The following is a 55,155-nucleotide window of genomic DNA, read 5'->3' on the forward strand; positions in this document are numbered from 1 at the left end:
GGGCGGTCATGCGCCGTATGGGGGAATGGGGCGGTACCGACATGCGCGTGGTGCGGACACGAGGGCGCCCGGGACGTGACGGGCCCCCGGCGGGCTGCCGCGTCCGCTAGGCGGGGGTGCGGCCCACGAGGCCGGCGCGCGTCCGTCCGCGGGACACCGGCTCACCGGCCGGCGGCGAGATCCGGGGCGGCCCCGGTCAGGGCCGTGTCACGGAGGCCGGGACCGAGGTCCAGCCTCTCCAGACGGATGCCCTGCCGGCGCAGTGCGGCCAGCTCGGCATGGCCCCGGACGTGCTCGTTCAGCAGGGTGTCGCCGTACAGCCCGGCGGCCGTGAGCCGGCGTTCGGCCAGCTCGGCGGGCATCGCGTGCGCGGTGTTCCAGCCGACGAGGGCGGTCAGATGCCGGGGTGCGGACGTCGTCCACAGCAGCCTCGGCGGCTGCGCGGCACTCGCTCTGAGCACCCGCCACCAGTCGTCGTCCAGGCGTTCCTCGCGCATCCGGAACAGCACCCGGGCCAGCGCCAGGGACGTCTGTACCCGGCTGCCGCCGGCGTGGCGCCCGTCCAGACGGGCGTTGACGGCCGCGTCGATCGCCCCCACGGGCACCGAGGTCACCACGGTGGACGCCGGCAGCGGCAGTCCACGGGTCAGCGCCTGCTCCAGACCGGCGAAGTAGGCGTCGAGGACCCGCCCGTAGCAGTCGGGCGTGGTCACCGGAGAGGCGTCCACGCGCAGTCCGCGGCCGAGCGTCTCACCGATGGCGACGAGGCCGTCGGCATCCGGCACGATCCGCACCAGCAGGTTCGGCCGGCCGACCGCGAGAGCGGCGTCCGGGTCCAGCGGCGCGGAGACCAGACCGGCGCGTCCGCCGCGGGACAGATGGGCCGGCAGCAGCGCGTCGCACACGGAGCGGGCGTCCGCGACCGAGGCGGCCGTGCTGACCAGACCTTGGAACGCGTACGGGGCACCGGTGACCAGCCGTCGCAGCGTCGCGGCGGCGACCTCGTCGCCGGGGCTCTCCGACAGCCACACGCCCACGCCTTCCGCTTCGAGCCGGCCCAGCGCGGCGGCCGTGGAGGGGCAGAGCATGCGACCGGAGCGTAGAGGAGGCCGCACCGCCGCCCAAGAGGTGAAGGCTGTGAAAACACCGTGACTTTCTGCTGGAGAGAGTGGAGTCGAGGTCATGAAACCGTTGGGAGCCACCACCGCGGCGACGCGCCGGGCACCCCGGCCCGGGCCGGGGACCACGCGGGGCACCCGGGTGAGGCGATGAGCCTGTCCGGGTACGACGCCTACCGAATCGAACTGACCGCGCTCGCCGGGCTCGACGGCCGCGTGGTGTGCCTGGACGCCTCGCCGGGACGCGCTGATCACCCCTTCGAGGCGACCCATCCCGACCGTTTCTTCGGCCTGGCCGGCGTCGCCTCGGCGATGGTGGACGTGGTCTCGGGCATGGTCGCCGCCGGGTTCCGGCCCTTCGTCTGCACCGGGCCAGGGCCGCGCGGGCTGGGCGCCGCGGGCAATCTGGGCCTGCGGGCACGGCTGCTGGAGGCGGGGGCGAGCGTGGCGACGCCCTACTCCGGATTTCTGGAGGACTATCAGGTGTTGCGGCGCCTGGAGGGGGTGACGCTGGCCGCGCCCTGCGGGGACGCGGAGACCCGGGCGGTCGTGCGGGCCGCGGCCACCACCGACCGGCCCTTCCACATCCGGGTCGGCTCCGAACCCCGGCCGTACTGGCCGAGGGCCGACCTCGTGCCGGGCGGCCTGCCCCGGCCGCTGGCGTGGGAGTCCCCGGGCCACTCCCACGAGGAGGCGGTCTGCCTGGTGTCGGTGGGGGAGCAGGGCACCGGAACCGCCCGTGCCACCCGCGCCCTCGCGCCCTGGCTCGCCCACGCCCACGTGGTGTACCTGGACGACCACCACATGGCGGCGGCCGCGGCCGAACTGGCCGGTGCACACAGCCGGTTCGTCGTGGTCGGCACCCGTTCCTGCACCCGGGGCGTGGTCGACACCCTGGCCCGTCTGCTGCCCGGCCGGTACGTCGGCGCCGCCCCGGCGACCGCCGACGGGGACGGCGACAGCGTCGCCGCGACCCTGCGCGCGGCGGACCGCGCGGCGGGATTCGGGGCCTGCCGGATGGCCTGACACGGGAGGTGCGTACGGCCGACGGCCGTACGCACCTCGCGGTCTGCGCTGCCCTCGCGGTCTGCGCTGCCCTCGCGGTCTGCGCTGCCCTCGCGGTCTGTGGCGCCCTCGCGGTCTGTGGCGCCCTCGCGGTCTGTGCCGCCCTCGCGGTCTGCGCCGCCCTGCGGCTCGCGCGCAGAGCCCTTCGCGCAGAAGGCCGGCCCCGGCGCCGCTCATGGGTCCGCCGTCACCTCGCGGCCGGGTCCTCTGCCGGTACGGGCGCGCGGGAGCCGGGCACGAGCACCCCTCCCACCACCAGGCCGACCGCGATGGCCGTGACGACGGTGACCAGTTCGAGCAGGTCCCGGAAGCCCTCGACGACGTAGCCGCCGGCCAGGCCGGTCAGCCCGCGCATGCCGAGCGAGCCGACGGTGAGCGTGAAGAAGCCGGGCAGGATCAGGACCAGCCGGGGCGGCCCGTGCGGACGCCGGGCGGCGAGACGGGCGCCCTCGCCCGAGGAACGCAGGAGAAGACCGGTCAGCCGGGCCAGGAACGCCGTGAGGTCGTCGGCATCCGGGTCCGCGCCTCGCTCCACGCCCGTCTCCTCGCTCGGGGCCGTGGACCCCCGGCCGGATCGTGCCGGCGGCGCGGGCCCTGGCACTCCCAGGGTGCACGCGGTGTCCGCGGCCGGCATCCCGGGCGGGGCGGCGGCCGCCACCGTCACCCGAACGGCCCGCTCGTCCTGCGCCCGGACGGGACGGAGCCGACGCTTGCAGCGACCCCGTCCACATCACCCCGGGAGGGCTGGATGGCCTCGATGGACGTTCCGGCGGACCGGCCGCGGCAGGCGGTCCGTGCCGTGGCGGGCACCGCGTCGACCCCCAGACTGAGCTGGCTGACGCTGGCCTTCATGACCACCGCCTCCGTGGCGAGTCTGCGGGCCGCTCCCACGATGGCCGTCTACGGCCTGGCCTGTGTCTTCCTCTACCTCGTCCCGGCGATCGTGTTCCTGCTGCCGACCGCGCTGGTCTCGGCGGAGCTCGCCTCCGGATGGCCGGGCGGCGTCTACCGGTGGGTGAGCGAGGGACTGTCCAAGCCGCTCGGATTCCTCGCGGTCTGGTGCCAGTTCGCGATGACGATCTTCTACTACCCGAGCCTGCTGGCGTTCGTCGCCAGCACCATCGCGTACGTCATCGACCCGGCGCTGGCCTCCAACGGCGTGTACACGGCGATCGTCATCATGGTCCTGTACTGGACCGGCGTCTGGGTGTCCTCGCGCGGCACCAAGGCCCTCGCCGGACTCTCCAGTTGGGGCCTGATCATCGGAACTCTCGTCCCCGGCACGCTCCTGGTCGTCCTCGGCATCATCTTCCTCGGCCAGGGCAACCCCTCCGCCGCGCCGATGACGGCCAGTCATCTGCTGCCGGCCTGGACGGGCCTGGCCAGCCTGGTGCTGATCGTCAACAACTTCCTCTCCTACTCCGGCATGGAGATGAACGCCGTCCACGTCTCCTCGCTGAAGGACCCGGCCAAGGAGTACCCGAGGTCGATGTTCCTCGCGATGGGACTGGTGCTGCTGATCTTCATCCTGCCCGCGCTCGCCATCAGCTGGGTCGTGCCCAGCAGCCAGCTCAGCCTGACCGCGGGTGTCATGCAGGCGTTCGAGGCGTTCTTCTCCTACTTCCACATCGGCTGGATGACCCCGATCGCCGCGGTCATGCTGGTGTCGGCGGCGCTGGGCGGCATGCTCACCTGGCTCGCCGGGCCGTCCAAGGGCCTGCTGGAGATCTCCCGCAGCGAGGGCTATCTGCCGCCCTTCCTGCAACAGCTCAACAAGTACGGGATCCAGCAGAACATCCTGGTCACGCAGGGCATCGTCACGACGGTCATCGCGCTGATGTACGCGCTGATCCCGAACGTCTCCAGCGTCTACTGGATCTTCTCCACGATCACCACGCAGGTGTATCTGATCGTCTACCTGCTGATGTTCCTCGCGGCGATGCGCCTGAGGAAGAACCAGCCCGACCACCCGCGCGGCTACCGCGTTCCCGCTCTCGGCCTCATCTGCGTCACCGGCCTGCTGTCCTCGGCCGCCGCCATGGCCATCGGCTTCGTCCCGCCGTCGCAGTTCGGCGGCAGCAGCGTCCTGGCGTACGTCGCCTTCATCGGCGCCGGCCTGGTCGTCCTCGGTCTGCTGATCCCGTACGCGTTCCTGAAGCTGCGCAAGCCCGGCTGGCGTCTGCCGGAGGCGGAGAGGAGCGAGTCATGAGTCCCACCCGGTTCGCCTCCGAGCACAAGTGGATCTACATCGGCGCGATCGTCGTCCTGGTCGCCCTCGTGATCATCGGCCTCGTGAACTACAGCAGCGTCAGGAGCACCAACGAGGCCGCGAAGAAGGCCAATCAGCTCGCCGACGCGGCCGAGCAGGCCGGATACCCCCGCCCGGACACGGCGACGATCGAGCGTGTCCTGGGCACCGACGGCGGCGTCGTCTGCGAGAACCCCGCCACCGCGCTGAGGTCGGCCCTGTGGAAGATCAACGTCTCCAACGGGGCGGCGTTCGTCGGCCAGCGGCCGGTCGTCGGCGACGGACGGGCGCTGCGGGCCGAGGCCGAGATCCTCCGGATCTACTGCCCGGACAAGCTCGACGACTTCCAGGACAAGTTCGACGACCTCAAGACCGACGACACGGTGAGGCAGTGACGATGAGCGAACTGACCGCGCGGATCTCCGCGTCGATGTACCGGGCCCGGCGCGACCTCGCCGAACTCGTCGCCGTCCCGTCCGTCGCCGACCCCCGCCAGTACCCGCCCGCGGAGTGCCGCAGGGCCGCCCAGTGGGTCGCCGACGCCGTCGCCGAGGCGGGCCTGCACGATGTCCACCTGGTGGAGACCCCCGACGGCAGTCACGCCGTCCTCGGTCACCGTCCGGCCCCGCCCGGCGCGCCGACGGTCCTGCTCTACTGCCACTACGACGTGCAGCCCCCGCTCGACGAGGCCGCCTGGAGAACGCCGCCCTTCACGCTCACCGAGGGCGACGACGGCCGCTGGTACGGGCGCGGCACCGCCGACTGCAAGGGCAACATCGTCATGCACCTCACCGCGCTCAGGGCGCTCGGCGACGACGTCCCGGTGGGGCTCAAGTTCGTCGCTGAGGGCTCGGAGGAGCAGGGCACGGGCGGTCTGGAGGCGTATGTGTCCCAGCACCCGGAACTGTTCCAGGCGGACGCCCTGCTGGTGTGTGACACCGGCAACGCCGAGGTCGGGACGGGCACCGCGACGATCACCCTGCGCGGCCTGGCCGACCTCGTCGTCACCGTGGAGACCCTGAAGGGCGAGGTCCACTCCGGGATGTTCGGCGGACCGGCTCCCGACGCCCTCGCCGCGCTGATCCAGATGCTGTCGACCCTGCGGGACCCCGCGACGGGTGCCACCCGTGTCGACGGCCTGGACTGCGAAGGCACCTGGCAGGGCGTGGACTACGACGAGGCGGCCTTCCGCGCCGACGCCGGTGTCCTGGACGGCGTCCGTCTCACCGGCACCGGCACGGTCGCCGACCGGCTGTGGGCCCGCCCCGCCGTCACCGTGCTCGGCATCGACTGCCCGCCCGTCGTCGGCTCGGCGGCCGCGGTGCCGGCCACCGCGCGCGCCCGGGTCAGCCTGCGCATCCCGCCGGGCACCGACGCGAACGCCGCCCGCGAGGCCCTGACCAGGCATCTGACACAGGCCGCACCCTGGGGCGCCCGGGTGTCGGTCGAGACGCAGGGCACCGGCTCACCGTTCCGCGCGGCCACCGACGGGCCGGCGTACACGGCCCTCGACCGTGCGATGCGGCAGGTCTACGGCAAGCCGCTGGCCTTCCTCGGCCAGGGCGGCTCCATCCCGCTGTGCAACGTGTTCGCGGCGGCCTGCCCCCGCGCCGAGATCATCCTCATGGGCGTCGAGGAGCCCCGCTGTCTCATCCACGCCCCGAACGAGAGCGTCGACCCGACGGAGATCGAGCACATGGCCCAGGTCGAGGCACTGTTCCTGACGGAGTTCGCGAAGACCCGGTGACGGAGTCCGCGAAGGCTCAGGGCCACACCAGACAGTCAGGACCCGGGTGAGCTCAGTGGTGCCCGTGGTGCTGTGTTCGGCTGGGAGATCTACCACCGTGAGGACGTGAGCCGCACCACGCGCAAGCGATTGAAAACCGCTGTTGATCAATTCACGTACTTGGCATTGCCGATGAGCTGCCTGATCGCATTCTGGAGTTCTCGCGCCGTCGATCCTTTGCTTCTGGTCATCTCCATCGTGCAGACGCTTGCTTCAGCCATGCCGGGCTGGCGGTTCCTGCATTGCGCCGAGCGCTGGACCAGCGTCCCAGACCGGTTGACTTCTCCTGCTGCAAGCCATTTGGCTGCCGACCCGGGATCGAGAAGGCCCTACAGCCCCTCGGCGAGGATGTGCCCGAGCGTCGCCGCCTGTTCCGCCATCCTCCGCTTCCACGGTGTCCTGTCCTCCGCGGCGATCTCCCGCCACAGTGCCGCTGTGGCCGTGCCGAACGCTGCGAGTGCTTCCGGCTCGGCGTCCCGCCACGACGGGAAGCGGCCTGCGAAGGCGACCGCTGATTTCCCTGGGTGGCCGACGTCCATGAGCCGCAGCGCCAAGGCGCCCGGGTCGATCCAGGCTGCACCCCGTGTCGGCCACGCCCAGTCGACGAGCCGGGCCCGCTTGCCGACGATCAGGACGTTGTCCGGGGCGAAGTCTGTGTGCAGCAGTGTGTTGCCGCTGAAGTGCTGCAATGCGCCCGGCGGGGCGTAGCTCTCCCACCGGTCCGCAGCGTCCTTGATCTCGATGTCGGCCGGGACCGTGATCCCTTGCAGCTCGGTGAGCGCAGCTTCCACGAGCGGCAGGTCCGGCGAGCCAGGTGTGTAGTCGGCATGGCGGCCGTCAACCACCTCGTAGCCGAGAAGACTCCAGCCGTCGAGCTCGAGATGCCAGTACAGGCGAGGGCAGGATGCCGGCAGGTGCGAGGCGACCGCTGCCTCACGGCGCTGAGCACCGACCTGGGGATGGTCGGCCGGGATGCCCTTCACGAAGACCCTGCCGCTGTTCGTCTCCAGGACGGAGGCGATGCCGGAGTTCATGCCGCCTTGCACGGTCACTGCCCGGTGAACGGCGCCGCTCTTGTCGGTGACGGCTCGGCGGACGTCGACGGGAAGCTGCTCGAAGGGGATACGGGACATGGACACGTGCGGTTCCTCAGGGGTGTTCGGGCACAGGGAACGCCGCCCCGGCCAGGGTACGGCCGGGGCGGCACTGAGGGGGTGGCACGAGCGGGCGGCACGGGTGCCGCCCGTGGTGGATCTAGTACGGCTGGTCGTCACCGGCCGAGCAGCTGCACTCGGCGCCCTCGGCAGCCTCGTCCAGGTCGGCGATGATCTGGAACTCGTCGTCCTTGATCGACGCGGCGGTCAGCGGCACCGGCAGGGCGCCGACCGGGTTGTCCGCCGGATGCCGGCCGATGGTGAGCATGACCGGTTCGCGGGGCGGGGTCAGGAGTGCGGTGGGCGGAGTCATGATCCGTAACCTCCATGCTGGCAGTAGAGCTCTCGTCGGTCCCCCGCCTCCTGGTAGAGCCTGGCCAGCGGTCGGCATGTGCGGCACGTGCCGACTTTCGTGCAGCCGGAGCATCCACCGGTGCGGAGCTGTAGGGACTCGGCAACCGCGCCGAGTCGGGGGAGGGCTTCGACGCCCTCGGTGATGAGGTTCACGCTCGGGTCGCGGCCGACCTTGCAGATCGACGCGATGCCGTGCGGGTTGACGTGGAAGAACGTGTGGCCGGCGTTGCAGCCGGTGAAGACGCTGCGGGCTTCGAGATGACCCGGTGCCTGCGTCGCCAAGTGGGAGAGCCTCGGTGCCGCCACCCAGCCCCGCCCGGATACCCAGGCCATCCTCGACACGGCACTGGCCCGCGCGGACTCCGCTGCTCAGGCCAGATTCGAGGCGCTGATCTTCCCCGACAGGAAAAGCGCGCGGCCGGCGGACTACGAGACCTGGACCGAGGACATCGAGCGGGCTGTGGTCTGTGTCAGCCGCCAGAACTTTCCCTTTGCCACTTCACTGTTGAACCGCTGGCTGACTCGCCACGACCCAGATGACTTGGATGACAAGGGCCTTTACCTCTACGGCCGTTCCCTCGTGCTTCTCGGCGACCTCCAACGTGACCAGGGCGCGATCCTCGGTCCGCTCTCCGCCCGGCACTCCTACCTGACCGCCCGCGGCATGTTCACCGAGCTCGACATCCCTCGCCGGGTGGCCCAGATCGAGCTCTCCCTCGCCGTCGTCCAGGAGATGTCCGGCCAGCTGGAAGCCTCCGCCTGCCAATACGAACTCCTCGCCGAGGATGAGCGCTTGAGTTCCCGCGATCGTGCCAGGGCCCGGCTCTGGGTCGGTACGGCGCTGAGCAAGGAGGGCAACAACGAGTACGCCACTGATGTCATGGCCGACGCCACCCATGCTTTCGAGGACCTGGGCGAGCCGGAGGACTGGTCGGTTGCCCACCAGAAGCTGGCCCTGGCCCACCGAGGCGCTGGCGACCTGAAGCAGGCTCTGCACTGCATCGATATCGCGCGTACCACCGGCACGGTCGACTCCCCGATGCAGCGGGTGCGGTTGGACACCGCGTACGGGCACATTCTTCTGTCGGACGCGGCGACCCGGAATGATGGGTTATCCGTCCTCGACCAGGCGGCACAAGTGGCTCAGCAGTTCGGGCTGAGCCACCAGCTGCGCAGCATCGAGGGCATCCGAAAGGGCCAGCAAGGATGAGCCAGGGAGTGCCAGTGCCGGAGCACGAGCAGCGCCAGATCACCGACGAGCAATTCCACGACGCGACGCTGATCTGGAACTACCACCAGATGGGCCATGAACAGCGGCCCTGCTCGGCGGCGATCGGCCTGGGCAGCCACGACCTCGGAGTGGCCACCACGGCCGCCGACCTCTACCGCGCCGACCTCTTCCCGGTCGTCGTGTTCAGCGGGGGCAACAGCCCCACCACCCGGGCCCGCTTCCCGCGCGGTGAGGCCGTCCACTACCGCGAGCACGCCCTGAGCCTGGGCGTGCCGGACGAGGCGATCCTGGTCGAGCCCAAGGCGGCCAACACCGGCCAGAACATCACCTTCTCCCGCGAGCTGCTGGCCGAGGCGGGCATCGCGGTCGAGTCGCTGCTGCTGATCTCGAAGCCGTACATGGAGCGCCGCTCGTACGCGACCTGCCGCAAGCTGTGGCCCGAGGCTGAGGCCGTGTGCGCTTCGGAGCCGCTGGAGCTGGACGACTACATCAAGTCCATCGGCGACGAGAAGCTCGTCGTCGACATGCTCGTCGGCGACCTGCAACGGGTGATCGAGTACCCGAAGCTCGGATTCGCCGTCGAGCAGGACGTACCGGGGGATGTGTATGACGCTTACGAGCGCCTCCTGGGCGCTGGCTTCGACAGCCGCCTCATCAGTACCTGAGCCGCCCGGCGCCGACACCTCGGACGGACTGTGCGCGATCCACCAGCCGAACCTGTTTCCCCGACTGTCCACGCTGGCCAAGCTGTTCGCGGCCGACCGATGGATCGTCCTGGCCGATGTGCAGTTCGCCCGGCGCGACTACCAGCACCGCGCCCGTCTCGCCGCCTTGGACGACCCATCCCGACAGCAGTGGCTCACGCTTCCGACGCACCTTCCCCACGGGCGCTCGACGCTGATCAGCCAGGCACGGCTCGTTGACCCCCAGCGCTCGCGCAGGGCGGTCCATCTGCTTGTGCGGCAGTACTACGGCCGAAGCCCCCATTGGAAAGCCGTATCCGATGTCCTCGACGCGGTGCTGGACACGCTCGACTCCTCGGACCGCGTGGCCGACCTCGCGAGAACATCGACAATTGCCCTGCTCACGGCCCTTGGCTGGTCAGGGGATGCGTTGGACAGCAGCGAGATCCCGACCCGCCCAGGTCGCTCCGAGCGCCTGGCGGATCTCGCGGCAGCCACCGGCAGCACTCACTATCTGTGCGGCACCGGCGGTCTGCAGTATCTCGACGCCGATCCCTTCGGCGCCCACGATGTTTCCGTGCTGTCTTTCCACACCCCTGTGGATTGCCTGCTCTGGCAGTGGGCCCGTCGAGTCAGCAGCCTCTGGGCCCTGAGCACGATCGGTCCCGGTGAACTGGCGAACCGACTGGCTGCCCAGCGGGAAACTCATCTCCTTCGGGTGCACGCGTGACTGCCGACGTGTCCCATCTCACCGAAGGCTGAGCGTTCTCACCGAACTTTGACCGCCTCGCTTGCGAGACGGCTCCACCTCCTGCGCCTGGAGCGTATGTGCCGCCTCGGTCGGTCTGCCCGCTCTCGGCACGTGACCGGGCCAGTCGCGTGACCCGCCCCGGCCGCCTGACAGCCCCCGTCGGTACATGGAAAGGGCGGGGTCCGAAAACCCTGCCCGCACACCATGAAAGTCCAGCTCAGGGCCACACCAGACAGTAGGGCTGGTGCCCCGCCTCGTGGAGGCGCTTGGAGAAGTCCTGCCACTCGTGGAGCAGCTGGTACACGTTGAACGCGTCCCTCGGTCCGCCGCGGTCCGGCACCGTCGACCAGATGAACGCCGCCGCGCCCACGGCCTCCTCGCCGATGTCGCGGAGGGGGTCGACCACGGTCATGGGCAGCTTCACCACGGCGTAGTCGGGGTGGAGGACGACCAGCTCCAGAGGGGGGACCTTGTGGAGGGGGACGCCCTCGATGCCGGTGAGGACCATCGCGGCCATCGTCTCCGGCTTGATCTTGGTGAACATGCCGTTCATCCCGAGCTCGTCGCCGCCCAGCTCCTCGGGACGCATCGAGATCGGGACCCGGGCCGCGGTCGCGCCGTCCGGCGCGCCGAAGTACTTGTACGTCACCCCCACCCGACCACCATTCCTGCTCCCGGCCCCCAGCGCGTCGTCCGCCCGGAGCTCCGGACGTCTGTCGCCGCTGTCGGGCCCACTCGGTCCACCGTGTGCCTGACGTGCTTCGCTCGTCTCTTCCGCGTCGCGCCGGTGCCTTCCCCGCCGGGCACGTCGAGGACCCAGATCGTCAGTCCCCTCGCCCAGTCCGCCACCGCGATGCATATCTCCACCCGACTGCTTTTCTAGGACGCGCGGCCCCCGCCGCGCAACCCGATCATCGTGTCAGTGACCTCCCCCACGGTCGCCCGCCGAAACGTGCGTGGGAACTCCTGTCCGCAGGATCTTCGCAGCCCCTGGCCCCTCTCGCCCGCAAGGGCTGTGTGTATCAGCTCTCAGTTTCGCAGATGCATTCCCCGGCGGCAGGTGGTCGATCAAGGTCGCCCGCGGCCTACCCTGAACAGGTCAGTGCCCACCGGAGTCCGAGAAGCCGGAGAAGTCGCAGGTCATGAGCGAACAGCCATATCCATACGAAGCACCCGTCTCGCAGGCGCTGTTCGACCGTGCGGCGGCCGTCACGCCGGGCGGTGTGAACTCCCCGGTGCGCGCCTTCCGCGCGGTGGGCGGCACGCCCCGGTTCATGGTGTCCGGCACCGGCCCGTACCTGACCGACGCGGACGGGCGCGAGTACGTCGACCTGGTCTGTTCCTGGGGTCCGATGATCCTCGGCCACGGCCGTCCCGAGGTCGTCGCCGCCGTGCAGGAGGCCGTCTCCCGCGGCACCTCCTTCGGCACGCCCGGTGAGGGTGAGGTCGCGCTCGCCGAGGAGATGGTCGCGCGGATCGCCCCGCTGGAGCAGGTGCGGCTGGTCTCCAGCGGCACCGAGGCGACCATGTCGGCGATCCGGCTCGCCCGCGGGTTCACCCAGCGGTCCAAGGTGATCAAGTTCGCCGGCTGCTACCACGGCCACGTCGACTCGCTGCTCGCCGCGGCCGGGTCCGGCGTCGCCACCTTCGCCCTGCCCGACACCCCCGGGGTCACCGGCGCCCAGGCCGGCGACACGATCGTGCTGCCGTACAACGACCTGGAGGCCGTGCAGGAGGCGTTCCACCGGCACCCCGGCGAGATCGCCTGTGTGATCACGGAGGCGTCGCCCGGCAACATGGGCGTCGTCCCGCCGCTGCCCGGCTTCAACCAGGGGCTGAAGGACGCCTGCGCGAAGAACGGCGCGCTGTTCGTCTCCGACGAGGTCATGACCGGCTTCCGCACGAGCCGCGCCGGATGGTTCGGCGTCGAGGGCGTCGTCCCGGACCTGATGACCTTCGGCAAGGTCATGGGCGGCGGCTTCCCGGCCGCGGCCTTCGGCGGGCGGGCCGACGTCATGGCCCACCTCGCCCCCGCCGGCCCCGTCTACCAGGCCGGCACCCTCTCCGGGAACCCCGTCGCCACCGCGGCCGGTCTCGCCCAGCTGCGGCTGCTCGACGACGCCGCGTACGAGAAGCTGGACGCCGTCTCCACCCGGATCCAGGCGCTGGTGACCGAGGCGCTGACCAAGGAGGGCGTGGCGCACCGGCTGCAGACCGCGTCCACCATGTTCTCGGTGTTCTTCACCGACCGCGAGGTGCGGGACTACGAGGACGCGCGGCGCCAGGAGTCCTTCCGCTTCAACGCGTTCTTCCACTCCATGCTGGCGCAGGGCGTCTATCTGCCGCCCTCCTCCTTCGAGTCGTGGTTCGTGTCGACCGCGCACGACGAGCGGGCCCTCCAGCGGATCGCCGACGCCCTTCCGGCGGCGGCCCGTGCCGCGGCGGAGGCGAGCGCATGAGCGGGCGTGACATCACCGTCGTCCATGTGATGCGGCACGGCGAGGTCGCCAACCCCGACGGCGTCCTCTACGGCCGGCTTCCCGGCTACCACCTCTCCGAGCTGGGCCGCCGTATGGCCGACGTGGTCGCCGAGCACCTGTCCGGGCGGGACGTGACGTACGTCTGCTCCTCCCCGCTGGAGCGGGCCCAGGAGACGGCGACGCCGATCGCCAAGGCGCACGGCCTGGACCTCGCCACGGACGCCCGGCTGATCGAGGCGGACAACGTCTTCCAGGGCAAGACCTTCGGCGTCGGCGACGGCGCCCTGAAGAAGCCGGCCAACTGGAAGCACCTGACCAACCCGTTCAAGCCGTCGTGGGGCGAGCCGTACGTCGACCAGGTCGTGCGGATGACGGGCGCGCTGGACGCGGCCAAGGACGCCGCACGCGGCCATGAGGCGGTGCTGGTCAGCCACCAGCTGCCGATCTGGATCGTGCGCTCCTACGTCGAGAGGCGGCGGCTGTGGCACGACCCGCGCAAGCGGCAGTGCACGCTCGCCTCGCTGACGTCCTTCACCTACGAGGGCGACCGGATCGTCTCCGTCGGCTACAGCGAGCCGGCCATCGACCTCGTCCCCGTCCATCTGCGCGCGGGCGCCAAGCCGGTGAAGGGCAAGGACAAGGCGTTCGGCGCGTAGGTCCCGGACGCCCGCTCTGTTACACAATCGGTAGATAGTGCGGGAACCTCCCCGTTCGCCGCGGCCTCTCACTGGGTGACCACGAGAGAACGCGACGAACGGGGGGCGCCATGCGCACTGTGACCCGCAGGGGAGCACTCGGACTCGGTGCGGGAGCCGCCGCCGCCGTCCCACTGGCCGGGTGCGGCACCCTCACCTCCTCCGACGGCCCGGACGCCCGTTCCGGTTCCGGTTCCGGGGCGGGTTCCGGCTCCGGGAAGAACCGTTCCGGCAGGCCGACCGCCAGTGCCACGCCCACCGCCCGTCCTCTCGGCGACGGCTCCACCTCCTTCACCGGCAGGCAGCCGCGCCAGCCCGCGCGCCCCGTCCCGCTGGAGCCCGGCGAGACGCCGCCGCAGTTCGTCGTCTTCTCCTGGGACGGCGCCGGCGAGGTCGGCAACGGGCTCTTCCCGCGCTTCCTGGACCTCGCCGAGGAGCACGGCGCGTCCATGACCTTCTTCCTGTCGGGGCTGTATCTGCTGCCCGAGTCGAAGAAGCGGCTCTACGACCCCCCGAACAACGGGCGCGGCGCCTCCGACATCGGCTACCTCACCGACGACCACATCAAGGCGACGCTGCTCAACCTGCGCCGGGCCTGGCTGGAGGGCCACGAGATCGGCACCCACTTCAACGGGCACTTCTGCGGGGACGGGCACGGCTCGGTCGCGCACTGGACGTCCCGGCAGTGGCGCAGCGAGATCGACCAGGCGAAGGCGTTCGTCAAGGAGTGGCGCACCAACAGCGGCTGGACCGAGCTGCCGTCGCTGCCCTTCGACTACGACAAGGAACTCGTCGGCGGCCGCACGCCCTGTCTGCTCGGCCAGGACAACCTGCTGCCCGTCGCCCGCGAGCTGGGCTGGCGCTACGACGCCTCCTCGCCGGGCGGCCTCCAGGTCTGGCCGGCGAAGAAGCAGGGCATCTGGGACCTGCCGCTCCAGCAGATACCTTTCCCCGGACACACCTTCGAGGTCCTCTCGATGGACTACAACATCCTCGCCAACCAGTCGCTGAACTCCACCAACGCGCCCGCACACAACTACCCGGGCTGGCGCGAGCAGGCGACCGAGGCATACATATCCGGCTTCAAGCGGGCGTACGAGACAAACCGGGCACCGCTGTTCATCGGCAACCACTTCGAGCAGTGGAACGGCGGCATCTACATGGACGCCGTCGAGAAGGCGCTCCGGCACATGGCGCGCGAGAAGGACAAGGGCGGCGACGTGCGGCTGGTGTCCTTCCGGCAGTTCGCCGACTGGCTGGACGTGCAGCGTCCGGAGGTGCTCGACAAGCTGCGCACGCTCGGCGTGGGACAGGCTCCGGCCGGCGGCTGGAAGGCCCTGTGACGGCACCCCGGAAGGGGTCGTGAAATGCGGCTCTGCGCCCGCGAGGGGGGTGGGCAAGATCCCCGGAACGGACATGCGAAACTTTTCACATGAGTGCCGCCAGCCGTACCACCCTGCTCGCCGCCGGTGCCGTCGTCACCGCGCTGGCACTGTCCGCGTGCACCTCCGGGGGGACGTCCGGCGGCGGCGGTGACACCAACTTCGTCACCGGCGACGACGGCATCGCCACCGCGAAGCAGGGCGAGCGCGCCGCCGCTCCCGAGCTCGACGGCGAGACCCTGGAGGGCAAGCCGCTGAGCACCGCCGACTACAAGGGCAAGGTCCTCGTGGTCAACGTCTGGGGATCGTGGTGCGGCCCCTGCCGCGTCGAGGCGAAGAACTTCCAGAAGGTCTACTCCGGCCTCAAGGACCAGGGCGTCCAGTTCGTGGGCATCAACACCCGCGACACCAGCACGGTCCCCGCCCTCGCCTTCGAGAAGGAGTGGGGCATCACCTACCCGAGCCTGTACGACCCGACCGGCAAGCTGATGCTCCGCTTCAAGAAGGGCACCCTCAACCCGCAGCTGGTGCCCTCCACGCTCGTCATCGACCGGGACGGGAAGATCGCGGCCCGCGCGCTCCAGCCGCTCGGCGCGGACAAGCTGCGCGGCATGATCGAGCCGGTCCTCGCGGAGAAGTGACGTGACCGCGCTGTCCACCCTGGCCGCGGCCACCGACACCAACGGCACCGTGCTGCACGGCGCCCTGCTGCTCGCGCTGCCCCTCGCCGTCCTCGGCGGCCTCGTCTCCTTCTTCTCGCCCTGCGTCCTGCCGCTCGTCCCCGGCTACCTCTCCTACGTCACCGGGGTCAGCGGCACCGACCTCGCCGAGGCCCGGCGGGGCCGGATGGTCGCGGGCGCCTCGCTGTTCGTGCTCGGCTTCACCGTCGTCTTCGTCTCCGGCGGCGCGCTGTTCGGCTACTTCGGCTACACCCTGCGCGAACACCAGGCCCTGCTGTCCAAGGTCCTCGGCGTGCTCATGATCCTCATGGGCGTCTTCTTCATGGGCCTGATGCCCTGGCTCACCCAGCGCGAGTTCCGCTTCCACCGGCGCCCCGCGACCGGCCTGGTCGGCGCGCCGCTGCTGGGCGCCCTGTTCGGCATCGGCTGGACGCCCTGCATCGGCCCGACGCTCGCCTCCGTGCAGACCCTCGCGATGGAACAGGCCAGCGCCGGACGCGGCGCGATACTGACCGTCGCCTACTGTCTCGGCCTCGGCATTCCGTTCGTGCTCGCCGCGGTCGCCTTCCGCAAGGCCCTCGGCGCCTTCGGCTGGGTCAAGCGCCACTACGTGTGGGTGATGCGCATCGGCGGCACGATGATGATCCTGACCGGTGTGCTGCTGCTGACCGGAGCGTGGGACAGTCTCGTACGCGAGATGCAGAACTGGTCCAACGGATTCGTTGTGGGGATCTGATCCATGAGCAAGACGACACCCGGCGCCCGTGAGGACCAGGACCTCGGCGCCGCCGGCTCCCAGCTGTCCACCGCGCCCGAGGAGGAGACGGCACCCGGCCTGCCCTCCCTCGGCGTGATCGGCTGGGCCCGCTGGTTCTGGCGGCAGCTGACCTCCATGCGGGTCGCGCTGCTGCTGCTCCTGCTGCTCTCGCTCGCCGCGATCCCCGGCTCGGTGATCCCGCAGACCGGCGTCGACGTCACCCAGGTCGACGCCTTCCGCGCGAAGCACACCACCCTCGCGCCGGTCTACGACAAGCTCGGCCTCTTCAACGTCTACAGCTCGGTGTGGTTCTCCGCGATCTACATCCTGCTGTTCGTCTCCCTCATCGGCTGCATCGTCCCGCGCACCTGGCAGTTCGTCGGCCAGCTGCGGGGCCGCCCGCCGGCCGCGCCGAAACGGCTGACCCGGCTGCCCGCCCACACCACCTGGCGCACCGGGGCCACGCCCGAGGAGGTCCGCGGGGCCGCGCTGTCGCTGCTGAGGCGCCGCCGCTTCCGCGCCCACACCGCCGGGGACGCCGTCTGCGCCGAGAAGGGCTATCTGCGGGAGGCCGGCAACCTCGCCTTCCACATCGCCCTGATCGTGATGCTGGTCGCCTTCGCCTGGGGCCAGCTGTTCAAGTCCGAGGGCAACAAGCTGATCGTCGAGGGCGACGGCTTCGCCAACACGCTCTCGCAGTACGACGACTTCAAGTCCGGCAACCTCTTCCAGAACGACGACCTGGAACCCTTCAGCTTCAGGCTGGACCGCTTCACCGGCACCTACGAACTCGGCGGCCCCAACCGCGGCACCCCCCGCACCTACGAGGCCGGCCTCACCTACAGCGAGGGCGCCTACGGCAAGGAGAAGAAGACCACCGTCGAGGTCAACGAGCCGCTGAAGATCGGCGAGGCCAAGGCGTACCTGGTCAGCCACGGCTACGCCCCCGTGATCACCGTCCGCGACGGCAGGGGGAAGATCGTCCACCAGGACGCGGTGCCGCTGCTCCCGCAGGACGGCAACGTCACCTCCTCCGGAGTCGTCCGCGTCATGGACGGCTACCGGAACGCCAAGGGCGCCAGCGAACAGCTCGGCTTCCAGCTCTGGTTCCTGCCGACCTACAGCGAGGGGACGATGGTCTCCCAGTTCCCCGCGCTGATCAGCCCGATGATGGCCGTGAACGCCTACCACGGCGACCTCGGCGTGGACTCCGGCATCCCGAAGAACGTGTACCAGCTGGACAAGACGCACATGAAGGAGTTCAAGGACGCCAAGGGACAGCTGCTGAAGAAGCAGCTGCGCCCCGGCGACACCCTGACCCTCCCGGACGGCGCCGGCTCGATCACGTACGAGAAGGAGACCCGGGAGTGGGCCGGGTTCCAGATCGTGCAGGAGCCGGGCGGCGCCTGGGCGCTGACCGGCGCCGTCGCCGCGATCCTCGGCCTCGCCGGATCCCTGTTCATCCAGCGGCGCCGCGTCTGGGTGCGGGCCACCGCCGGAGCCGACGGTGTGACGGTCGTCGAGATGGCCGGACTCGGCCGCAGCGAGTCCGCCAGGCTTCCCCAGGAGCTCGGCGACCTCGCCGCCGCCCTCTACGAGACGGCGCCCGGCGTGCCGGACCCCGACGAGAACCCCTCATCCACCCCCGACCCCCAAGCCGCACCTGCCGAAGGGGCTGACAAGCCGTGACTTTCGCCGACGCGAGCGATCTGGCCGCCGCGACCAACGAGAACCTCGCGAACCTCAGCAACACGCTGATCTACTCCGCGATGGCCGTCTACACCCTGGCCTTCCTCGCGTACATCGCCGAATGGACCTTCGGCAGCCGCAGCAAGGTCGGCCGTACGGCCGCCGCGCTCACCGACCGGTCCGGGGCAGGGGCCGCCCCGGCGGTCACCGTGAACAAGGCGGGCGGCGGCACCACGGTGCTGGAGCGGCCCAAGGTGACCGTGCGGGCCGCGGCGGGCAGCCGTGACGTGCCCGACGGCCCCGGCGCGCACGGCGGTGACGAGCAGGGCGACCTCTACGGGCGCATCGCCGTCTCGCTCACGGTGCTCGCCTTCCTGCTGGAGTTCGGCGGTGTGCTCGCCCGGGCCCTGTCGGTGCAGCGGGCGCCGTGGGGCAACATGTACGAGTTCAACATCACCTTCTCCACGGTGGCCGTCGGGGTGTACCTCGGACTGCTCGCGCTGCGGAAGAACGTCCGCTGGATCGGTCTGTTCCTGATCACCTCGGTCCTCCTCGACCTCGGTATCGCCGTCAAGATCCTGTACACCGCCAGCGACCAGCTGGTTCCCGCCCTGGACTCGTACTGGCTCTACATCCACGTCTCGACGGCGATCTTCTGCGGCGCGGTGTTCTACCTCGGCGCGGTCGGCGCGATCCTGTACCTGTTCAAGGACTCGTACGAGAACAAGCTGGCCGGCGGCGGCAAGCCCGGCTCCTTCGCCAACTCCGTCCTGGACCGGCTGCCCTCCGCGGCCTCCCTGGACAAGTTCTCGTACCGGATCAACGCCGCGGTCTTCCCGCTGTGGACGTTCACGATCATCGCGGGCTCCATCTGGGCCGGTGACGCCTGGGGCCGCTACTGGGGCTGGGACCCCAAGGAGACCTGGTCCTTCATCACCTGGGTCGCCTACGCCGGCTACCTCCACGCCCGTGCCACGGCCGGCTGGAAGGGCCGCAAGGCCGCCTGGCTCGCCCTGTTCGCCTTTGCCACGTGGCTGTTCAACTACTACGGCGTGAACATCCTGTTCTCCGGCAAGCACTCCTACGCCGACGTCGGTCTCGGCGTCCTGCGGTCGGCCGGGTTCTGATGCCCTGAGGTGGGCGTGCGGGCGCTCGCCGGGTCACGCTGGTGTCATGACCGGATCCATTGAGCAGGGCATCAGCCAGACCCATGGGAACACGCACATCCTGCACTTCCTCGTGCGTCTTCCCTGGTCCATGGAGGCGGTCTGGCCCGCGCTGTCCACCCCGGACGGCCTCGCGGGCTGGCTGGCCCCGGTGGAGGTGCTGGAGCCCCGGCTGGGCGGCGCTGTCGGCCTGCGGGGCCTGGGCTCGGGGCGGATCACCGCCTGGGACGTGGACCGGGTCGCCGAGTACACGATGGACGACGGCGCCCGGGTCCGCTTCCACCTCGAACGCGACGGCGAGTCCGCCAGCGTGCTGCGCTTCACCCACGAGTTCCAGGGCGAGGGGGCGTCGGAGCGCGGCTGGCGGACCCGTCTCGAACAGCTGGTCGAGAGGATCGGGCCGGACCGGTGATCTCCCCGGCCGCCGGTGCCCTCCTCAGTCGCCGATGTCCTCGTTCCACAGCGCGGGGTGCGCGGCGACGAACCCCCGCATCAGGGCGGCGCACTCGGCGTCGTCCAGCAGCACGATCTCCACGCCGTGCCCGGCCAGCCAGTCGTGCCCGCCGTGGAACGTCCGCGCCTCGCCGATCACCACGCGCGAGATGCCGAACTGCCGCACCAGACCGGAGCAGTACCAGCAGGGCGACAGCGTGGTCACCATCGTCGTGCCCCGGTACGACCGCTGCCGTCCCGCCGCCCGGAAGGCCGCGGTCTCCGCATGCACGGACGGGTCGTCGTCCTGCACGCGCCGGTTGCGGCCGCGGCCGAGGAGGACGCCGTCGGGGCCGTACAGCGCGGCCCCGACCGGGACGCCGCCCTCGGCGAGCCCGGTCCGGGCCTCGTCCAGGGCGGTGCCGAGCCAGAGCCGCGCGGTGTGCCGATCCATGTCATGACCTCCGTCGCCGTACCAGCGCCAGCACGCTCAGGGTGAACATCAGTATCCCCAGCGGGACGTGGACCCCGGGGACGCGCGCGACGCCCACAACCACCTGCACCGAGGCGAGCACGAGGAAGCCGGACGCGTACAGGACCGGCCGGGCCGGGCCGCCGCCGGGGCGCCACGCCAGGACGGCGGCGATCACGTACAGCATCGACGCGCCGTACATCACCTTCGATCCGGCGTCGTGCAGGACGTAGGCGGTGTGCGAGGGCGACAGCAGGATCCCGGCGGTGACCGCCTGGAAGGCCAGGGCCAGGGTCTGAAGGGCGATCGCGACCTGCGGGAACGTGAACCTGCGCGGTGCTGCCGGCGTCGGGGCGGTGGCCATGGCGAAATCCTCTTCTCCGTGCGGGGGCGGTGATCGGTACTGTCTCGGTGGTCCGACGACACAGGCCCGGCAGATGTCAGGCCGGGTGGCGGACGTCACAGCCCGGGGGCCGGGGCGGGGGACAGGGGGCGAGGGGACGATGGTGAGCGCGGTCGTCGCGGAGCGGCGTCAGCTGGTGAATGTCGCGTACCGGCTGCTCGGTTCGCTGACCGAGGCCGAGGACGCCGTGCAGGAGGCGTACGCCCGCTGGTACGCGATGTCGCCGCCGGAGCAGGAGGCCATCGCCTCGCCGGGCGCCTGGCTGACCCGGGTCGCCGGGCGCATCTGCCTGGACCTGCTGGGCTCGGCGCGGGTACGGCGCGAGGCGTACGTCGGCGAGTGGCTGCCCGAGCCGCTGCCCGACCGGGCGCAGGGCGACGGCGACCCCGCCGACCGGATCACCCTGGACGAGTCGGTGAACCTGGCCTTCCTCGTCGTCCTGGAGTCGATGACGCCCGCCGAGCGGGTGGCGTTCGTCCTCCACGACGTCTTCGGCTATCCCTTCGCCGAGGTCGCCGGGATCCTCGGCCGTACCCCCGCCGCCTGCCGCCAGCTGGCTTCCTCGGGCCGCCTGCGGGTGCGCGACGCCCGCGCCGCGGCGGTCCCGGCGACCCGTCGGACCGCCGGGATCGTGCGGGACTTCAGACAGGCGTGGGAGGCGAAGGACATCGGGGCCCTCGTCGGCCTCCTCGATCCCGGTGCCGTGATGACCGCCGACGGCGGCGGCCGGGTCCGCGCCGCCCTGCGCCCGGTCGAGGGCGCAGAACGCATCGTCCGGTTCCTCGCCGGCATGGCCCCCGCGACCGCGGGCCTGACGCTGGAGGAACGGACGGTCAACGGCGTGCCCGGCCTCGTCGCCCGGCACGAGGGCGTCACCGTGAGCGTGACGGCGTTCGGCTTCACGGACGACGGCCGCATCGACCGCATCTGGGCGATCCGCAACCCCGACAAGCTCCGGGCGTGGAATCCCTGACCGGCGGCCGCCACCCGTCCGTACCACCCGTCCGTACCACCCGTCCGTACCGTCCGTCCGTGCCGTCCGTCCGTGCCGTCCGTCCGTGCCGTCCGTCCGTGCCGTCCGTCCGTGCCGTCCGTCCGTGCCGTCCGTCCGTGCCGTCCGTCCGTGCCGGCCGTCCGTGCCGGCCGTCCGTGCCGGCCGTCCGTCCGTGCCGGCCGTCCGTCTGTCCCGGGCCGTCCGTCCGTGCCGGGTCGGCCGTCCGTGCCGGGCCGTCCGTCCGCGCCGGACCGGATCGGATCGGCCGTCCGTGCCGGACCGGGTCCGACGCGTGCCTCCGCGGACTGCCGGAGCCGGCGCCGCGCGAGCCGTGACGGCCGCGCGCACAACGTTTCGTGCCCCTCCCGCGTCACAGTCCCGGGAGCAACGGACGGAGGGGCTCATGAAGTACGGCACTCTGGCGGCGGGGGCCGCCTCGGCCGCGGCCGTGGTCGCGCTCGCGGTCTGGGTCGACGCGACCCGGGAGGGACAGAGCGGCGGGGGAGTGCGGGTGGCACCCCGGGACCCGGCCCCGTCGGCGGACGGCCTGCGGGAATGCGTCGGCGTCGGGCCCGGCGGCGCGGCACCGGACGGCGGCGGGGGCGGCAGCGAGGACACCCCGCTGTACCGGACGCTCGCGCGGATCGGCGAACTGGCCGCCGGCCGGCACGCGGACGTCTACACCGGACTCGCCGTCGACGAGGACCGCAACGCCGCCGACGTGTGGCGGATCCCGTCAGCCGCCTTCGACACCGCCGTGTGCGGCGCCGCCGAGAAGGGCGTCAGGGTCCGCCTGCACACCACCGACACCAACCGCACCGAACTCGACGCCCTGGCCGGCCGGATCGGCGCGGACATGAGCCGCTGGGACGGCGCCTTCCAGCTGCGCGAGGTCGGCGTCGACGAGCGCGGATACGTCAGGGTCGGCGTCGACGACCCGGACACCGCACGGCCGCTGATCGAGGACGAGTTCGGCGCCGGGCACATCAGGGTCGAGCACGTGGAGCAGGCCCGCCTCGACTGACCGGGCCCCGTCGGCGGGCCCGCGTACGGCGGCCGCGGCTCCCTCACTCGCCCTTCGGCTCCTCGCCGCGCTCCTTGCGGCGCAGCTCCTCCTCGCGGCGGCGCAGGTCCGCCTCCCAGTCCTTGAGCAGGGACTCGTCCTTCTTGTTCTCCTCGGCGAGGGACTTGAGGAACTCGGGGTTGTCGTCGGGGGCGACGAACTGCGCGCGGTGGTTGCGGTGCCACTCCGAGGGGGTGCGGCCGTTCGCGGGGGGCGTGCGGACCTTGCCCGCGGCGAGCCAGGCGATCGGGCCGACGATCCAGAAGAGCAGGATGATGAACACCCAGGCGATCTTCGGCAGGTGGCGGGCCTCGTCCTCGGGCGTGTTCAGGCAGTCGATGAACGCGAAGATCGTCAGCGCCAGCGGCACGAGGTACATCAGCAGCCTGAGCATGTGCGGCAGCCCCCTGGAAACGGTGCGGGCCCGTGCCGGGCCCCGTGACGCCGGTCAGGTTAGCGGGCGGGCGGTGACGAGGAAACTCGCGGGACGAAACACCCGGAACTATCCACTCCGGTGAAGGAGGGCGACCCGGCCACGGGCACCCGGTGACGGGTGGACCGACCCCCTTGTCGGATACTTGACCCCATGGCTTACGACGATCTTCGCTCCCTGCTCAGGGCACTGGAGCGTGAGGGAGACCTGAAGCGCATCAAGGTGGAGGTCGACCCGTACCTGGAGGTCGGGGAGATCGTCGACCGGGTCAACAAGGCGGGTGGTCCGGCGCTGCTCTTCGAGAACGTGAAGGGCTCCTCGATGCCCCTCGCGATGAACGTCTTCGGCACCGACCGCCGTCTGCTGAAGGCCCTGGGCCTGAAGTCGTACGACGAGATCAGCGGGAAGATCGGCGGCCTGCTCAAGCCGGAGCTGCCCCACGGGTTCGTCGGGGTGCGCGAGGCGTTCGGCAAGCTCGGCTCGATGACGCACGTGCCGCCCCGCAAGGTCAAGGAGGCCCCGGTCCAGGAGGTCGTCCTGCGCGGCGACGAGGTCGACCTGGACCTGCTGCCCGCCCTCTTCACCTGGCCGCAGGACGGCGGCTCCTTCTTCAACCTGGGCCTGACCCACACCAAGGACCCGGAGACGGGCGTCCGCAACCTCGGGCTGTACCGCCTCCAGCGCCACGACCGGCGCACCATCGGCATGCACTGGCAGATCCACAAGGACAGCCGCAACCACTACCAGGCCGCGGCGCGGCGCGGGGAGCGGCTCCCGGTCGCCATCGCCTTCGGCTGCCCGCCCGCCGTGACCTACGCCTCCACGGCCCCGCTGCCCGGCGACATCGACGAGTACCTCTTCGCCGGCTTCGTCTCGGGCAAGCGGATCGAGATGGTCGACTGCAAGACGGTCCCGCTCCAGGTGCCCGCGCAGGCGGAGGTCGTGCTGGAGGGGTGGCTGGAGCCCGGCGAGATGCTGCCGGAAGGGCCCTTCGGCGACCACACCGGCTTCTACACCCCGCAGGAGCCGTTCCCCGCACTGAAGATCGACTGTGTGACGATGCGGCGGCGCCCGCTGCTCCAGTCGATCGTGGTCGGCCGGCCCCCGACGGAGGACGGCCCGCTCGGCAGGGCGACGGAGCGCTTCTTCCTCCCGCTGCTGAAGATCATCGTCCCGGACATCGTGGACTACCACCTGCCCGAGGCCGGCGGCTTCCACAACTGCGCGATCGTCTCGATCGACAAGAAGTACCCCAAGCACGCGCAGAAGGTCATGCACGCCGTGTGGGGCGCGCACATGATGTCCCTGACCAAGCTGATCGTGGTCGTGGACGCCGACTGCGACGTCCACGATCTGCACGAGGTCGCCTGGCGGGCGCTGGGGAACACGGACTACGCCCGTGACCTCACCGTCGTCGAGGGCCCGGTCGACCACCTCGACCACGCCTCCTACCAGCAGTTCTGGGGAGGCAAGGCGGGCATCGACGCGACGCGCAAGTGGCCCGAGGAGGGCTACACCCGCGACGGCGGCTGGCCGGAGATGGTCGAGTCGGACCCGGACACGGCCGAACGGGTGACACGGCGTTGGAAGGAGTACGGACTGTGAGCGCCTCCGCCGCCGCGGTGCCCCAGCCCGGCAGGACACGCGCCTTCCTGCGCCTGGTGATGATCGAGCACTCGGTCTTCGCGCTTCCCTTCGCCTACATCGCCGCGCTGACGGCGATGTACGAGTGGGACAGGAACATCCACTGGGGCAAGCTGCTGCTGGTCACGATCTGCATGGTCGGGCTGCGGACGTTCGCCATGGCGGTGAACCGGATCATCGACCGCGAGATCGACGCGCGGAACCCGCGCACGGCCCACCGTGAACTGGTGACCGGCGCGATGAGCGTGCGGCACGCCTGGACGGGCGCGCTGATCGCGGTGGCGGTCTTCCTGGGGTCGGCGGCGCTGCTCAACCCGCTGTGCCTGGCGCTCGCGCCGGTCGCGGTGATCCCGATGGTGGTCTACCCGTACGGCAAGAGGTTCACGAACTTCCCGCAGGCCATCCTGGGTCTGGCCCAGGCGATGGGCCCGGTGGGCGGCTGGCTGGCGATCTCGGGTGAGTGGTCCTGGGACGCGGTCCTGCTGGGCCTCGCGGTCGGCATCTGGATCGGCGGCTTCGACCTCATCTACGCCTGCCAGGATGTCGAGACCGACCGCGAGACCGGCGTCATGTCGGTCCCGGCGCGCTTCGGCATCCCGGCGGCGATCCGGGGCGCGCGGGTCTGTCACGCCGTCACCACGGTCCTGCTCGCCTGGTACGCCCTGGCCACCGGCGCCGGTGCCTTCTTCTGGCTGGGCCTGCTGATCGTCGCGGCCGCGTTCGTCTACGAGCACACCATCGTCCGCCCGCACGACCTCTCCCGCCTGAACCGTGCCTTCTTCTCGGTCAACGGCTTCATCGGAATCGCCCTGTTCGTCTGCGCCCTCCTGGACCTCCTGAACCGGGGCCTGACGGTCTGAGTCCGGCCCGCACGAGGGCCGCCTGTGCGCCCGGTCCTGACGCGGAGGCCGCCCCGGCCTGAGCGACGGTCGTCCCACCGGTACGCTCAAGATGTGAACGCAGGGGAATCGCAGCGCAGACCTTGGATCGTGGGGGTGTCCGGGGCGTCGGGGACGCCCTACGCGGCGTCCGTGCTGCGGGCGCTGCTGGGCGCCGGGGAGAGCGTCGATCTCGTGGTCAGCAGGGCCTCGCGGCTCACGCTGCTGGACGAGACCGGGATCTCCTTCCGGGACGGCCACTGGCGCGACGACCTGCGGGAATGGCTGGCCCGGGGGGCCGACGGAAAGCCGGACAGCTTCGACGTCGACCTGGCCGGGGTGAGGTACTGGAACGCCGGTGACCTCGCCGCCGGGCCGTCCTCGGGCTCGTACCCGGCCAAGGGCATGCTGATCGTGCCGGCCTCCACGGCCGCTGTCGCCGGTGTCGCGCTCGGTCTGTCGAAGGACCTGCTCCAGCGCGCGGCGAGCGTCACGCTCAAGGAGCGCCGCACCCTGGTCGTGGCCGTACGGGAGACCCCGCTGAACGGCCAGACCCTGCGCCAGCTCGTCGCTCTCGACGACGCGGGCGCCACCGTCGTACCCGCCTCGCCCGCCTTCTACGCGGGCGCCACGCACATCCAGGACCTGGTGGACTTCGTGGCAGGACGCGTCCTGGACGCGGCGGGCGTCGGGCACGACCTCTACCGCCGGTGGAAGGGCGACCTCGGCGGGGCCCGCCCCTCCTGACCGGCACCCGGACTCTCAGACCATCACTCTTTATCTCGGAAGGCTTCGATCGCATGGACGCGGTGGACAGGCAGCTCATCCAGGCCCTGAGAGAGAACGGCCGGGCCTCCTACGCGGAGCTGGGACGCCTCGTCGGCCTGTCGGGCCCCAGTGTCACGGACCGCATCAACCGCCTGGAGGCGGCCGGGGTGATCACCGGTTACCGGGCGACGGTGGACTCCGCCTCGCTCGGACTCGGCGTCACCGCCCTGATCGGCATCTCGCTCTCCGACGCCGCCGACCACGAGGACGTGGCCCGCCGGATGAAGGACTTCGGCGAGATCGAGGACTGCTGGTTCATCGCCGGCGACGACTCGTTCATGCTCAAGGTGCGCGCGAGCGACGTGGACGGGCTGGAGAAGACCATCCGGCGGCTGTCCGGCACGAAGGGCGTGTCCCGGACCCGTACCACCATCGTGCTCTCCACGAAGTGGGAGAACCGGGTGGGTGAGCTTCCGGAAGAGGTGTAGGCGTAGGTTTTCCTCGGTCTGTCTGTTTCTAGAGAGGTGTCGGTATGGACGTCGGGCTCAAGCGTGAGCTGGAGGACAAGGTCCGCTCCGGTGAGCGGCTGACGCGTGAGGACGGCATCGCGCTGTACGCGTCGGACGACCTGGCCTGGCTCGGCGGGCTCGCCCACGAGGTGCGGACCCGCAAGAACGGTGACGTGGTCCACTTCAACGTCAACCGGCACCTCAACATGACCAACGTGTGCACGGCCTCCTGCGCGTACTGCTCCTTCCAGCGCAAGCCGGGGGAGAAGGACGCGTACACGATGCGCATCGAGGAGGCCGTGAAGCTGGCCCGGTCGATGGAGTCGGAGAACCTCACCGAGCTGCACATCGTCAACGGCCTGCACCCGAACCTGCCGTGGCGGTACTACCCGCGCTCCCTGCGCGAGCTGAAGGCCGCTCTGCCGGACGTCTCGCTGAAGGCTTTCACGGCGACGGAGATCCACCACTTCGAGACGATCAGCGGGCTGTCCGCCTCCGAGATCCTCGACGAGCTGATCGACGCGGGCCTGGAGTCGCTGACCGGCGGTGGCGCGGAGATCTTCGACTGGGAGGTCCGGCAGCACATCGTGGACCACCGCACCCACTGGGAGGACTGGTCCCGTATCCACCGGCTGGCGCACGAGAAGGGCCTGAAGACGCCCTCCACCATGCTCTACGGCCACATCGAGGAGCCCCGGCACCGGGTCGACCACGTGCTGCGGCTGCGGGAGCTCCAGGACGAGACCGGCGGTTTCCAGGTCTTCATCCCGCTGCGCTACCAGCACGACTTCGTCGACATGCAGGACGGCAAGATCCGCAACCGTCTCCAGGCGCGGACCACGATGGCGACGCCCGCGGAGGCGCTGAAGACCTTCGCCGTCTCGCGTCTGCTGTTCGACAACGTCCCGCACGTCAAGGTCTTCTGGGTGATGCACGGCGTCCAGACCGCGCAGCTCGCGCTCCAGCACGGTGCGGACGACATGGACGGCTCGGTCGTCGAGTACAAGATCACCCATGACGCGGACAACTACGGCACGCCGAACAAGCTGACGCGTGACGACCTGCTGGACCTGATCCGTGACGCCGGCTTCCGGCCGGTGGAGCGGAACACGCGCTACGAGATCATCCGCGAGTTCGAGGGGCCGGACCGGGAGCGCCGCGAGTCGCCCCAGCCGATGCGCCTCTGAGCCCGTTCCGCGGGCCGCTCGGGTCCGTCCACGATCCGAGAGCGGCGGCGCACCGCGCGGGGTAATGGCTACGATGCCGGGGTGTCCCTTACTTTCACCTTCGATCCGGCCGTCACCCCGGAGCTGCGCGACGGCATCCTCGACCTGTGGACGGACGTCTCCAACGCCGGCGGCGCGGTCGGCTTCGTGCCGCCGGTGACGAGGGAGACGGTCCGCCCCGAGCTGCTGCGGCACTTCGCGGCCATGGCGGAGGGCCGGACCCGGCTGCTCGTCGGGCACGACGAGGGCGGGCGGGTCGCCGCCACGGCCTTCGTCGCCTTCAACGCCCACCGGCTGATGCGGCACTGGGTGTGGCTGTACACGGTGATGGTGCACCCGGGTCACCAGGGCAAGGGCTACGGCCGTGATCTGCTGGCGGCGGCCGAGCGGGCGGCCCGCGGCCTGGACGGCATCGAGGCGATCCGTCTGACCTGCCGCGGCGGACTCGGCCTTGAGCGGTTCTACGGCTCCTGCGGCTACAAGGAGGTCGGCCGGATACCCGCCGCGATCCGTGTGGCCCCGGGGGACGACCGCGACGACGTGATCATGCTGCTGCCGCTGGGCTGACCCCCGTACAAGATCGGGGTCCCGCCGTGCTTCACTGGACGCTGCCCCCTTTTGGAATCGGAAGAGTGGATTGAGATGCTCCGGTACACGCTGATGCGCCTCGGGATCTTCGTGGCCTGCCTGCTGGCCGTGTCGGGTCTCGTCCACTTCGGCATCGTCCCGCGGGGCCTCGGCGACTCGAACGGCATGTGGATCCTGCTGCTCGCGCTGGTGGTCTCGGCGCCCATCAGCTTCGTCGCGCTGCGCAAGGAGCGGGACCGGGCGTCGGAGAAGCTCGTGCCGAAGGTGGAGCGCGTCAAGGCCAGGTTCGAGGCCGAGGCCGGCCAGGAGGACGCGGCGGTCGACGAGGCCGCGCGTGCGCAGGGGGCTTCGTAACTACCCTTGCTCCCATGGGAGCTGTGAAGACCAAGCGGATGCCGCGTGCCGTCCGTGAGCAGCAGATGATGGACGCCGCGGTAAGGATCTTCGGACAGCGCGGGTACGCGGCCGCCTCGATGGACGACATCGCGGAACTCGCGGGTGTGTCCAAGCCGTTGGTCTATCTGTACCTGAACTCCAAGGACGACCTCTTCTCCGCCGTCATCCGCCGTGAGGCGGACGCCCTCACCCGGGCCGTGCGGGACGCCGTCCGCCTGGACCAGCCCGCCGACCGCCGGCTCTGGGACGGCCTGCTGGCCTTCTTCACCCACACCGAGCGGCACCCGGACGCGTGGTCCGTCCTCCACCTCCAGGCCCGTACCCAGGGCGAACGCTTCGCCGCCGAGGTCGCCGGGCTGCGCGAGGGGATCGTCACCTTCGTCACGCAGCTCCTGGCCGTCGCCGCCCGTGAGGTCCACCGCGACCCCGACCTGCCCGACCACGAGGTGGCCGGTCTGGCCGAGGCCCTGGTGGGCGCCGCCGAATCCCTCGCCACCTGGGCCAACGCCACGGAGGGCGTCACCGCCCGGCAGGTGGCCGGCACCCTGATGAACTTCTCCTGGTCGGGCCTGGGAGACCTGATGGAGGGCCGCCCCTGGACCACCCGAGACTGAACACCACGGCCCCCGCCGTCCTGAGGCCGCCGCTCGGGCACCCCTTCAGGGGCGCGGGGAACTGCGCGATCAGCCCCGGCCGTCCCGCACCCGGCGACGCGCGGCGCGACCGACGACGCCCCCCGCCGTCCTGACGCCGCCGCTCGGGCACCCCTTCAGGGGCGCGGAGAACTGCGCGATCAGCCCCGGTCGTCCCGCACCCGGCGACGCGCGGCGCGACCGACGACGCCCCCCGCCGTCCTGACGCCGCCGCTCGGGCACCCCTTCAGGGGCGCGGGGAACTGCGCGATCAGCCCCGGCCGTCCCGCACCCGGCGACGCGGCATACGACCGACGACGGCCCCCGCCCTCTCGACGCCGCCGCTCGGGCGACACCCTTCAGGGGCGCGGGAAACTGCGCGAAACAGCCGCGGACGCCCCGCACGGGACCACGCTCACCACCCCCGGACAGTCCCCGCCAGACACACCCGCCCCCCGCCCCGCAGCTCGAAGCACGACTCCCCGGCGGCGAACTCCACCGTGCCCGGCAGCAGCACCGGCGCCCGGAACTCCACCCGCACCCGCTCCGCCGCCCCGAACGCCGCCAGGCACCGCGCCGCGGTCCACATGCCGTGGGCGACCGTCCTGGGGAAGCCGAAGAGACGGGCGGTGGGCGCGGACAGATGGATCGGGTTGCGGTCACCGGAGGCGGCGGCGTACCGGCGCCCCGCGTCCGCGCCCAGGCGCCACTCCTCCCGGACGGGCAGCGGTCCGGCGTCCGTCCGCCCCACGGCCCGGCCCGGCCCGCCCTGCCCATCCGGCCCGCCCTGCCCGCCGGTGTGCCGCGCGAGATACGTGCTCGTCGACTCCCAGACCACCGCCCCGCCCAGCCGCGCCTCCGTGACCACGGTCGCCTCGGTGCCGCGGTGATGGGGGGCCAGTCCCGCCACCTGCACGGCGAGTTCGTACTCCCCGTCCGCCGGGAGCGGCCGGTGCCGGGCGAGGGCGATCGACGTGTGCACCAGCCCCAGCAGCGGCAGCGGGAACACCGGGTCGCTCATCAGCCGCATGGCGAGCGGGAAGGCCAGCACCTGCGGGTACGTCACCGGCAGCACGTCCGCGCCCGCAGGGAACCCGCACACCCGTTCGTAGCGGGCGAGCCGCGCCGCATCGGCACGCACTCCGCGCAGCACGAGCCGGTCGGGGGGAAAGGCGGCGTCGGGGCGGGGCCGTTTGAAGGGCGAGCGGACCGCGCCGCGGGCCAGCAGAGGGGCCAGGGCGGGCGGGCCGGTGAGGACGACCTCGGTCATGGGCGGCTCCGGGGGTTTCGCGGTGCACGGCTCTTCCTTCTTACTCACGAGTAAGGTTACCGTAGGTAAGTCGCCGAAGGGGGGATGTGGGGAGACTGCACAGGCCCGTTCCCGGACCGTCTCCGGAACCCCCCGGAACCCGCACGTGCTCCCCACGAGGGCGCCGTACGATCACGCACCTGACCGCCGGTAACCCCGTGCGCAGCCCCGCTGCCGGGCACCGCCGCTGAACGCTGCGGTGTGCATCCCGCGTACCCCCGTGCAGCCCGCAAGGACGCAGCTACAGGTCTCAGGAGCCGACATGCCGATCTCGTACTCGTCCCCGTCCCCGTCCCTGCCCGAGCCGACCGCCGAGTCCTCCCTGGAGTACGACCCGGACGGCGGCCCCGTGCTCGTGGAGCCCGAGATACGCCGACTGGACGGCGAGGTGCGCGAAGCGGCCGTACCGCCGCTGGTGCCGCCCGTGTCGCACGGCTCGCTGGCCGACGTGCCGTTCGAGAACGCCGGCGCCGAGCCCGCGCGGCGCGTCCTCAGCCGCCGGGACGCCGACGGAGACTGGCAGGACGTCACCGCCGCCGAGTTCGCCGCACAGGTGCTGGCCCTCGCCAAAGGGCTGATCTCCGAAGGGCTCGCGCCCGGCGACCGGCTCGCCGTCATGGCACGCACCTGCTACGAGTGGACGCTGCTGGACTTCGCCGCCTGGGCCGCCGGGCTCGTCACCGTGCCGGTCTACCCGACCTCCTCCGTCTTCCAGACCCGCTGGATCCTCCAGGACTCCGGCGCGGTCGCGCTGATCACCGAGACCGCCGAGCAGGCCGCCGCGCTCGGGCCGGAGCTCGGGCATCTGCCCGACCTGCGCCATCTGTGGACCATCGACAAGGGGCACGTCGAGCGGCTCGCCGAGCTGGGCACGCCCGTGCCCGACCAGGAAGTGGCCGTACGGCGCGGGGTGCTGGGCCCGGACACCCTCGCCACGCTCGTCTACACCTCCGGCACCACCGGCCGGCCCAAGGGCTGCGCCCTCACCCACGGCAACTTCCTCGCCGAGGTCGACAACGCCGTCGAACTGCTCCACCCCGTCTTCAAGGAGAAGATCGACGGGGAACCGGCCACGCTGCTGTTCCTGCCGCTGTCGCACGTCTTCGGCCGGATGGTCGCGGTGGCCTGCGTACGGGCCCGGGTGCGGGTCGGCCACGCGCCCAGCCTGAGCTCCGAGGACCTGCTGGCCGACCTGGCCTCGTTCCGGCCGACCTTCCTGCTGGCCATCCCGTACATGCTGGAGAAGGTCCACGACAACGCCCGCGCCACCGCCGAACGCGCGGGCAAGGGCGCCGCGTTCGGGCGCGCGGCCGCCACCGCACGCCGCTACGCCGAGGCCCGGGAGGCCGCCCGGCACGGCACCGGACCCGGCCCGGGCGCGGCCCTGAAGGCGGCGCGGGCGCTGTACGACACCCTGGTCTACCGGCGGGTGCGGGCCGCCCTCGGCGGCCGGGTCCGGCACGTCATCTGCGGCGGCTCACCGCTGGGCCGCGACCTCGCCGCGTTCTTCGACGGCGCGGGCATCACCGTCTACGAGGGCTACGGCCTCACCGAGACGACCGGCGCGGCGACCGTCACCCCGCCGCTCAGGCCCCGCCTGGGCACGGTCGGCTGGCCGCTGCCGGGCACCCGGGTGCGCATCGCCGCCGACGGGGAGATCCTGCTGGCCGGGAACCAGGTCCTGCGCGGCTACTGGGACCCGGCCGCCGGGGGAGTGGTCCCGGCGACACCGGACGGCTGGTTCCCCACCGGCGACCTCGGCCGCCTCGACGACGACGGCTACCTCCTCATCACCGGCCGCAAGAAGGAGATCCTGATCACCTCCGGCGGCAAGAACGTGGCCCCGGCCCCGATGGAGCACCGGCTGCGCTCCCACCCGCTGGTCTCCCACTGCCTCCTCGTCGGCGACCGCCGCCCCTACGTCACCGCCCTGTTCACCCTCGACATGGACGGCATCGCGCACTGGCGCCGGATGAACGGCAGACACCCGGTGCCCGCGGAACTCCTCGTGGACGACGACGAGCTGAGAGCGGTCCTGCAACGGGCCGTGGACGAGGCCAACCGTATGGTCTCCCGGCCCGAGTCCGTCCGCCGGTTCGCCGTCCTGCCCGTCGACTTCACGGAGTTCTCGGGCCACCTCACCCCGTCCATGAAGCTGCGCCGCCAGGCGATCCTGCGGGACTTCCCGGACGTGGTGGAGGGACTGTACGACGAGACCCGGAGAGTGTGATGCGGGTCACTCCGGGTCCGGTCACACGGGCGCGGCGAGGCGTGTCAGAGGTGTGGAACACCGACCGCCTCACGGAGCAGGAGCCCGGCATGTCCACCGCCTACCTCGTCGTCACCGTCCTCGCCGCCCTCATGGCGGGCTTCTCCGCCTGGGCGCTCCACAGCCGTCAGGAGTGGGTCGTCGGCCCGCTCACCGAGTACGGGGTCCCGCGGCCCTGGTGGCCGTGGCTCGCCGCCGCCAAGGCGGCCGGTGCGCTGGGCCTCCTGGCCGGGCTCGCGGTCCGGCCGGCGGGGATCGCGGCCGCGGCCGGACTGGCGCTGTACTTCGCCGGCGCGGCGGTCACCGTCCTGCGGGCACGCTCGTACGCCCATGTGCCCTTCCCGCTGGTCTACGCGGCTCCGGCGGTGGCCTCGCTCGCGCTGCTCTGAGCGCGGCCGGACGTCCTGGCCGCCGCGACCGTGTCCGCGAACGCCCGTGCCGCCGGGGGCAGCGCGTCCCAGCGGCGTACCGCCCAGCCCACCCGCAGGGGCCGCAGACCGGGCAGCGGCAGCAGACGCAGCCGGCCGCCGCCGGTCTCGCCCCCGGCCGGCAGCCCCGGCCGGGCCGGGACCACCGCCCGGCCCAGTCCCAGCTCGGCCAGCAGCAGCGCGGTGTCCCAGTCGGCGACACCGGTGTCGAAGGCGAACCGCACCCCCAGCTCGGCGCAGGCCGCGTCCAGATGGGCCGCCGACGTCGAGTTCGGCGGCAGCCGGATCAGCCGCAGGTCCGTCAGCCGGGCGAGCTCCCGCACGTCGGCCTGCGCCTCCCGCGCGAGGGGGTCGTCGGGGCGTACGGCCAGCACCCACGGCAGCTCGACCACAGGCCGCTGCTCGATGCCCCGCACCGGCGCGCCCAGCGTGATCCAGGCGAGGTCGAGATCGCTGTCGGCGAGCGCGCCGAAGCACCCCCGGCTGGAACTCTCCGTGCGGAACTCCAGGTTGACCTTCGGGTGCGAGCGCCGGAACGCCACGATCGCGTCCGCCATGAAGTGCCGTACGGTCGTCGCGCCCGTCGCCACCCTCACCGAGCCGGTCTCCCCGTCCGCGAGGTTCCGCAGCCGCCGCAGCGCCAGATCCAGGCCGGCGATCCCCTCCGACGCGGCCGCCTCCAGCACCCGGCCCGCCGCCGTGGGGGCCACCCCGCGCGGCAGCCGCTCCAGCAGGCTCACGCCCGTCTCCCGCTCCAGCCGCTTCACGTGCTGGCTCACCGCCGACTGGGTGCAGCCGGTCTCCCGCGCCACCGCGCTGAGACTTCCGGCCCGGCACACCGCCACGAACACCCGCAGGTCGTCGAGAGTCATGAGCGCGACCCTACCCGGCAACACCCAAGCTCCGGCTTGGAGTTGGCGACAAATACTTAGGATTGACTGGGCCTCGTCCCCGTACCAGGATCTTCACAGGGCCCAGGGCGGCAACCCGCTCCCCTCCCCGCCGAGGTCCGGACCCGGGCGGCGGAGCACAGCGGGTGCCGACCCGGCCGGGGCCCCGTCACGAAGGGACGCCTGCCCGTGTCCAGCGAAGTCCGCGCATTCCTGAGCCGGCTGGGCGCCGGGTCCATCGCCCACCCCGGCGGCACCCTCCTCGTCCACCTCGACCGCGTGCAGCAGCGTCTCGCGGGCTGGGGCGCCCGCCCGGAACTGCTGCTGGCCGGGCTCTGCCACGCCTGCTACGGCACCGACGGCTTCCCCGCCACCCTCCTCCCGCTCGGCCGGCGCACCGAACTCGCCGCCCTGATCGGCACCGAGGCCGAGGAGATCGTCTACGCGTACGGCAGCTGCGACCGCGCCGCCTCCTACCCCGTCCTCGCCGAACCGGGGTCGCCCCTGCGGGACCGCTTCACCGGCCGCGCGGCCGACCCCGGACCGCGCCTGCGGCGGGATCTCGCCGAACTGACCGCCGCCAACGAGCTCGACCTGGCCTGGGAGGACCCCGGCTTCCGCGAGCGCTGGGGCCCCGACCTGCTGCGGCTGTTCACCCGGCTGCGCCCGCTGCTGAGCGGTGCGGCCTGGGCCGACTGCGCCGCCGTCCTCGGGGACGGGGTCGCGCCACAGCACTCTTGACTTCACAAGACCCCCGCGCGACAGTCGCACCCCTTCTCCTTCCCCAGCAGGCCGGAGTCGCCATGTCCGCGCGCCCCGAACCGCCCAGGCCCTCCCGCAGAAGCGTCCTCGCCGGTGGTGCGGGAGCCTCCCTGGCCGTCGCCGCCGGCCTCCAGAAAGGCGCCTCGGCGGCCGACCTGCCCCTGCTCGGGACGTACGACGTCGTCGTCGTGGGATCCGGCGCCGCGGGGATGACGGCCGCGCTGACCGCCGCCGCGCAAGGGCTCAGCTGCGTGGTGCTGGAGAAGGCGGAGACCTTCGGCGGATCGACGGCCCGTTCCGGGGCCGGGATCTGGATCCCCAACAACCCGGTGATCCTCGCCGCCGGAGTGCCGGACACCCCCGCCCGGGCGGCCGAGTACCTCGCCGCCGTCGTCGGACCGGACGTCCCCGCCGACCGCCGGGCCGCGTTCCTCGCCCACGGACCGGCCGCGCTCTCCCTCGTCATGGCGCGCAGCCCGCTGCGGTTCCGCTGGATGGAGGGGTACAGCGACTACTACCCCGAGCTGCCCGGCGGCCTGCCGAACGGCCGCTCGATCGAACCCGACCAGCTCGACGGGAACCTCCTCGGCGCCGAACTGGCCCGGCTGAACCCGCCGTACATGCCGGTGCCGGCCGGCATGGTCGTCTTCAGCGCCGACTACAAGTGGCTCGCGCTCGCCGCGGTGAACGCCAGGGGCGCCGCCGTGGCCGCCGCCTGTCTGGCCCGCGGCACCAGGGCCGCCCTCCTCGGGCAGAAGCCGCTCACGATGGGACAGGCACTGGCCGCCGGGCTGCGGGCCGGTCTGCTGTCCGCCGGTGTGCCCGTATGGCTGAACACCCCGCTGACCGAGCTGTATCAGGAGAGGGGCGCCGTCACCGGCGCGGTCGTCACCCGCGACGGCACACCCGGCCTGGTCCGTGCCCGGCGCGGAGTGATCGTGGGCTCCGGCGGCTTCGAGCACGACGCGGCGATGCGGGCGCGGTACCAGCGGCAGCCGATCGGCACGGAGTGGACCGTCGGCGCTAAGGAGAACACCGGCGACGGGATCCGGGCGGGCGAACGGGCCGGCGGCGCACTGGCGCTGATGGACGACGCCTGGTGGGGCCCGGCGATCCCGCTGTCCGGGCAGCCCTACTTCTGCCTCGCCGAACGCACCCTGCCCGGCGGGCTGATGGTCGACCGGTCCGGCGCCCGGTTCGTCAACGAGGCCGCGCCCTACAGCGATGTCGTGCACACCATGTACGACCGCGACCCGACCGCCCCGGCCATCCCGGCCTGGCTGATCACCGACCAGAACTACCGCAACCGCTACCTCTTCAAGGACGTCGCCCCCGCGCTGCCGCTGCCCGCCGACTGGTACGGCTCCGGTGCCGCGCACAGGGCCTGGACGCTCGACGCCCTGGCCGCGTCGATCGGGGTGCCGGCGGGCGCCCTGCGGTCCACGGTCGCCCGGTTCAACACCCTCGCCCTGAGCGGCAGGGACCCCGACTTCGGACGGGGCGACAGCGCCTACGACCACTACTACACCGACCCCGCCGTCCTGCCGGACTCCTGCCTCGCACCGCTGTGGCTGCCGCCCTACCACGCCTTCCGGATCGTGCCCGGGGACCTCGGCACCAAGGGGGGCCTGGTGACCGACGCCCGGGCCCGGGTGCTGCGGGCCGACGGCTCGGTGGTCCCCGGGCTGTACGCGGCGGGCAACGCGAGCGCGGCGGTCATGGGCCGGTCGTACGCCGGGGCGGGCTCGACGATCGGACCGGCCATGACCTTCGGCTACGTCGCCGCCCGGGACATCGCCGCGGGCGCCCCGTAGCGGTCAGACGGGCTTCACGGCGGTGAGGAACGCCTGCGGGACCTTCTCGCCGAGCGCCTCCTCCGGCTCGCGGACCGTCCTGGAGCGCACGTCGAACCCGGCGCCCGCCAGCAGCTCCGCCATGTCCTGCGGGCGCCTGCGCCGGAAGTCCAGGGCGACCGGGTGACCGAACGGGCGCTCCAGCCGGCGGGGAACGTCGCCCGCCTGGAAGGCCACGAGCAGCGGGGCGCCGGGGGCGAGGGCCCGGTGGAAGCCGGCGAAGAGGCCGGGGAGCCGGTCCGCGGGGGTGTGGATGGACGAGTACCAGCACAGGATCCCGGCGAGGTGTCCGTCCGGCACACCGAGGTCCAGCATCGAGCCCTGCTCGAACCGCAGGTGCGGGTTCTCCCGCCGGGCCACCGCCAGCATGGACGCCGACAGGTCCAGGCCGTACGCGTCCAGCCCCAGCGCGGCGAGGCGGGCGGTCACCCGGCCGGGCCCGCAGCCCAGGTCGGCCACCGGGCCGGTTCCGGTGACCAGTTCGGCCCAGGCGGCGAGCAGGGCCCGTTCGAGGGGCCGGTCGGCGAGATCGGTGCGGAAGTGGTCGGCGTAGTCCTCGGCGATGGCGTCGTAGAAGGTGCGGGTGGCGGTGAGGAAGTCGGGGTCGGTCATGACGGCGAACCGTAGCGGCACCCACCGACAGTCCCGCCGGGGTCACTCCGCTCCCAGGGCCCTCAGGACCGCCGTCGTCGCCGCCGCGGCCAGGACGATCACGGCGAACGGGGCCCGGCGCCAGGCGAGGACGCCGGCCGTGAGGACTCCGGCGGGGCGGGCCCAGCCCGCGAAACCGGCGGTCTCCGTGAGCGCGCCGATGGCCAGCAGCGCGGTCAGCAGGACCACCGCGCCGGCCGCCAGCAGCTCGCGGACCCGCTCCGGTATCTCCACCCGGCCGTGCAGCGCGGGCCCCACCAGCCGGAACGCGTACGTCCCCAGGGCCAGGGCGAGGATCATGGCGACGGTCGCGCTCACGCCGTACGCCCCCTGCCGTGCAGCAGCAGACCCGCCAGCGCCAGCAGCACCGGCACCCCGGCGGGCACGAACGGCGTGGCCGCCAGGGCCAGCGCGGCCCCCGGGAGCGCGGCACGCCGCACACCGGCGTCCTTGCGCAGGGCCGGCAGGACCAGGGCGACGAGCACCGCGGGGAAGGCGGCGTCCAGGCCGAGGCGCGCGGTGTCGCCGAGGGCGCTTCCGGCCAGGGCTCCGGCGAGCACGCCCGCGTTCCACACGGCGAACAGCGCGACCCCCGAGACCCAGAAGGCGGCCCTGCGCCGCTCGGGGTCGCGCTGGGCGAGGGCGAAGGCGACCGTCTCGTCGGTCACCAGGTGCGCCCCGGCCAGCCGGGCGAGCCGGCTCCGGCCGATGTACGGCGCGACGGCGAGACCGAACGCGGCCGTGCGGGTGTTGAGCAGCAGTCCCGTGGCGGCCGCGGCGACGGGACCGCCGCCGGCCAGCAGCACCCCGACCGCGCTGAACTGGGCGGAGCCCGCGTAGACCACCAGGGACATCACCACCGGCACCCACACGGGCAGTCCGCCCGCCACGGCGATCGCCCCGAAGGACACCCCGACGATCCCGCCCGCGAGGCAGACGAGGGCCACGTCCCGCAGAAGGCCGGCGTCCACCGCCCCCGCTCGTGTTGTTCGCTGCATCGAACGCATGTTTTCTACAATGAACAGAACCTCCCCCGTTCGTCAAGGCGAACGTTCCGTACCGATGGAGCGAACAAAGATGTCGGCACCCGTCCCGCCCCGCCTCCCCCTCGACTGGATCGCCGCCGCCCTGCGCCGCGAGCGCACCCGTGTCGGCCTGTCCCTGACGGAGCTGGCCAAGCGCGCCGGCATCGCCAAGTCCACGCTGTCCCAGCTGGAGTCGGCGAGCGGCAACCCGAGCATGGAGACGATCTGGGCGCTGGCGGTGGCGCTCGGCGTGCCCTTCAGCGCCCTGGTGGAACCGCCGGTTCCGGCCGTCCGGGTGATTCGCTCGGGGGAGGGTCCGGCCGTGCACTCGGAACAGGCCGACTATGTCGCCACCCTGCTGTCGGCGAGCCCGCCGGGCGTGCGGCGCGACCTCTACGACATCCGGCTGGAGCCCGGCACCGTCCGGGACTCGGAGCCCCATATCCCGGGGTCGGTGGAGCACATCGTCGTCGGTGCGGGGAAAGTGAAAGCCGGTCCGCACGGTGAGAGCGTGGAGCTGGGACCGGGTGACTACATGAGTTATCGCGGGGATGTCCCGCACGCGTACGAGGCGCTGGAACCCGGCAGCCGCTTCGTGCTGATCATGCAGCACGTATGAGAATTCGCGGAGAATTCACCCGGCCGTCGAGGACCGCAAAGGGCAGGAGCCCCGCTGCCGGGAAGGCGGCGGGGCTCCTTGGGTACTGCACTCGGTTTCGATCGGATCTGGTCAGATCAGACCGGGGTGACGTTCTCCGCCTGCGGGCCCTTGGGGCCCTGCGTGACGTCGAAGGACACCTGCTGGTTCTCCTCGAGGGACCGGAAGCCGGTCGAGTTGATCGCGGAGTAGTGGACGAAGACGTCGGGGCCGCCGCCTTCCTGGGCGATGAAGCCAAAGCCCTTTTCGGCGTTGAACCACTTCACGGTTCCGGTAGCCATAAGCCCTCCTATGGGCTCAAAGGGTTGCCCTGCTCCAGAACCAGCAACCGTGAAGACGAGATTCTGCACAACTGCATATGTCTGAAAACGACGAGAGCCCGCGGTCACATGCTCCGCAGGCTCTGTACTGCAAGGGAAACCAAACTGCAACTTGCGGCGAGCCTAGCACGCGCGCAGCCGAAAGCAATAGAGGTCAAGATCACGTCACCCGGATGTTTGAAGATCCGGTGAAGGGGTTGACCCAGGGGGTCGGAGGCCCGGCCCCCGTCGCCGGGGTCTAGTCTCGCGATGTGGACAATTCTCGCACCCGGCCGCGCGTCGGCCACATCCAGTTCCTGAACTGCCTGCCCCTGTACTGGGGGCTCGCGAGAACCGGCACGCTCCTCGACTTCGAGCTGACCAAGGACACCCCCGAGAAGCTCAGCGAGCGGCTGGTCCGCGGCGACCTCGACATCGGTCCGATCACCCTCGTCGAGTTCCTCCGCAACGCCGACGACCTCGTCGCCTTCCCCGACATCGCGGTCGGCTGCGACGGACCGGTCATGTCCTGCGTGATCGTCTCGCAGGTGCCCCTGGACCGCCTGGACGGCGCCCGGGTCGCGCTCGGCTCCACCTCGCGCACCTCGGTCCGCCTCGCCCAGCTGCTGCTGGCCGAGCGCTACGGCGTCACGCCCGACTACTACACCTGCCCGCCCGACCTCAGCCTGATGATGCAGGAGGCCGACGCCGCCGTCCTCATCGGCGACGCCGCCCTGCGCGCCAACCTGCTCGACGGCCCCCGCTACGGCCTCCAGGTCCACGACCTCGGCGCCCTGTGGAAGGAGTGGACGGGACTGCCCTTCGTCTTCGCCGTCTGGGCGGCCCGCCGCGACTACCTCGACCGCGAGCCGGACATCACCCGCCAGGTCCACGAGGCGTTCCTCGCCTCCCGCAACCTCTCCCTCGAAGAGGTCGGCAAGGTCGCCGAACAGGCCGCCCGCTGGGAGGCGTTCGACGAGCAGGTCCTGGAGCAGTACTTCACCACCCTCGACTTCCGCTTCGGCGCCCCCCAGCTCGAAGCGGTCGCCGAGTTCGCCCGCCGTGTGGGCCCCACGACCGGCTTCCCGGCGGACGTGAAAGTGGATCTGCTGCGACCCTAGGCGGCCCGGGGCCCCCGGGGCTTATACGCTTCCGGACAGAAAGGCGTACGGGGGAAGGGGGACGCCGTGGGGGACGCCGTGCAACCGCTCGGATCCGACGAACCGGCCGTCGTGGGGCCCTACCGGCTGCTCGGCCGGCTGGGCTCCGGCGGCATGGGCCGGGTCTACCTGGGCCGCAGCGCGGGAGGACGTACGGTCGCCGTGAAGATCGTACATCCGCACTTCGCGCTCGACGAGGAGTTCCGGGCCCGCTTCCGCCGCGAGGTGGCGGCCGCCCGGCGGGTCGGCGGCGCCTGGACGGCACCCGTCCTGGACGCCGACCCCGACGCCCCGGTGCCGTGGGTGGCCACCGCGTACGCCGCCGGGCAGTCCCTGACCGCGGCCGTCACCGACAGCGGCCCGCTGCCCGGGCACTCCGTACGGGCACTCGGCGCGGGCCTCGCCGAGGCACTGGCAGCGGTGCACGCGCTGGGCCTGGTCCACCGGGACGTGAAGCCCTCCAACGTGCTGCTCACCCTCGACGGGCCCCTCCTCATCGACTTCGGCATCGCCCGCGCCACGGACGGCACCGCGTCCCTCACCTCCACCGGGGTCTCCGTCGGCTCGCCCGGCTACATGGCGCCCGAGCAGATCCTCGGCCACGGAGTCACCGGCGCCGCCGACGTCTTCTCCCTGGGCGCGGTCCTGGTCTACGCCGCCACCGGCGAGCCGCCCTTCGCCGGGGACTCCTCGGCCGCGCTGCTCTACAAGGTCGTCCACGAGGAACCCGACCTGGGCACGCTGGAGGGCGGCCTGCGCGACCTCGCCGCCGCCTGTCTGTCCAAGGAGGCGGACGCCCGTCCGGCCCCCGGCGACGTGGCCCGGCGGCTCGCCCCCGAGGGCGCGGCCCGCCTGGTCGCGGGCGGCTGGCTGCCCGGCGCCGTGGTGGAGCGGGTCAGCCGCAGCGCGGTACGGCTGCTGAACATGGACGCCGCCGACCGGGACACACCGTCCGGGCCCGTGGGCTTCGGGAGTCCGCCGCCGGGCGTGCCGGGGCAGCCGGACGCCACGGGCACGCCGTCCCTGCCGTCCGGGGCTCCCCGCTCCGCAGGGCCGGGCGAGCATCCGCTGCCGGGGTCCGGCGCCTTCCCGGCCTCCGGGCCCGGGGTGTTCGGGCCTCCGCCTGTCATGCCGTCCGGCACGCCGGTGGCGGCTTCCGCGGTGGTCCCCGCGGCCGCTCCCCCGGGGAGCGGCCCCGTCCCGACCGTCGTACCGGGGCAGCCCGTCGTACCGGGGCAGCCGGGAGGGACCGGCACGCCGCCGGGCGCCGGGGCCGCGGCGGACGACCGGCGCGGCAAGCTCTCCGTCAGCGTCCTCGCGGACTCCGTGCCGGGCGGCGCGGGGCGCGGGCGACGGCTGAGCTGCACCGTGGTCCTCGCGGTGGCGGGTGCGCTGGCGGCGGTGACGATCGGGTCGGTGTTCGTGTTCGACCTGCTGCCGGGCGGGCACCGGGACACGGCGGGCGGCACGGGCAAGGACGACGCCCACCCCTCGGCGACGGGCCCGTCCCTGTCCTCCTCCCCGCCCGTCCCCGACCCCGCCGAGGGCACGACCGGCGTCCCCGCCCGCTACCTCGGCACCTGGGAGGGACAGGGCACGGCCCTCGAAGGCAACCTGCCCATCGGCACGTTCCGCATCACCGTCCGGCAGGCCGCCGTGGGCGAGGAGATCGGCCGGCTGCGGCAGACCGACATCGCGGGCGGCGTCTGCACCGACGTGCTGACGCTCAAGAAGGTCACGGACAAGCAGCTCGTCGCCGACTCGGTGGGCGCGAAGGGCAACCACGCGGGCTGCAACCCGGCCCTCACCACGGTCCGCCTCGTCCCCACCGGTGACGACCTGACGTACGAGTCGGACAGCGCGGAGTCGGGCAACCCGGAGGCGCGGATGTCGAAGGTCGACTAGGCATCGTCGGGAAGCCGCTTCGTGCGCGGCGCCACGTACCTCACCAGGACGGTGACCAGCAGCGCCGTCACGGCGAGCGTGACCAGCAGACCGACGAGCCAGACCCACGGGTAGTGGATGTGCACCCAGCAGGGGTGGCCCTCGCTGTGGCAGACGGAGCCCCAGTCCCTGCGGCGCCTCGGCCGCAGCACCCCGGAGATCACGGAGCCGAGCGCCTGGCACACGAGCAGCCCCGGCAGCGCGGCTCCCGCCCAGGCGAGCGAACGCGCCTTGCTCCGGCTCCAGTTCATCCGGGTGAGCGGCGCGACGAAGGCCGCGAGGGCGAAGGGCACCAGTGCGCCCACGGTTGCGGCGAGTCCGTAGCCCCTGCCCGGCCACTTCGCCGCGATCTCGCCCCAGACCGTCTCGCCCCAGGCGACGGCGCCGGCGGCGACCGGCACGACGAGCGCCAGCGCGCCGAGGAACATCAGGCAGAAGAAGAGACAACCGCCGTCCCGCTCCTTCGGCCGCGGCAGCCGTACCCGCCGGCGCTCGTGACGCAGGCTCGCGGGTGCCGCCCTCCGGCGTCCCGGCCTCGCCGAACCTCCCACCATGCCCCCCAACGAAATGCAGCGGACACCTCTCGAAGAGGCGCCCGCTGCAGGTCGTCGCCAGCGACGCTCAGTTCGTCGCCTGCTCGATCCTGTCGTGGCTGTTCTTGGCAGACTTGTGGGCGTCACCGAGGGAGTCGGCGAGCCGGGTCATCTGCGGCTTGAAGTCACGCCATTCATCGCGGAACCGGTCTGCGCCCGGGCCCTTCCAGAAGCCGTGGCTGTTGTTCGCCTGACCGTCCAGCAGGTGGATCAGGTCGCGAACCTCGCCTTCCTTCTTCTGGAACGCCTCGTAGAGCGTCTTCAGCTTGTCGAGTCCTGCACCGCGATCGATGTCGCCGGCCATCTGTCCTCCCCGTGTCACCAAAGCAAAGACCTCTGCTGTCGCACAGGACGCTACCGCACCGGCTGTTGCTCAGAAAAGTTGCCTTCGTACGGTTGCAGACCTGATACACGGCGAACGCCGTTGCAATAGTGACCTCTTGAGGGCGTTCGTTGCCGGGGAGGAACGGCCACGCTTCGACAGACAGCCCAGCGATCACTCATCAAGGATCGCCTGCACCGGCATCATCTGTCCGCTACGAACGAGGATGCCTCGGCCGACCGGGCCCTCCCCGGATGTGGGCACTCGGACATTGAACAGCTCGCCGTCGGAAGCGCTCTGGGGCGAGAGGAGTAGACCCTGACGCGAGCGACGTGTTTCCACGACAAAGCCTCGGTATTGTGAGTTGAAGGTGTCCGTGGCGCCCGCCACGAGGAGGCCGACGCCGCCGTCCCTGGCGCTTTGCGCCACGTCCTCCAACGCGCGGTCCAGATCGGTGTCGTACAGCATGTCGGCGTCATCGGCCACAACCGCGTAGGGCCGCCCCTCCGCGCGCTGAAGCAATTCTTTCAGGTCGCGTTCCGAGTTGTCCGTGGTCAGGAAGCCCAGTACGCCGGGTTCATCCTCAAGGGCGCGCAGCGGTGAGCGCCGCGGGGTCACCAGGACGAGGGGCACGTCGTTGCGCAGCAGGCTTCGCGCGGCCACCAGCAGGGCTGTGGAACGGCCCGACCTCGGGGGGCCAGCGATGACAAAACCCGGACCCGACTCCTCCAGGTCCACTCCGATCGGCTCGAGTTCGTCGCCTCCCACACAGACAAGGGCCCAGAGCGGGGACGGCGGAGCGAAGTTCGGATCGAGAGCCAGCGCCTGCTCTGCCGTGAGGCGCACGGGAAGCTCGTCAACGCGCAGCGGGCGGTGACTCTTGGGCGGTACACCGTGCACTCGACGAGCTTCCTGCGCGATGTCTCGGAGGGCCGCCACCTGTGCCTGTCCTGACGGCTCAGGCGCCAGCAGCGCGATCTGGGTCTCCTGCACGCCGTGGTCCGTCAAGCGGAGCGCGCGTCCGGGCGCCATGTTCTTTGGCACTTCCCGGTTGGACAAGCCGGCCAGCGAGTACTCATTGGCGTCGGTGAGGCGCAGGACCAGTTTGTCCGCAAAAGCGGGCGAGACCTGGCCGCTGAATCCGCTGCGGTCGGCGGTCATGACGACCTTCACTCCGACCGCGGCACCTTCTCGGAAGACCTTCACGACCATTTCCACGAGCCGGCCGTACTCGACGCCTTCGAGTGCCGACGTGTAACCCTCCCAGCCGTCGAGCAGGAGGACCATCCAGGGGAGTCGGTCCTCGGGCGCGGCGATGGCGCGCTGCTCTGCGGCGCTCGAGAGTCCTTCCAGGGCCAGGAGTTGCTGACGACGCGAGATCTCAGCCAGCAGTCGGCCGAGCAGTCGGCGGACGCGATCCGGCTGATCGCGTGTCACGACCGCACCGCAGTGCGGGAGATTGGCCAGAGGCAGCAGGGCGTTCGCGCCGCAGTCGATGCCGTAGAGGTGGACGTCCGTCGGTGACGTGCTGGCGGCAAGGGATCCTGCGAGGGTCCGCAGGGCCGTCGAACGTCCGGAGCGGGGGCCTCCGACCAGCATGAGGTGCTCCCCGTGCACGAGATCCAGGGCCAGCGCCGTACGACTCTGCAGGGCCGGCAGATCCGTCAGACCTAGGCGGATCGGGGGGACGTCCTGGTTGCCCTGTGAGGCTACTGCGCTGTCCGGGAGATCAGCGAGCGACAACTGGTCCGGCAGCGGCGCGAGCCAGGGGCTTCTTTGGGAGCCGAACCGCATCTGCTCCGCTCCGCCGCGGATGGCATCGACGAGGAGGCTCAAATCGGTGACGAGCGTGCCGTCGTCCTCTCCCTCCGACACCCGTGGTGCGGGCCGCCCGAATGACGACCAGGCGACGGACTTCACGGTGACCTTCGGGCGATCCGTTCCGATGCCGGGCCGTCGGCCACCGATCCGGGCAGACTGGACGGCGGTAAGCGACTGAGCGCCGGATCGTACGTAGGCCCGTCCGGGAGTGGACTTGGCGATGGATCCTGCGTCCGGCGCGTCGATGACGTCCGAGGACTCCGCCCCGTCGGTTACCCGGAGGGCGATGCGAAGGTTCGTGTTGGCACGGATGTCCGCGCTCACGACGCCGGCTGGCCGCTGTGTGGCGAGGATCAGGTGAACTCCGAGGGATCGGCCACGCCGAGCGATGTCGACCAGACCTGCGATGAAGTCAGGAAGCTCCGCGACGAGCGAGGCGAACTCATCGATGACCAGGACGAGTCGAGGCATCGGGTCCAGCTCGGGGCGCAGCTTCCGTGTGTCGTTGTAGTCCTCGATGTCCTTGGCGCCGACCTCGAAGAGGATCTCTTCCCGGCGCTTGAGCTCGGCTGCCAGGGAAGCGAGCGCGCGCTCGGTGAGGTGAGCGTCCAGATCGCTCACCATGCCGACGGTGTGCGGGAGCCGGGCACAGTCCTGGAACGCACTGCCGCCCTTGTAGTCGATCAGGACGAAGTTGAGAGCGTCCGGCCGATTGGCCAGAGCGAGCGAAGCGATGATGGTCTGGAGCAGCTCCGACTTTCCGGCACCCGTGGTTCCCGCAACGAGGGCGTGGGGGCCGTCCTGTTTGATGTCCAGCACGAACGGCCCGTCGGCGGCGATGCCGATGGGCGCGGCGGTGGTCGAACCACCCCGCTGCCAGATGTTCGCGACATCCGCACCCGTGGGGTCGGGCAGGCCGAGGAGGGACAGCAGACGAGCAGAAGTCGGCAATGCGGCGTCCGCGTCGTCCTGGCTCACGTCACGGACAGGGGCAAGAGAACGGGCCACCAACTCGCACCAGGCAGTCGTGACCTGGTCGGCCAGCACCTCGCCCTTGGTCTCAAGGCCGCCGCCGCTGATCCGCACGTGATGGGCGCGATCCGGCACGACACTGATCGCCGCCTTGCACTCCTCGGGCAGCAGTCGCTCGTCCTCATCGATGCAGACGGCGAACATCCCGTGCAAGGGGCCCTCTTGGAGAAGCTGCGGTACGCCGGGCACACGACGCAGGAGGCGAGCTCCGTCAAGGACGATCAGAACGAACTGGTCGGGACGTAGCTGATTGCTTGAACCGAAGTTCTGGGAGCCGCTCTTGCGGCGTTCGAGTTCGGTGAGAAGCTCATTGATGCGGCGGCCGACGACTTCGGGTTCGGATCCGATGAGAGAGATGCAGTCCTGACCGAGCTGAGGTGCGGTGTGCGGCAGCCAGTGAGCCCAGTCCCAAGACACCTGGGCATCAGGGGCCGACGAGAGCACGACGAGCGACAGGTCACGAGGGCTGTGCAGGATCGCGGACTGCGCGACCAGCGAATGGGCGATGGCCCGTCCGAACTGCCGCTGGCCAGCGATGCCGACGACCCCCAGCTCGGCGAGAGGAACGATCGCGGGGACATCCGCGACGTCGGGTGGCTGCGGCGCGTCCTCAAGGCTCCCGCCCTTGGCGGGGCGCAGTTCGATCTCCGCCGGAAGGTTCGCGAAGCCGACGCGGAGCTGCAGAACATCAGGATCGACGATGCGCCGTTCCCAGAGCCGTCGCCGAGGGCCAGTGGCGTAGAGCAGCAACTCCGCCGGGTCGGGGTGGGTTTCGCGCCGCGCACTCTGGTCCGCCTTGCAGAGGTCCTGCAGTGTGGCCTCGTACTCGGCGCTTTCCTTCTTGTACTGCTTTACCGCTTTGCGGTGCCGCTTCCGCCCATGCCGTGCTTCACTGACCCAGTACCCGATCACCATGAGTGGGCTCATGGCGCAGAAGAGCAGGGTGTACACCTGCTTGGTCATGAAGTAAGTGACCAAGCCGAACAGCGCCGGGATACAGGCAGCGATCAGCTGAAGGCGGGCACCTTCACCCTTGACGGGTTCGGCGGGGACCACGAGTCGTGGTCGCTGCCTCAGAGGGGAGAGGCGCGGGGGGCGGTTGTACGCGTAGCCGCCGTCGTCGGTCGCAGAGAGGTGGGCATCGGGCGCTTCCGGCTCGCACAGCCGGATCACGGAGTCCCCGATCCTGGCGGTGGCCCCGACAGGCCATTCGGTTCCTGCATGGACCTCGACCGAAGCATCGTCGAACGATATTGCGGCGTCTTCGGTGGGATGGACCGTGACGGTCCCGTCGATGCCGACAGAAAGCTTGAGAGCGGTGGCGGGCAGAGAGGGATCATCGATCGGCAGGGTGCATATCCGGCTTGAGCCGATGGTGGCGACGCCCACTTGCACCCGGGCGATGTGGCCGGCTCCCGGCCCACCGCAGACGCGGAGCTCGTACCGGCCGTCGGGCTCGCCCCGGCGCATGAAGGGGCCGATCGAATCGTCGGTGGTGACCCGTACGCCGTCGCGGAGGACGGCCGCGGCAGGGGCCTCAGGTTCGTAACTCTGCCCGTCGACCCACAACGTAGGTGCAGCGGGAGGAACATGAGTCGTGCGCGAGCCGACGCCCCCCGGTCCAAGGAGAGGAACGACAACCGAGGGCTCTAGTCCCAACCGGTCACCGCTGGGCAAGGCGGATGCGCCGCTCAGGCAAGCAGCCACATCTCCGGTCGTTGCTCCCACTTCCAGGGTGACCAATGTGTCGCGCGGGTCTGTGCCTTCCCGCAGGACCGTCACCAGGACTCGCATGTTCTTCTTCCTCTCGGCCCGGCAGGGACTGGATCAGGGCTTGGGGTTTCTGAGGTCCTTCGCGGACTTGTCGCAGGCGGTGGCCTCGTCGCGCAGCGCTTCCGCGACACTTCCACACTTTGTCCGCCAGTTCCTCAAGTCGCCGCGGATCCGGTCCGCATGGGGGCCGGACCAATTCTTCATGGTGACCGTTGAAAATGTGTGCGGTGAGTCAGTAAGTTTTTCGATGTGTTCCGCGAGACTCCTCAGCTTTGCGGCTCGCTCCGTCAGTTCTTGGACTTCTGGGTTCGCCATACCTTCTCCTTCTCGTCTGGCTGGGGAGTTCAGTCCGTAGAGGCCGAGTCGTGCGAGCTGGCCAAATTACGGACTCTGTTCAAAGCCGAGGCTGTCGCACCCAAGGCGGTCAGGTCAAATGTGTCGACCTCGTCGAAGACGATGGCCAGGGCAAGGTCGATCGCATCTACTTCCCCCGCTGCAGACCCGAAGGTACTGAATCCCTTTCCCGTTGGATTCTTCGCGCGTGTGGTCGTGATTTCTGCTCCAGCGCGTCGCAGGGTGCCAACCTTCTTGGCTCGTGTGACGACGTATTCGTATGCGCGCTCATGGTAGGTGAGTTTCAATGCGCGTGCCCTGGCCCTGAAGGCACGCATGTTGAAATCGAGGTCGACGGTGACTCCGTCCAGCAGAAGTAGCGGGTCCTTGAGTGTGGGCTGACTTCTGCCATGCGACCGGTAAGTAGTCTCGGGAATCGACTCGCCGTGAAGTCGGAGTTCGATCCGGGTTTCGGTTGTGTCAGACCACTTTTTGCGCGGGTAGCTGAGGGTTACTTCGCCGAAGTCACCCACTGTGCCACTTCTACCTGCTTCCTTCTTGGTGAGGAATGGCTTGAGTTCAAATTTCAGTTCAGTCATCGTGCTTCCATTCAACGGTGCTGTGCCCTGGACGGCCCGCTTCAGCGAGCTCCACTTGGGTGAGCGTTTCAGAACCAGTTCATCGGGTTCGCTGCCTTCGCCACGCTCTTCGCACCACTGACAAAGTCATCCTTGGCCTCTGACACCTTGTCGCCCGCCCAGTCGACCGCCTTGCCGGCACCAGCCTTGATCTCGGGCCAGTGCTCCACGATCTTTGCCCCGCCGTAGACCAGGCCGGTGCCGACGGTCAGGCCGATAGTGACCGGATTCGGGGCGATCATCGCAGCAGTCAGCGACGCATTGAAGCCCACCTCTGCGACGTCCGCGACATATCCGGCACCCTTCTCCTTGAAGGCATCCTTCGGATTCCCCTGAGCGACGACGTTCGCGAAACTCACTCCAGTTGCAACCGCACTGAGGCCGATGCCGCCAACTCGTATGACGCCTGCGGTCTTGCCTGCGGTCTTGAGACCGGCAAGCCATGGAGAAGCCTTGGTAGCGCCGGGAATGCTGTTGGCGAACCGCTGAACGTTGGCTGCCTTGGAAAAGACTGCTGGCAGGCTCGCGTGGCCGGCCCGGGTGATGGCTGCGCCAGAATGAGAAATTCCACCGAAGGCCCTGGCCAGCTTGTCGGATCCGACCAAGGCATCCACGGCGCCGTTCGAGAAGAGGCGACCAACGCCGGGGAGACCTCGCAGTCGATTCCAGCCTTGGCCGAGCAAGTCAGCACGAAGAGTAGCCGTAAAGGGGATTCGGCTGATGCGCTGATAGGTGGTGCTCCTGCTGAACGCGTTGCCCAGCTGGCCGGGGAGCCAGCTCCCCGGCGCAGCGAGGTTGCGCAGCTGCCCTGCTGGAAGCGACCGTGCAGCGTTTGTGAGCCATCCCCTGTCTACCGCAGCGCGCAGCAGCCCACTGTGCCAGGAGTTCTGGTAGATGTTCTTCGCCAGGACGCCGGCATAGAACAAGCCACCCCCTCCGATCTTCACGACAGTGGCTGCATCCGAGACATCCTTCAGAAGGGTTTCGATACCCTTCTCGCCAAATTGGCTGAGGCCCGGAACCTTCGCGAGGTAGTGGGCCTCAATGCGCATCAGCCAGTCGCTGTATGTTTCCCGGTGTCCACGCTCAAAGAGTTGGTCTTCCCGTGCGATACCCGCCCGCTTCCGCAGGTCGGGCGGAGTTTCCGTGGCCCATGTCTGCATCGGCTTGATGACGGCCAGCTTGCCGGAGACTCCCAGCGTCGAAGCACGTGTGAATGCCTCGGTGAGCTTGTCGGACAGGCCGCCCTTTCCGTCCAGAAGCTTGGCGAGCTGGTCAAGGTCGTCAGGGTTGACATTCCGCATTTGGTCCCCCGTTGCTACGAGCTCTGGTCGGCGAAATCTTCCTTGTCGGGGAGGAGATCGGCGAGGTTGTCCCAGATCTCGCCGGCGCTGGAGCGCGCGACCGTCAGGGTGCTGTCGGGACCTACCTGGCCTTCCTGGATGGGCTCTTGGGGCTGAGTGCGCACCCAGTACCCGTGGTGACCGCAGTCCCACACGGCGATACTCCGCACGGCCTGGTTCTGCTGTTTGCCTTGCCACGCAATGGTGATGCGCCAGGTCGAGTCGAGGGAGAGGGCGAGTTCGACGAGCGCGGACCGCTGCGGTTCAGCAAGGTCGCTCGCACCGGTGAGGGCGTTGAGGGCAGCTGTCCGTACGGCCTCTTCGTCGTCGGCCTCGTCGGCCAGAGCGGTGAACACCTCGTCCAGCGCGCCCATCGTCGTCGTGATCTCGGAGACCCCCGCGATCTCCGAATCGTCGAGTTCGACGCGCCGCAGCTTGACCTTCCGGGCCATCTCCCAGACCAGGGTCTGCGGCTCGATCGGAACGTACTCTGACTCTTCCTCTCCGGGCCAGGCGTCATGGGAGAAGACGCTGTCCTGTCCCACGACCAGACCATGGGTGAGGGCACCGAGTTGGCCCGTGACCTCGGCCTGGATGACCATCAAGGGGCGGGCCAGAGCAGTCAGGAGCTCACGGAGCAGAGGGGAGAGTTCACCCTCGGGGCCGACGAGGCCGATCTGCTGAAGCTCACCCAGTGAGTGGTAGAGCTCGGCAGGCGGCGTCTCTTTGTCCAGCAGGTGGGCGAAGACTGCGATGTGACGGTCGGCCAGCTTGAAGCGGCCTCGGGAGCTGTCGAACGAAGGCATGCTGTTCAGTCTCTCCTACGGTCTGCGGGCGAGGTTCATGGACGGCGGGCGGTGAGCTCACCTGTGACGGTGCGACAAGTGGGGCCGCGTTCAAGTCCGTAGGATCCGCGAGTGCGGTGGTGACGAGCAAAGTGTGGCGCTGCACATTGGGGTCCCCCCGTGAGACGTAAGCTCCATCGATGTATCTGACGATATCGGTGGGGTTCGCGGTTTCACCAGAGCGAACTCCCTGGCGAACAGGGCTGGCGCGGCATCAGTCGAACCAGCCGCCGGTGGCCTTCCCGACGCCCTTCGCCCCGTCCATCAGTGCCCCGGCGCCTTCGCTCGCGGCGATGAGCGAGGCGTATAAGGCCACGCCGGATACCTTCGCGACGTATCCCGCCTTGTCTCCGTTGAAGGCGTCGACAGGGTTGCCCTCTTGATGGACATCGAAGCCACCCACGGCTGTGGCGACGGCGCTGCCGCCCACACCCGCAGCCCGCCCCACCCGGCTGTCCGCAGAGCCGTACCGGCCCCGGAGGCGAAGGCCCCGAACCTGCTTGCCCCGGCGACCCGCGCGGCAGTGCCTGCGTTCTTGCCGACCTCGAGGAGGTTGGCTTCCCCAGGCCCACAGCCGTCCGCCGAGGAGCTGGGCGAGCCTGTCTGATCCCCCCAGTACGTCGAGGACGACGGACGGTGTGTTGGCGCCGATCCGCTCAGCCAGTTGCGCTACGCGGAACGGAATGCAGGAAGGAGGACGCCCTTTCAGGATCTGGCCGTTCACCTGGCTGACCCACGACAAGATCTCCCCGCGGTTCCCGCTGACGGATGCAGCGTGCTGCAACTCGAACGTGACGCCACTTATGCTCCTGACGCCTCTCGTTCGTCTGCCGACCAGCAGGTAGCCGGCTCCCTCCTTACTCCTCACCGGTTGATCGACTGGATCTCCTGGACGATGACATCTTGGTCGTTGCCGAAGGTGCCGTTGGGGAGCGTTCCTGCCTCACCATTGGACGCTTTCCAGGTGATTTCCCACGTGACGGTGGCCTTGAGCTTGTACGTGTTGCCGCCGGACGAGCGCAGATACGTGATGCCGCACGGCGGGGTCTCGTCAGTCTTACCTCTGGTGTAGGGCGCCCCGATGGAGTCGTCTGCGTTGATCGTGCATTCGCCGGAAGCGGGGAATGTGGTGGCGTCGGCGGTGCCAGGCTCCAGCTTCAGCGACTTGGGCCTGGCTGTCGTGGTGGCTGAGAGGTTCCAACCGCCCACGTTGAGGGCTGCTGTGACGGAGACCTCATGGAAGTCCGCCTTGTCCAGCCAGGCCCATGTGGGGAGGTTGACCTTCGACGTACCCTCCGGAGCCAGGGTCACTTCGGTATTGGGTACCTGGACCTCGTTGTAGGCGAGCTTGGCCAGTGTCTCCGCGTCGATGGCGTTCTCTACCGGAGGGTCGTCGCCGTTGTCGACCCAGAAGTCCGCTTGACTGCAGGCCAAGTAGTCATCGCCCTCGAGGCGCTTCCAGTCGTAGACCGTCCCCCAGAACATCCCTTCACCGGACTTGTCCTTGTTGAAGTTCTTGTAGGGATCGCCCTCGATGTAGCGCGACTTGTCCGCGGCGTACGCCTCTGCGGCACCGCTGAAATGTCCCACGTTCCAGCGACGCTCGAACTCCTTCTCGTACTCCTCCGGTGTCCACTGAGGTTCGTACCAGCAGGCGGGCGGGTCATAGTTGCCCACAGGAGCCAGCGTCCCGGTCGAACCTCCGCTGCCGTTCTTGGATGTGTCGAAGGTGACCTGAGAGGTGATGGTGCGGCCCTTGGAGCCACCGGCACCGTTGCCGCCGCGTGACCCACCGAACCCCGTCTCCGCGTGTGCAGTCCCTGTGGCAAGGGATGCGCTCACGGTTAGGCAGAGAGCGACAATGACGCGTTTCCTGGAAGTCCCTACGGAATGCACTTCTCGCTCCCCCTGTTCGATACGACCTTGCTCGTTACCCACACACCCTCTGAGTTCCGCTCCAGGCGGCTGATGTAGTAGACGTACGAGGTGTTCGTGGGGGCGCTCCGGTCGACCTTGTTCGTCTTCTTGAACCTGTTGAAGACCTTGCTCTCGTCTGCGCAGAGCGTCACTGCTGCCGTCGTCTTGCCCGACAGATCTACGGTGGGCGAGTAGTAGCGCGTGGTGCCGGTGATCGTCGCATCGTGATCGATGAACGTCTGCACCCACTGCACGGCCCCGGCCAATGCTTCGCCCTTGTAGTAGAAGGTCAGAGCCGGAGAATTCACATCGCCGTCCGTGATGGCGCGGTTGACCGCCGTCATGGAGCGGCCGGCGTCGGAGAGGATTGCGTCCTTGGCGGCGACGCCGGTCTTCCAGCCTTCGAAGTCTTCTTTGACATCACCCGGCAGGGACAGATCCGGACGGCTGACGTCCTGTGTCGGGCTCGCTGACACCGACCCTGACTCGGTCGGATCGCCGCCGCCGACTCCGGCGATCTTGTCGTTGGGATCGGATTTGTTCTCCCCGCCGCCGCATGCGGTCAGCAGCAGCGCTGCGGATGCCGCGAGCGCGACAGCAACGGGCAAAGTTCGGCGCTTCACAGTGGACTCCCCGTGTGACAGACGTTCAGTCAAGAGCTCAGACGCTATCGGTGAGGTTCTCGGTTTCGCCAGCGCGAACCATCCTGATAGAAGCGGCAATCCAGGCCATATGGGGGCCGGGGCCGCGATGACCGCGCATTAGTGTGGCGTGGGAAACAATCCGGCCGACGCGAAGCCGGGGACAGGGAGGAGGCCGGGAGCCAGTGGGAACGGAGGCCGTCGGTGAGGCGGTTGCCCGCCAGGAGCCGAGGGACGTGCAGGCCGGCCGACGCAGGGACGTGATCGCGTGGCTGCTGTTCAGCCTTGTGTGCGCGGGCGGTTCGGCAGGTCTGGCCTGGCTCGCACCGGCCCTGCCGCTGCCGGGCCCGCTGCGGGGAGCCGCCTTGCTCCTCGCCTGGATCGTGCTGCCGCTCATGTCGCTGCTGGGACCGCTCCTGCTGCTGAGGAGGGTTCCGCGCAAGCAGCGGCGGGTGGCGTGGCAACTCGTCGTGCCGGTTGTCGCGGGCGTCGCGCTCGGTGTGCTGGGAGGCAGAGCCGGTGACCAGGCCGCGCTGGCCGGGCGAGGGACCTGGGCCGTTGCGGAAGTCGTGGCGGTGGATCAGGGGCGGACCAATCGGTGCGAGCTGCGCACGGCCGAGGGACGTGCCGTCTCGCCCTCGCTCTCGGAGCAGGACGGCTGCGGCGACTCGATCGCGAAGGGCGACAGGCTGCGGGTGAGGTACGACCCCGAAGGTGCCGCCCGGCCGGTCGAGCGGGTGGACGGCACCTCGTACGCGGGACTGCTCGCCGGCCTTCTCCTGGCCGCGGTTCTGATGGGCACGTGGGGCGGCGTACGGCAGAGCCGATGGGACCGGGCCCACATCGGCTGAAAGCCGTCTGTGCCGACAGGTGTCAGCGGCGGGCGGAGCCACGTTGTGGCGGTGAAGCCGCCTGTGCAGAAGGCCGCGTCGAAGGCGGCCCGCGCCGGCCTCCCCCGCATCTGCCCCACCA

56 protein-coding genes and 1 pseudogene are annotated in these 55,155 nt (G+C 70.6%); 33 read left to right on the forward strand and 24 right to left on the reverse strand.

The window, feature by feature from the left end; genetic code table 11:
* Positions 1-161: 161 nt before the first annotated feature.
* Positions 162-1,088 (reverse strand): hypothetical protein, encoded by a 927-nt coding sequence (locus ACIQGV_RS20350; RefSeq protein ID WP_402496453.1) that lies wholly within the window; start codon positions 1,086-1,088, stop codon positions 162-164.
* Positions 1,089-1,268: 180 nt separating this feature from the next.
* On the opposite strand from ACIQGV_RS20350, the gene ACIQGV_RS20355 reads away from it, so the two are divergent.
* On the forward strand, positions 1,269-2,144 hold the full coding sequence (locus tag ACIQGV_RS20355; RefSeq protein ID WP_402496454.1) for a transketolase: 876 nt from the start codon (positions 1,269-1,271) through the stop codon (positions 2,142-2,144).
* 226 nt (positions 2,145-2,370) lie between these two features.
* Here ACIQGV_RS20355 and ACIQGV_RS20360 read toward each other — a convergent pair whose 3' ends face one another.
* Positions 2,371-2,718 carry a hypothetical protein gene (locus ACIQGV_RS20360; RefSeq protein WP_402496455.1) on the reverse strand — a complete coding sequence of 116 codons (348 nt, stop codon included), beginning with the start codon at positions 2,716-2,718 and terminating at the stop codon, positions 2,371-2,373.
* A 213-nt stretch (positions 2,719-2,931) separates the two neighbouring features.
* Between ACIQGV_RS20360 and ACIQGV_RS20365 the strand changes: the two genes are divergently transcribed.
* Genes ACIQGV_RS20365 through ACIQGV_RS20375 form a run of 3 tightly spaced genes read left to right on the forward strand, consistent with a single transcriptional unit; the run spans position 2,932 to position 6,178 of the window.
* Positions 2,932-4,392: an APC family permease gene (locus tag ACIQGV_RS20365; protein WP_402496456.1), complete on the forward strand. Its 1,461-nt coding sequence runs from the start codon at positions 2,932-2,934 to the stop codon at positions 4,390-4,392.
* Positions 4,389-4,826 carry a hypothetical protein gene (locus ACIQGV_RS20370; RefSeq protein WP_402496457.1) on the forward strand — a complete coding sequence of 146 codons (438 nt, stop codon included), beginning with the start codon at positions 4,389-4,391 and terminating at the stop codon, positions 4,824-4,826. Before ACIQGV_RS20365 ends, ACIQGV_RS20370 begins: the two co-directional genes overlap by 4 nt.
* 2 nt (positions 4,827-4,828) lie before the next feature.
* Positions 4,829-6,178 (forward strand): dipeptidase, encoded by a 1,350-nt coding sequence (locus tag ACIQGV_RS20375; protein WP_402496458.1) that lies wholly within the window; start codon positions 4,829-4,831, stop codon positions 6,176-6,178.
* A 368-nt stretch (positions 6,179-6,546) separates the two neighbouring features.
* On the opposite strand, the gene ACIQGV_RS20380 is transcribed toward ACIQGV_RS20375, so the two are convergent.
* The 3 genes from ACIQGV_RS20380 to ACIQGV_RS20390 form a co-directional block, all read right to left on the reverse strand.
* Complete coding sequence (locus ACIQGV_RS20380) at positions 6,547-7,350, reverse strand: aminoglycoside phosphotransferase (protein WP_402496782.1); 804 nt, start codon at positions 7,348-7,350, stop codon at positions 6,547-6,549.
* 121 nt (positions 7,351-7,471) lie between these two features.
* Positions 7,472-7,684 (reverse strand): hypothetical protein, encoded by a 213-nt coding sequence (locus ACIQGV_RS20385; RefSeq protein WP_402496459.1) that lies wholly within the window; start codon positions 7,682-7,684, stop codon positions 7,472-7,474.
* Positions 7,681-8,007, reverse strand: coding sequence for a hypothetical protein (locus tag ACIQGV_RS20390; protein ID WP_402496460.1), 327 nt, complete (start codon positions 8,005-8,007; stop codon positions 7,681-7,683). The genes ACIQGV_RS20385 and ACIQGV_RS20390 overlap by 4 nt, the downstream gene beginning before the upstream one ends.
* Between ACIQGV_RS20390 and ACIQGV_RS20395 the strand changes: the two are divergent.
* From ACIQGV_RS20395 to ACIQGV_RS20405, 3 genes and pseudogenes are all read left to right on the forward strand, one after another.
* Positions 8,000-8,935 (forward strand): annotated as a pseudogene (locus ACIQGV_RS20395) (hypothetical protein); the annotation flags it as partial. The gene ACIQGV_RS20390 and the pseudogene ACIQGV_RS20395 overlap by 8 nt on opposite strands.
* Positions 8,932-9,621 (forward strand): YdcF family protein, encoded by a 690-nt coding sequence (locus ACIQGV_RS20400; protein WP_402496461.1) that lies wholly within the window; start codon positions 8,932-8,934, stop codon positions 9,619-9,621. The pseudogene ACIQGV_RS20395 and the gene ACIQGV_RS20400, both read left to right, overlap by 4 nt.
* Entirely contained in the window at positions 9,563-10,369 is an 807-nt protein-coding gene (locus ACIQGV_RS20405; protein WP_402496462.1) for a WbqC family protein, read from the forward strand. Before ACIQGV_RS20400 ends, ACIQGV_RS20405 begins: the two co-directional genes overlap by 59 nt.
* Positions 10,370-10,607: 238 nt before the next feature.
* Here ACIQGV_RS20405 and ACIQGV_RS20410 read toward each other — a convergent pair whose 3' ends face one another.
* Positions 10,608-11,249: a hypothetical protein gene (locus tag ACIQGV_RS20410; RefSeq protein WP_402496463.1), complete on the reverse strand. Its 642-nt coding sequence runs from the start codon at positions 11,247-11,249 to the stop codon at positions 10,608-10,610.
* A gap of 283 nt (positions 11,250-11,532) precedes the next feature.
* Here ACIQGV_RS20410 and hemL point away from each other — a divergent pair, with 283 nt between their 5' ends.
* The 8 genes from hemL to ACIQGV_RS20450 all read left to right on the forward strand — a co-directional run bounded on the left by hemL (position 11,533) and on the right by ACIQGV_RS20450 (position 19,651).
* Complete coding sequence (gene hemL, locus ACIQGV_RS20415; protein WP_402496464.1) at positions 11,533-12,849, forward strand: glutamate-1-semialdehyde 2,1-aminomutase; 1,317 nt, start codon at positions 11,533-11,535, stop codon at positions 12,847-12,849.
* Positions 12,846-13,526, forward strand: a complete 681-nt coding sequence (locus ACIQGV_RS20420) for a histidine phosphatase family protein (protein ID WP_402496465.1) — start codon at positions 12,846-12,848, stop codon at positions 13,524-13,526. The genes hemL and ACIQGV_RS20420 overlap by 4 nt, the downstream gene beginning before the upstream one ends.
* Before the next feature lie 110 nt (positions 13,527-13,636).
* Positions 13,637-14,908 (forward strand): hypothetical protein, encoded by a 1,272-nt coding sequence (locus ACIQGV_RS20425; RefSeq protein ID WP_402496466.1) that lies wholly within the window; start codon positions 13,637-13,639, stop codon positions 14,906-14,908.
* An 89-nt stretch (positions 14,909-14,997) separates the two neighbouring features.
* On the forward strand, positions 14,998-15,588 hold the full coding sequence (locus ACIQGV_RS20430; RefSeq protein ID WP_402496467.1) for a TlpA family protein disulfide reductase: 591 nt from the start codon (positions 14,998-15,000) through the stop codon (positions 15,586-15,588).
* Position 15,589: 1 nt separating this feature from the next.
* A complete protein-coding gene (locus ACIQGV_RS20435) occupies positions 15,590-16,363 on the forward strand; it encodes a cytochrome c biogenesis CcdA family protein (protein ID WP_402496468.1) in 774 nt (257 codons plus the stop codon).
* A gap of 3 nt (positions 16,364-16,366) precedes the next feature.
* Positions 16,367-18,073, forward strand: a complete 1,707-nt coding sequence (locus ACIQGV_RS20440; protein ID WP_402496469.1) for a cytochrome c biogenesis protein ResB — start codon at positions 16,367-16,369, stop codon at positions 18,071-18,073.
* Positions 18,070-19,200: a c-type cytochrome biogenesis protein CcsB gene (gene ccsB / locus ACIQGV_RS20445; RefSeq protein ID WP_402496470.1), complete on the forward strand. Its 1,131-nt coding sequence runs from the start codon at positions 18,070-18,072 to the stop codon at positions 19,198-19,200. The genes ACIQGV_RS20440 and ccsB overlap by 4 nt, the downstream gene beginning before the upstream one ends.
* Before the next feature lie 46 nt (positions 19,201-19,246).
* Positions 19,247-19,651 carry an SRPBCC domain-containing protein gene (locus ACIQGV_RS20450; RefSeq protein ID WP_402496471.1) on the forward strand — a complete coding sequence of 135 codons (405 nt, stop codon included), beginning with the start codon at positions 19,247-19,249 and terminating at the stop codon, positions 19,649-19,651.
* A gap of 24 nt (positions 19,652-19,675) precedes the next feature.
* On the opposite strand, the gene ACIQGV_RS20455 is transcribed toward ACIQGV_RS20450, so the two are convergent.
* Positions 19,676-20,125: a nucleoside deaminase gene (locus tag ACIQGV_RS20455; RefSeq protein WP_402496472.1), complete on the reverse strand. Its 450-nt coding sequence runs from the start codon at positions 20,123-20,125 to the stop codon at positions 19,676-19,678.
* A 1-nt stretch (position 20,126) separates the two neighbouring features.
* Complete coding sequence (locus ACIQGV_RS20460) at positions 20,127-20,507, reverse strand: hypothetical protein (protein ID WP_402496473.1); 381 nt, start codon at positions 20,505-20,507, stop codon at positions 20,127-20,129.
* A gap of 139 nt (positions 20,508-20,646) precedes the next feature.
* Between ACIQGV_RS20460 and sigJ the strand changes: the two genes are divergently transcribed.
* Positions 20,647-21,519, forward strand: coding sequence for an RNA polymerase sigma factor SigJ (gene sigJ, locus ACIQGV_RS20465; RefSeq protein WP_402496474.1), 873 nt, complete (start codon positions 20,647-20,649; stop codon positions 21,517-21,519).
* 424 nt (positions 21,520-21,943) lie between these two features.
* Positions 21,944-22,564, forward strand: a complete 621-nt coding sequence (locus ACIQGV_RS20470; protein WP_402496475.1) for a hypothetical protein — start codon at positions 21,944-21,946, stop codon at positions 22,562-22,564.
* Between the two features lie 43 nt (positions 22,565-22,607).
* On the opposite strand, the gene ACIQGV_RS20475 is transcribed toward ACIQGV_RS20470, so the two are convergent.
* Positions 22,608-22,997 carry a PLD nuclease N-terminal domain-containing protein gene (locus ACIQGV_RS20475; RefSeq protein WP_402496476.1) on the reverse strand — a complete coding sequence of 130 codons (390 nt, stop codon included), beginning with the start codon at positions 22,995-22,997 and terminating at the stop codon, positions 22,608-22,610.
* Between the two features lie 192 nt (positions 22,998-23,189).
* Here ACIQGV_RS20475 and ACIQGV_RS20480 point away from each other — a divergent pair, with 192 nt between their 5' ends.
* The 8 genes from ACIQGV_RS20480 (at position 23,190) to ACIQGV_RS20515 (ending at position 29,659) form a co-directional block, all read left to right on the forward strand.
* A complete protein-coding gene (locus ACIQGV_RS20480) occupies positions 23,190-24,641 on the forward strand; it encodes a menaquinone biosynthesis decarboxylase (RefSeq protein WP_402496477.1) in 1,452 nt (483 codons plus the stop codon).
* Positions 24,638-25,540, forward strand: a complete 903-nt coding sequence (gene mqnP, locus ACIQGV_RS20485; protein ID WP_402496478.1) for a menaquinone biosynthesis prenyltransferase MqnP — start codon at positions 24,638-24,640, stop codon at positions 25,538-25,540. The genes ACIQGV_RS20480 and mqnP overlap by 4 nt, the downstream gene beginning before the upstream one ends.
* A gap of 93 nt (positions 25,541-25,633) precedes the next feature.
* On the forward strand, positions 25,634-26,305 hold the full coding sequence (locus ACIQGV_RS20490) for a UbiX family flavin prenyltransferase (RefSeq protein ID WP_402496479.1): 672 nt from the start codon (positions 25,634-25,636) through the stop codon (positions 26,303-26,305).
* Between the two features lie 53 nt (positions 26,306-26,358).
* On the forward strand, positions 26,359-26,814 hold the full coding sequence (locus ACIQGV_RS20495) for an Lrp/AsnC family transcriptional regulator (protein WP_402496480.1): 456 nt from the start codon (positions 26,359-26,361) through the stop codon (positions 26,812-26,814).
* A gap of 44 nt (positions 26,815-26,858) precedes the next feature.
* Positions 26,859-28,022 carry an aminofutalosine synthase MqnE gene (gene mqnE / locus ACIQGV_RS20500; RefSeq protein WP_402496481.1) on the forward strand — a complete coding sequence of 388 codons (1,164 nt, stop codon included), beginning with the start codon at positions 26,859-26,861 and terminating at the stop codon, positions 28,020-28,022.
* 81 nt (positions 28,023-28,103) lie between these two features.
* On the forward strand, positions 28,104-28,628 hold the full coding sequence (locus tag ACIQGV_RS20505; protein ID WP_402496482.1) for a GNAT family N-acetyltransferase: 525 nt from the start codon (positions 28,104-28,106) through the stop codon (positions 28,626-28,628).
* Between the two features lie 75 nt (positions 28,629-28,703).
* Positions 28,704-29,003, forward strand: a complete 300-nt coding sequence (locus tag ACIQGV_RS20510) for a DUF4229 domain-containing protein (RefSeq protein ID WP_402496483.1) — start codon at positions 28,704-28,706, stop codon at positions 29,001-29,003.
* Positions 29,004-29,017: 14 nt separating this feature from the next.
* Complete coding sequence (locus ACIQGV_RS20515) at positions 29,018-29,659, forward strand: TetR/AcrR family transcriptional regulator (protein ID WP_402496484.1); 642 nt, start codon at positions 29,018-29,020, stop codon at positions 29,657-29,659.
* 433 nt (positions 29,660-30,092) lie between these two features.
* Here ACIQGV_RS20515 and ACIQGV_RS20520 read toward each other — a convergent pair whose 3' ends face one another.
* Complete coding sequence (locus tag ACIQGV_RS20520; protein ID WP_402496485.1) at positions 30,093-30,947, reverse strand: MaoC family dehydratase; 855 nt, start codon at positions 30,945-30,947, stop codon at positions 30,093-30,095.
* Between the two features lie 301 nt (positions 30,948-31,248).
* On the opposite strand from ACIQGV_RS20520, the gene ACIQGV_RS20525 reads away from it, so the two are divergent.
* The gene (locus ACIQGV_RS20525; protein ID WP_402496486.1) at positions 31,249-33,216 is read left to right on the forward strand and encodes an AMP-dependent synthetase/ligase; all 1,968 of its coding nucleotides are present in this window, start codon (positions 31,249-31,251) and stop codon (positions 33,214-33,216) included.
* Between the two features lie 89 nt (positions 33,217-33,305).
* Positions 33,306-33,644: a DoxX family protein gene (locus ACIQGV_RS20530; RefSeq protein WP_402496487.1), complete on the forward strand. Its 339-nt coding sequence runs from the start codon at positions 33,306-33,308 to the stop codon at positions 33,642-33,644.
* Here ACIQGV_RS20530 and ACIQGV_RS20535 read toward each other — a convergent pair.
* Entirely contained in the window at positions 33,605-34,555 is a 951-nt protein-coding gene (locus tag ACIQGV_RS20535; protein ID WP_402496488.1) for a LysR substrate-binding domain-containing protein, read from the reverse strand. The two genes, ACIQGV_RS20530 and ACIQGV_RS20535, sit on opposite strands and share 40 nt — an antisense overlap.
* A gap of 207 nt (positions 34,556-34,762) precedes the next feature.
* Here ACIQGV_RS20535 and ACIQGV_RS20540 point away from each other — a divergent pair, with 207 nt between their 5' ends.
* Together ACIQGV_RS20540 and kstD are read left to right on the forward strand one after the other, a co-directional pair.
* Positions 34,763-35,314: a DUF6817 domain-containing protein gene (locus ACIQGV_RS20540; RefSeq protein ID WP_402496489.1), complete on the forward strand. Its 552-nt coding sequence runs from the start codon at positions 34,763-34,765 to the stop codon at positions 35,312-35,314.
* A gap of 62 nt (positions 35,315-35,376) precedes the next feature.
* A complete protein-coding gene (gene kstD / locus ACIQGV_RS20545; protein WP_402496490.1) occupies positions 35,377-37,149 on the forward strand; it encodes a 3-oxosteroid 1-dehydrogenase in 1,773 nt (590 codons plus the stop codon).
* Between the two features lie 3 nt (positions 37,150-37,152).
* Here kstD and ACIQGV_RS20550 read toward each other — a convergent pair whose 3' ends face one another.
* Genes ACIQGV_RS20550 through ACIQGV_RS20560 form a run of 3 tightly spaced genes read right to left on the reverse strand, consistent with a single transcriptional unit; the run spans position 37,153 to position 38,846 of the window.
* Positions 37,153-37,800: a class I SAM-dependent DNA methyltransferase gene (locus ACIQGV_RS20550; protein ID WP_402496491.1), complete on the reverse strand. Its 648-nt coding sequence runs from the start codon at positions 37,798-37,800 to the stop codon at positions 37,153-37,155.
* 42 nt (positions 37,801-37,842) lie between these two features.
* Entirely contained in the window at positions 37,843-38,157 is a 315-nt protein-coding gene (locus ACIQGV_RS20555; protein WP_402496492.1) for an AzlD domain-containing protein, read from the reverse strand.
* Positions 38,154-38,846, reverse strand: a complete 693-nt coding sequence (locus ACIQGV_RS20560; RefSeq protein ID WP_402496493.1) for an AzlC family ABC transporter permease — start codon at positions 38,844-38,846, stop codon at positions 38,154-38,156. The genes ACIQGV_RS20555 and ACIQGV_RS20560 overlap by 4 nt, the downstream gene beginning before the upstream one ends.
* A 70-nt stretch (positions 38,847-38,916) precedes the next feature.
* Between ACIQGV_RS20560 and ACIQGV_RS20565 the strand changes: the two genes are divergently transcribed.
* Positions 38,917-39,483, forward strand: a complete 567-nt coding sequence (locus ACIQGV_RS20565) for a helix-turn-helix domain-containing protein (RefSeq protein ID WP_402496494.1) — start codon at positions 38,917-38,919, stop codon at positions 39,481-39,483.
* Between the two features lie 116 nt (positions 39,484-39,599).
* Here the strand turns inward: ACIQGV_RS20565 and ACIQGV_RS20570 are convergent, their stop codons facing one another.
* Positions 39,600-39,803 carry a cold-shock protein gene (locus tag ACIQGV_RS20570; protein ID WP_067240544.1) on the reverse strand — a complete coding sequence of 68 codons (204 nt, stop codon included), beginning with the start codon at positions 39,801-39,803 and terminating at the stop codon, positions 39,600-39,602.
* A gap of 290 nt (positions 39,804-40,093) precedes the next feature.
* On the opposite strand from ACIQGV_RS20570, the gene ACIQGV_RS20575 reads away from it, so the two are divergent.
* Both ACIQGV_RS20575 and ACIQGV_RS20580 read left to right on the forward strand, forming a co-directional pair.
* Positions 40,094-40,942 (forward strand): menaquinone biosynthetic enzyme MqnA/MqnD family protein, encoded by an 849-nt coding sequence (locus tag ACIQGV_RS20575; protein WP_402496495.1) that lies wholly within the window; start codon positions 40,094-40,096, stop codon positions 40,940-40,942.
* A gap of 78 nt (positions 40,943-41,020) precedes the next feature.
* Positions 41,021-42,886 (forward strand): protein kinase, encoded by a 1,866-nt coding sequence (locus tag ACIQGV_RS20580; protein ID WP_402496783.1) that lies wholly within the window; start codon positions 41,021-41,023, stop codon positions 42,884-42,886.
* Here ACIQGV_RS20580 and ACIQGV_RS20585 read toward each other — a convergent pair.
* From ACIQGV_RS20585 to ACIQGV_RS20625, 9 genes are all read right to left on the reverse strand, one after another.
* Entirely contained in the window at positions 42,883-43,479 is a 597-nt protein-coding gene (locus ACIQGV_RS20585) for a hypothetical protein (protein ID WP_402496496.1), read from the reverse strand. The genes ACIQGV_RS20580 and ACIQGV_RS20585 overlap by 4 nt on opposite strands.
* A gap of 67 nt (positions 43,480-43,546) precedes the next feature.
* Entirely contained in the window at positions 43,547-43,822 is a 276-nt protein-coding gene (locus ACIQGV_RS20590; protein WP_402496497.1) for a WXG100 family type VII secretion target, read from the reverse strand.
* 192 nt (positions 43,823-44,014) lie between these two features.
* Entirely contained in the window at positions 44,015-48,487 is a 4,473-nt protein-coding gene (locus ACIQGV_RS20595; protein ID WP_402496498.1) for an FtsK/SpoIIIE domain-containing protein, read from the reverse strand.
* 33 nt (positions 48,488-48,520) lie between these two features.
* Complete coding sequence (locus tag ACIQGV_RS20600; RefSeq protein WP_402496499.1) at positions 48,521-48,781, reverse strand: WXG100 family type VII secretion target; 261 nt, start codon at positions 48,779-48,781, stop codon at positions 48,521-48,523.
* 29 nt (positions 48,782-48,810) lie between these two features.
* Positions 48,811-49,398: a hypothetical protein gene (locus ACIQGV_RS20605; RefSeq protein ID WP_402496500.1), complete on the reverse strand. Its 588-nt coding sequence runs from the start codon at positions 49,396-49,398 to the stop codon at positions 48,811-48,813.
* A 68-nt stretch (positions 49,399-49,466) separates the two neighbouring features.
* Complete coding sequence (locus ACIQGV_RS20610; RefSeq protein WP_402496501.1) at positions 49,467-50,741, reverse strand: PE-PGRS family protein; 1,275 nt, start codon at positions 50,739-50,741, stop codon at positions 49,467-49,469.
* A 14-nt stretch (positions 50,742-50,755) separates the two neighbouring features.
* Entirely contained in the window at positions 50,756-51,586 is an 831-nt protein-coding gene (locus ACIQGV_RS20615; protein WP_402496502.1) for a hypothetical protein, read from the reverse strand.
* Positions 51,587-52,489: 903 nt separating this feature from the next.
* A complete protein-coding gene (locus tag ACIQGV_RS20620) occupies positions 52,490-53,467 on the reverse strand; it encodes a hypothetical protein (protein ID WP_402496503.1) in 978 nt (325 codons plus the stop codon).
* A gap of 41 nt (positions 53,468-53,508) precedes the next feature.
* On the reverse strand, positions 53,509-54,165 hold the full coding sequence (locus tag ACIQGV_RS20625) for a hypothetical protein (RefSeq protein ID WP_402496504.1): 657 nt from the start codon (positions 54,163-54,165) through the stop codon (positions 53,509-53,511).
* Between the two features lie 254 nt (positions 54,166-54,419).
* Between ACIQGV_RS20625 and ACIQGV_RS20630 the strand changes: the two genes are divergently transcribed.
* Positions 54,420-55,034 (forward strand): hypothetical protein, encoded by a 615-nt coding sequence (locus ACIQGV_RS20630; protein ID WP_402496505.1) that lies wholly within the window; start codon positions 54,420-54,422, stop codon positions 55,032-55,034.
* The last annotated feature ends 121 nt before the right edge of the window (positions 55,035-55,155 follow it).

Source organism: Streptomyces sp. NPDC093094, from assembly GCF_044754345.1.
Lineage (GTDB): Bacteria > Actinomycetota > Actinomycetes > Streptomycetales > Streptomycetaceae > Streptomyces.

Excerpts from the sequence above, each read along its gene's own strand:
- ACIQGV_RS20350 (WP_402496453.1), bottom strand. The coding sequence starts at position 1,088 with ATGCTCTGCCCCTCCACGGCCGCCGCGCTGGGCCGGCTCGAAGCGGAA.
- ACIQGV_RS20355 (WP_402496454.1), top strand. The coding sequence starts at position 1,269 with ATGAGCCTGTCCGGGTACGACGCCTACCGAATCGAACTGACCGCGCTC.
- ACIQGV_RS20365 (WP_402496456.1), top strand. The coding sequence starts at position 2,932 with ATGGCCTCGATGGACGTTCCGGCGGACCGGCCGCGGCAGGCGGTCCGT.
- ACIQGV_RS20370 (WP_402496457.1), top strand. The coding sequence starts at position 4,389 with ATGAGTCCCACCCGGTTCGCCTCCGAGCACAAGTGGATCTACATCGGC.
- ACIQGV_RS20375 (WP_402496458.1), top strand. The coding sequence starts at position 4,829 with ATGAGCGAACTGACCGCGCGGATCTCCGCGTCGATGTACCGGGCCCGG.
- ACIQGV_RS20380 (WP_402496782.1), bottom strand. The coding sequence starts at position 7,350 with ATGTCCCGTATCCCCTTCGAGCAGCTTCCCGTCGACGTCCGCCGAGCC.
- ACIQGV_RS20385 (WP_402496459.1), bottom strand. The coding sequence starts at position 7,684 with ATGACTCCGCCCACCGCACTCCTGACCCCGCCCCGCGAACCGGTCATG.
- ACIQGV_RS20400 (WP_402496461.1), top strand. The coding sequence starts at position 8,932 with ATGAGCCAGGGAGTGCCAGTGCCGGAGCACGAGCAGCGCCAGATCACC.
- ACIQGV_RS20405 (WP_402496462.1), top strand. The coding sequence starts at position 9,563 with ATGACGCTTACGAGCGCCTCCTGGGCGCTGGCTTCGACAGCCGCCTCA.
- ACIQGV_RS20410 (WP_402496463.1), bottom strand. The coding sequence starts at position 11,249 with ATGCATCGCGGTGGCGGACTGGGCGAGGGGACTGACGATCTGGGTCCT.
- hemL (WP_402496464.1), top strand. The coding sequence starts at position 11,533 with ATGAGCGAACAGCCATATCCATACGAAGCACCCGTCTCGCAGGCGCTG.
- ACIQGV_RS20420 (WP_402496465.1), top strand. The coding sequence starts at position 12,846 with ATGAGCGGGCGTGACATCACCGTCGTCCATGTGATGCGGCACGGCGAG.
- ACIQGV_RS20425 (WP_402496466.1), top strand. The coding sequence starts at position 13,637 with ATGCGCACTGTGACCCGCAGGGGAGCACTCGGACTCGGTGCGGGAGCC.
- ACIQGV_RS20430 (WP_402496467.1), top strand. The coding sequence starts at position 14,998 with ATGAGTGCCGCCAGCCGTACCACCCTGCTCGCCGCCGGTGCCGTCGTC.
- ACIQGV_RS20440 (WP_402496469.1), top strand. The coding sequence starts at position 16,367 with ATGAGCAAGACGACACCCGGCGCCCGTGAGGACCAGGACCTCGGCGCC.
- ACIQGV_RS20450 (WP_402496471.1), top strand. The coding sequence starts at position 19,247 with ATGACCGGATCCATTGAGCAGGGCATCAGCCAGACCCATGGGAACACG.
- ACIQGV_RS20455 (WP_402496472.1), bottom strand. The coding sequence starts at position 20,125 with ATGGATCGGCACACCGCGCGGCTCTGGCTCGGCACCGCCCTGGACGAG.
- ACIQGV_RS20460 (WP_402496473.1), bottom strand. The coding sequence starts at position 20,507 with ATGGCCACCGCCCCGACGCCGGCAGCACCGCGCAGGTTCACGTTCCCG.
- sigJ (WP_402496474.1), top strand. The coding sequence starts at position 20,647 with ATGGTGAGCGCGGTCGTCGCGGAGCGGCGTCAGCTGGTGAATGTCGCG.
- ACIQGV_RS20470 (WP_402496475.1), top strand. The coding sequence starts at position 21,944 with ATGAAGTACGGCACTCTGGCGGCGGGGGCCGCCTCGGCCGCGGCCGTG.
- ACIQGV_RS20475 (WP_402496476.1), bottom strand. The coding sequence starts at position 22,997 with ATGCTCAGGCTGCTGATGTACCTCGTGCCGCTGGCGCTGACGATCTTC.
- ACIQGV_RS20480 (WP_402496477.1), top strand. The coding sequence starts at position 23,190 with ATGGCTTACGACGATCTTCGCTCCCTGCTCAGGGCACTGGAGCGTGAG.
- ACIQGV_RS20495 (WP_402496480.1), top strand. The coding sequence starts at position 26,359 with ATGGACGCGGTGGACAGGCAGCTCATCCAGGCCCTGAGAGAGAACGGC.
- mqnE (WP_402496481.1), top strand. The coding sequence starts at position 26,859 with ATGGACGTCGGGCTCAAGCGTGAGCTGGAGGACAAGGTCCGCTCCGGT.
- ACIQGV_RS20510 (WP_402496483.1), top strand. The coding sequence starts at position 28,704 with ATGCTCCGGTACACGCTGATGCGCCTCGGGATCTTCGTGGCCTGCCTG.
- ACIQGV_RS20515 (WP_402496484.1), top strand. The coding sequence starts at position 29,018 with ATGGGAGCTGTGAAGACCAAGCGGATGCCGCGTGCCGTCCGTGAGCAG.
- ACIQGV_RS20520 (WP_402496485.1), bottom strand. The coding sequence starts at position 30,947 with ATGACCGAGGTCGTCCTCACCGGCCCGCCCGCCCTGGCCCCTCTGCTG.
- ACIQGV_RS20525 (WP_402496486.1), top strand. The coding sequence starts at position 31,249 with ATGCCGATCTCGTACTCGTCCCCGTCCCCGTCCCTGCCCGAGCCGACC.
- ACIQGV_RS20530 (WP_402496487.1), top strand. The coding sequence starts at position 33,306 with ATGTCCACCGCCTACCTCGTCGTCACCGTCCTCGCCGCCCTCATGGCG.
- ACIQGV_RS20535 (WP_402496488.1), bottom strand. The coding sequence starts at position 34,555 with ATGACTCTCGACGACCTGCGGGTGTTCGTGGCGGTGTGCCGGGCCGGA.
- kstD (WP_402496490.1), top strand. The coding sequence starts at position 35,377 with ATGTCCGCGCGCCCCGAACCGCCCAGGCCCTCCCGCAGAAGCGTCCTC.
- ACIQGV_RS20550 (WP_402496491.1), bottom strand. The coding sequence starts at position 37,800 with ATGACCGACCCCGACTTCCTCACCGCCACCCGCACCTTCTACGACGCC.
- ACIQGV_RS20560 (WP_402496493.1), bottom strand. The coding sequence starts at position 38,846 with ATGCGTTCGATGCAGCGAACAACACGAGCGGGGGCGGTGGACGCCGGC.
- ACIQGV_RS20565 (WP_402496494.1), top strand. The coding sequence starts at position 38,917 with ATGTCGGCACCCGTCCCGCCCCGCCTCCCCCTCGACTGGATCGCCGCC.
- ACIQGV_RS20570 (WP_067240544.1), bottom strand. The coding sequence starts at position 39,803 with ATGGCTACCGGAACCGTGAAGTGGTTCAACGCCGAAAAGGGCTTTGGC.
- ACIQGV_RS20585 (WP_402496496.1), bottom strand. The coding sequence starts at position 43,479 with ATGGTGGGAGGTTCGGCGAGGCCGGGACGCCGGAGGGCGGCACCCGCG.
- ACIQGV_RS20590 (WP_402496497.1), bottom strand. The coding sequence starts at position 43,822 with ATGGCCGGCGACATCGATCGCGGTGCAGGACTCGACAAGCTGAAGACG.
- ACIQGV_RS20595 (WP_402496498.1), bottom strand. The coding sequence starts at position 48,487 with ATGCGAGTCCTGGTGACGGTCCTGCGGGAAGGCACAGACCCGCGCGAC.
- ACIQGV_RS20600 (WP_402496499.1), bottom strand. The coding sequence starts at position 48,781 with ATGGCGAACCCAGAAGTCCAAGAACTGACGGAGCGAGCCGCAAAGCTG.
- ACIQGV_RS20605 (WP_402496500.1), bottom strand. The coding sequence starts at position 49,398 with ATGACTGAACTGAAATTTGAACTCAAGCCATTCCTCACCAAGAAGGAA.
- ACIQGV_RS20610 (WP_402496501.1), bottom strand. The coding sequence starts at position 50,741 with ATGCGGAATGTCAACCCTGACGACCTTGACCAGCTCGCCAAGCTTCTG.
- ACIQGV_RS20615 (WP_402496502.1), bottom strand. The coding sequence starts at position 51,586 with ATGCCTTCGTTCGACAGCTCCCGAGGCCGCTTCAAGCTGGCCGACCGT.